The following is a 56,566-nucleotide window of genomic DNA, read 5'->3' as shown; positions in this document are numbered from 1 at the left end:
GGACGACCGGTTCCGGCTGCTCACCGGCGGCAGCCGGACGGCGTTGCCCCGCCACCAGACGCTGCGGGCGGTGGTGGACTGGAGCTGGGACCTGCTCGACGATGCCGACCGGGCGCTGTGGCGGAGACTCGCCGTCTTCACCGGCGGCGCGACGGCGGCCGCCGTGGAGCGGGTCTGCGGCGGCGGCGAACTGGCCGCGCCCGAGGTCCTCGACCGGCTCTTCGCCCTGGTGGAGAAGTCGCTGGTGATCGTCAGCGATGCCGGCGAACCGCGCTACCAGATGCTGGAGACGATCCGGGAGTACGGGCTCGACCGACTGGGCGAGGCGGGTGAGGAGCAGCGGGTCCGGCGGGCACACGCCGACGAGTTCCTCCAGCTCGCCGAGCGCGCCGACCGGGAGCTGCGCGGTCGGGACCAGTTGCGCTGGGTCCGGCGTCTGCGCGCGGAGCACGACAATCTGCACGGCGCACTCCGCTGGGCGATCGGGGCGGACGAGGTCACCCGGGCGGTCCGGTTGACAGGCGCGCTCGGGTGGTACTGGTGGTCGCGCGGCAACCGACTGGAGGGCGCGGACCTCGCCCGGGAGGTGCTCACCCTGGCCGAACGGTCCGTCGGGCGGCCGGACCGCGACGACGGCGCGCCGACCGCGACCGCGCTGGCGACCGCGTACCTGGCCGCGGCGTTGAACACCCTCAGTGCCCACGCCGACTTCGAGACGGCCCAGGTCTGGATGCGCCGGGTGGTGACGCTTGCCGACGGCGGCGCCGACTCGCCCCTGCTGCGGATGGCCGGAGCGATGACCCTGATGTTCGACCCGGCGACGCAGGTGCAGGGGCTGGCCGCGCTGCGGCGGCTCTTCACCGACGAGGACCAGTGGGTGGCCGGGGCGGCCCGCATGATGCACGGCCACACCCAGCTCAACCTGGGCGCGCCGGCCGAGGGCGCAGCCGACGACTTCCGTGCCGCGTTGGAGCTGTTCACCGACGTCGGGGACCGGTGGGGCCTGTCCACCACGCGGTTCTCCCTTGCCGAACTGGCCGGTCGGACCGGCGATCGGGACTTCGCCATCGACCAGCTCCGCGCCGCCCTGAGCGACGTCGAGGAACTGGGCGCCGCCGAGGACGTGCCGCAGATGCGGTCCCGGCTGGCTCAGCTGTACTGGCAGGTCGGTGAGCACGAGCTGGCCCGCACGCTGCTCACCGAGGCGCAGGAGGAGGCCGAACGGCTGGGCGCCGACGAACCACGGGCCGGCGTCGCCGCCGTCTGGGCGGAGCTGCTGCGCGACTGCGGCGACTGGGAACAGGCGGCCCGCTGGGCGGATCGGGCGGCGGAGCTGGTCCGGCGGCGGAGCATCGCTCCGCAGTGGAGCGCCATGCTGGCCACCTCGCTCGGGCACGTCGCCGCCGCCCAGGGGGAGCTGGCGGTCGCCCGTACCCACCTGGACCAGGCCCTGGAGCTGGCGCTCGCCTCCGGCGACGCGCCGGTGGTCGCGATCACGCTTGTCGGCTACGCGGACCTGGCCCTGCGCAGCGGGCGACCGGCCGTGGCGGCCACCGTGCTCGGCGCGGCCGACGGGGTACGCGGCGGCGACGACCAGGGCGCGCTGGACGCGATCCGGGTGGCAGTGGCCGCCCGCGGGGCGCTCGGCGAGTCGGAGTTCGCCGAGGCGTACGCGGGCGGCCGGGGCATCCGGTCGGACGGGGTGCCGGAGTTGCTGCGGGTCACACTCGACGCCTGAGACCGCGGACGGCCAGGGGCGCGAAGATCACCGCGATGCCGGCGCCCCACAGCAGCGTCTGGACCACCGGCCCGGCCACCGGCCCGCCGACCAGCAGCCCGCGCAGCGCGTCGGCCACCACTGTCACCGGGTTGACCTCCACCCAGTTCTGCAACCAGCCCGGCATCCGGTCGGTCGGGACGAAGATGTTGCTGGTGAAGGTCAGCGGGAAGATCACCATGAAGCCGAAGATCTGCACCTTGTCCGGTTCGCTCACCAGCACCCCGACCAGCACCGAGATCCAGGACGCGGCAAGCGTGAACGCCAGCAGCAGCGCGAACGCCCCGACCACACCCAGCACGCCGTTGCCGACCCGGAAGCCGAGGATCGACCCGACGCCGAGCAGCAGCGCGATCGACCACGCCTGCTTCACGGTGTCGGCGAGGATCCGGCCGGCCAGCGGCGCCCACCGGGCGATGGGCAGTGCTCGCAGCCTGTCGAAGACGCCCTTGGTGAGGTCGTTGTTCAGCCCGAACCCCGTCGTCATCGTGGCGAAGAGCGCGTTCTGCACCATGATGCCGGGCAGCATGAAGGTGAGGTACTCGCCGGACGAGCCGGCGATGGCGGTGCCGAAGACGTAGGTGAACAGCAGCACGAACATCACCGGCTGGATGCTCAGGTCGAGCAGCTCCATCGGGTTGTGCTTGATCTGCACCAGGCTGCGCCAGGCCAGCGTGAAGGTGTGCCGCAGCCCCGCGACCGGGCCGAGCCGGCGGGTCGGCACGAGGGCGGGAGCGAGAGTGACGGCGGTCATGCCGGTGTCCTTTCCAGGTCGGTGTCGGCCGGGGCGTCCTCGGCCCGGTGGCCGGTGAGGGAGAGGAAGACCTCGTCCAGGCTGGCGCCGCGCAGCGCCAGCTCGGCGACCGGGATCTCGGCCGCGTCGAGGCGACCCACCATGACGGGCAGCACGCGAGCGTCGTTCACCGCGACGGTGACGGCGGTCTGCGCGACGTCGGGGGTCACGCCGGCCACCTCGCCGGCAATGGCGACCACGGTGGCGAGATCGGCGATGTCGGTCGGACGCACGGTGAGGGTCTGCCCGCCGGTCCTGGCCTTCAGCTCCTCCGGCGTGCCCTGGGCGATCACCCGCCCGTGGTCGACGACGGCGATCTGACCGGCGAGCTGGTCGGCCTCCTCCAGGTACTGGGTGGTGAGCAGCACCGTCACCCCGTCCGCCACCAGCGTGCGGACGATGTCCCACAGGTCGTTGCGGCTGCGCGGGTCCAGGCCCGTGGTCGGCTCGTCGAGGAACAGCACCTGCGGCCGACCGACAAGGCTGGCGGCGAGGTCCAGTCGCCGCCGCATCCCGCCGGAGAACGTCTTCACGGCCCGATCGGCCGCGTCACTGAGCCCGAAGTCGTCGAGCAGTTGCCGGCCCCGCCGCTTGGCGTCGGCCCGACCGAGCCCGAGCAGGCGCCCGATGAGCAGCAGGTTCTCCGCGCCGGTCAGGGTCTCGTCGACCGAGGCGTACTGGCCGGTGAGGCCGATGAGCTGACGCACGCGGTGGGCGTCGCGGACCACGTCGAACCCGCCCACCGTGGCATGTCCCTCGTCGGCGCGCAGCAGGGTGGCGAGCACCCGTACCGCAGTGGTCTTGCCGGCGCCGTTCGGCCCGAGCAGACCGAAGACCGTCCCCGTGGGGACCGCCAGGTCAACTCCGGCGAGGGCGGTGGTGGCGCCGAAACGCCGCACCAGACCCTCGGCGCGGATCGCGTGGTCCATCGCAACTCCTGTCGTCTGCGGGTGATGACACCACCATGGGCGACAGGGCTGACATCCCGCCGTTCCCGCGCTGACGTTACGTCGACCGACGCTGACATTCGGCGTATTTAGCTGCGGGAAGACGCCGCGCCGCCGCCCGCGAGGGGCGACGGCGGCGGCGGGTGCGACTCAGGCCAGGTTCGACGAGCGGGGGTACGCGTCGGTCGGGTCGGTGAGCACGTTCACCAGGTACGGCACTCCGGAGTCGAACGCCCGCTGCAGGGCCGGCTGAAGATCGGCGGCCTTCGCGACGGTCTCCCCCGCGCCGCCCAGCGCGCTGACCACCGTGTCGTAGCGCAGCTCGGGCTGGAGGTCGGCGGCGACGTCGTAGCCGTACATGGCCCGCATCGGGTGCTTCTCCAACCCCCAGATGCCGTTGTTGCCGACGACGATCACCACCGGCAGCTTCTGCCGGACCAGTGACTCGACGTCCATCAGCGAGAACCCGGCCGCACCGTCGCCCATCAGCACGCAGATCTGCCGGTCCGGGTGGCTGACCCGGGCGCCCATCGCGTAGCCCATGCCGGTGCCCAGGCAGCCGTACGGGCCCGGGTCCAGCCAGGTGCCCGGCTGCGCGGGCTCCAGGTACCGGCCGGCGTACGAGACGAAGTCGCCGCCGTCGCCGATGGTGATCGCGTCGGGGGCGAGCGCCCGACGCAGCTCGCCGTAGACACGGGCCGGCCGGATCGGGTCGGTCTCGGCGGCCATCTCGGCCGCGTCGCGAGCGCGGGCCGCGTCCTCGGCGCTGCGCAGGTCGGCGATCCAGTCGCTGTGGTCGGCCCGGTCACCGGCGTGGTCGGCAAGCGCGGAGAGGATCAGGCGCAGGTCACCGGCGGGGGCGACGGCCGGCTGCACGTGTGTGGCGCGCTGACTGGGCGCGTCGACGATGTGCACGACCTTGGCGTCGCCGAAGTCGCCGAAGCTGAGCCGGAAGTCCAGCGGCGTGCCGACCACGACGACGACGTCGGCGCCGGAGAGCGCGGCGCGGCGGGCCTTGGCGAAGGCGAGCGGGTGCTCCGGGGGCAGCGAGCCGCGGCCCATCCCGTTGGCGAAGACCGGCACCTGAAGCGCCTCGGCGGCCTCGCGCAGCGCGGCGACCGCGTCGCCCGCGTACACGTCCGAGCCGGCGATGATGACCGGCCGCTGCGCGCCGGCGATGAGCGTCGCGGCCCGGCTGACCTCGTCCGGGTCCGGTTCGATGGCGTCGACGCCGGACGGCGCCGGCAGGTCGGTGTCGGCGACCGAGAAGACCGTCTCCAGCGGGAAGTCCAGGAAGACCGGGCCCCGGTGCGGGGTGAGCGCGGCGGTGAGGGCGGCGTCCACGGCACGCGGGATGTCGTCGGTGCTGAACACCGTCTCGGCGTGCTTGGTGACCGGGGCGACGAGCGGCAGGTGGTCCATCTCCTGGAGGCTGCCCGACCCCCAGCGGAAGGCGGGCGCCCGGCCACCGAGCACCAGCACCGGGGACGCGTTGAAGAACGCGCTGGTCATGCCCGAGATGCCGTTGGTGACGCCGGGGCCGGCGGTGAGCACGGCGAGGCCGGGTCGGCGCTGGAGCTTGGCCACCGCCTCGGCGGCGAAGACCGCGGACTGCTCGTGCCGGACGTCGTAGATCGGGAAGTCGGCCTTGTGCGCGGCGTCGTACAGCGGGAAGACGTGCCCGCCGGACAGCGTGAACATCTCCCGTACGCCGTGCGCGCGTAGTGCCGCGAGGGCCAGCTCTCCGCCGTGACCCTCGATCCGCTCCGTCATTCGCCGCTCCCCTTCGTCGCTCATGATCGAAGCCCCACGCTACTGGCCGGTAGGGATAATGTGAACCGTTCTCGGTTCACTGCCGGTGCGGGCGTCAGCGGCCGGTGAAGTTCGGCTTGCGCTTCTCGACGAACGCCGCCATGCCCTCACGCCTGTCGTCGGTCGCGAACAGCGCCGCGAAGAGCTGACTCTCCCAGGCCAGGCCGGAGTTCAGATCCATGTCCAGGCCGCCGTCCACCGCCAGCTTCGCCGCGCGCAACGCCTGCACAGGCCCTCGGAGGTACGGCGTGACGAGCGCGACGGCCACGTCGTACACCTCGTCGGCCGGGGCGACCCGGTCGGCCAGGCCGATCCGCAGCGCCTCCTGCGCGTCCACCATCCGCCCGGACATGATCAGGTCCTTCGCCCGCGCCGGCCCGACCAGGCGGGCCAGTCGCTGGGTGCCACCCGCACCGGGGATGACGCCCAGCTTGATCTCCGGCTGGCCGAGCTTGGCGTCCTCCGCGACCACCCGCCAGTCGCAGGCCAACGCCAGCTCGCAGCCACCGCCGAGGGCGTACCCGGTGATCGCCGCCACCACCGGCTTGGGGATCCGGGCGATCGCCCCGAGCGCGCTGGACAGGTTCGCGGCCCGCTCGGCCATGTCCACGTAGGACATCTCGGCCATCTGCTTGATGTCCGCCCCGGCGGCGAAGACCTTCTCCCCGCCGTACACGATGACGGCACGGACCTCGGGGTCGGCGGTGGCGGCCGTCGCGGCGGCGCGCAACTCCTCCTGCACCTGGGTGTTGAGCGCGTTCATCGGCGGCCGCTCCAGCCGGATGGTGCCGATGCCGTCAGTGGTCTCCAGCCGAACGAACTCGCCCACGCTGCCCTCACTTCCTCGTCGAAGTCGCGTGCCAACCTTACGACCCGGCTCGTTGGGGTAAGTAGTGTGGTGTCAGCCCCGCGGGCGGGAGTCCAGCCATGATCACGTATTACGACGACAGGTCGGTGCAGGTCACCTCCAGCGCCGTCCGAGTCGACGGCCGCAGCTACTCGCTGGCCGAGATCACGATGGTCTGGCACCGCCGGGGCAGCCGCTCCTGGCGGGTGCTGGTCGGGCGGGGCGCACTCGGCGCCGCGCTGGCCGGCCCGCTGGTCGCGGCCGTGCTCGGGATCGGCCTGGCCGTCTGGCTGCACCGCTCCCCCACCGTGACGATCGCGATCGTCGGCGCATCGGTGCTTGTCGGCCTGGCCGTCGGTCCGGTCGCCGACTTCCTCTTCGAACACCTGGACCGCTCGTACGCCAAGGGCAGCCGGCACCTGGAGATCTGGGCCCGCTGGCGGGGGCAGCCGGTGCGGTTGCTACAGACCGGCGACGCGCTGCGCTTCGGTCAGATCTACCGGGCGGTGCAGCGCGCGATGGAGCACACCCAGCCCACCCGCCCCGCCGCCCGCCGCTAGGGCCGCCGCCAGGCCTTCCCGACCTGCGCAGATCTTGGACAGTTTCCGTCAGCCGCTGACGGAAACTGTCCAAGGTCTCGTCGTGCTGCGCCGCACGCCGCGAGCGCTGCGGGTTTGCCTGCCGGTGGTTAGGCTTAGTGATGACCCTCTATTACCGGGACGACGCGGTGCAGGTGACCTCCGAGTCGATCCGGGCGGGTGGTCAGGTGATCGCCCTGCCCGACGTGACGTTCGTCTGGCACGAACGGGGGGCGAAGACCCTCGCCGTCCGCGGCCGGGTGCTGGGTCGCGGTGTGCTGGTTCTCCTGCTGTCGCTGCCACCCCTCGTCGGGCTGGTCTGCGTGGTCTCGCTGGCCTGGTCCGCACAGGATCGGGGCAACTGGCAGTTGGCGCTGATCATCCTCGCCGCCTGCGCGGTGGGGGCGCTGGGGTTGGCCCCGTTCCTGGAGATTCCCCTCGGCTGGCTGGACCGCTCCTACGAGCGCGGCAGCCACGTGCACGAGCTCTGGGTGCAGCACCACGGCCAGGAGCACATGCTGCTGCGTACGCCGGACGCGCTCCGGTTCGGGCAGATCTACCGGGCCGTGCAGCGGGCCGTCGAGCAGCAGGGGGACCGTTGATGACCACCCGTCGCGGCTGAGTCGGTCAGCGCAACGGCAGGGTGGTGACGATCGGCCAGCCCAGCAGGGCCGCGCCCACGAGGGCCGGCAGCCAGCGCGGAGTCGCGTACCGCCGCAGCACGGCCGCCCACAGCACGTGCCAGCCGAGCAGCACGGCGAACAACGGCACCACCAGCAGCACGAACCCGGGTGCCAGGCCGAGAACCGCCGACGTGCTCAACACCAGAACGGTGACCGCGACGACCAGCAGGCGACGCCGGGTCAGGCCGGCCGCGACCTGCTCGACGCCGAGCAGGAAGAGCAGGCACGCGCCCACCACCAGCGGGAGCAGCCACCAACGGGCGCCGACCGGCAGCGCCGAGGTCAGTCCGAGATGGATCGGCAGGCCCACGGCGAGGACCGCGTACGCCGTCAGCGCCACCGCCGCGACGGCGGTCCGTGCCGGCGTACGACGTCCGGTCCCGCCGAGGGTCGCACCGGGCGCCGGGATCACGCCGGGCACTCGCGTCGCGGCGGGAAGCCAGTGCTGGCCGCCGCTCAGCAGCACCCCGCTGACCAGCAGAAAGCCGCTGACGTAACCGCCTACCGCCAGCGGGAGACGGTTGGTCGGCAGGACGGTCGCGACGGCCGCCGCGAGACCGCTCGCGAGGACGACAAGCCCGAGCAGGGTGAGACCACGCAGCGGGGCCCCGGCTTCCGATCCTGCGGTGCCCCGCCGGCCCAGCAGCAGCGCCGCCACGGGGACGACGCCGACGGCGAACGCCAGCACCAGCAGCGCCGCCCCGGCGAGCCGGACGAGCGGTCGAGGCGACGCGGTCCCGTCGACGCTGGGCAGCCAGTCGGCGATCTCCTCGTGGGTACGCGGGGCGAACAACACCGAGATGTGCTCCACACCGGGCACCACCACGGCTGGTCGGCGGCCCACCGCCGCACCGCGCCCCACGGCGTCGTCGGCCGCACGCCGGAACGCGGGGAACTCCGCGCCGCCCACGATGAGTAGCAGCTCCGCCGGGCGACCCGGAGGCAGTTCGCCGGCGTCGGGCAACGAGATCGCCACGGTCCGGGCGATCTCCGGGTGCCCGGCCGCGTACCGGGTGACGGCCCCCGCGCCCATCGAGTGTCCGACAAGCATGATCTGGGCCGGGTCCACGTCGGGTCGGGAGCGCAGGTATCGGACTGCGGCGTCCAGGTCGGCGGCGAGCGTCGCGGGCGACATGTCCGGGCCGAGTCGGGCCGGGTTGGCACCGTGCCCGGCGAAGTCGAACAGCAGCGCGACCGCTCCCCGGCGAGCCACGGTGTCGGCCAGCGGGCGCATCAGTCGTGCCGAGCCGGCGAAGCCGTGGGCGATCACCACGCCGGGCCGCCGGACGTCAGGTGCCGGCGGGCCGGCGCGTACCTCGGTCATCGGTACGCCGTCGACGGTGACCTGCCGCACGGAGAGGCCGGCGTCCGCGCGGACCAGCACCGCCGTGCCGAGCGCGGCGGCCAGCGCCGCGAGCACGGCGAGCAGGACTGCCACGCGGGTGCTCGGCGGGTGGTGCGGCGAGGCGGCCGGCATGCCGGCACCCTACCGCCGGACGCCCCGCCGCAGACCGCATCGGCGGTCGCCCGCGAGCGGTTGTGGCCGGGCCGACGCACACTTGGTTTCATGGCGATTCCCCTCCCCACCCCAAGCGCGGTGGTCGGCCTGACCCGCTCTGCCCTCGACCAGGCGCTCGGCTCGGCCGCCTCGTTCGCCGCCGTGCCCACCCGCGCGTTCGCGGTGCTGGACGGGGTGGAAGCGCTGCTGGCCAGGATCAACGGCGTGGTGGATCGGATCGAGACGACTCTGGACCGCACCGACCGGGTGCTCACCGACGCCGAGGCGGCGGTCCGCGAGGTGGCGGTGATCAGCGCCTCCGCGACCACCGCCATCGACACGGCCACCGAGGTCGCGACGGCCGCCGCCGTGGTGGTCACCGAGGCCGAGAAGGTCGCGCAGGTCGCTGGCACGGTGGTCACCGAGGCCGAGGCGGTGGCCGGCAGCGCCGCGGTCACCGTGGGAACCGCCGCGCAGGCGGCGTCCACCGCGGCGGAGCTGCTGGCGGCGTACGAGCCGGCGCTGCGCCGGGCCGCGCCGATGACCGGGCGGTTCGTCGAGGAGCTGAGCCATGAGGAGATCACCGCCGCGATCCACCTGATCGACGAGCTGCCCAAGCTCAAGGAGCACCTGACGGCGGACATCCTGCCGATCCTGGCGACGCTGGACCGGGTCGGCCCCGACCTGCACGACCTGTTGGACGTGACCCGTGATCTCAAGCTCGCCGTGGCGGGCATTCCCGGCCTCGGCATGCTGCGGCGGCGCGGCGAGAAGCTCAGCGACGAACCCGCCGGCTGAGCCCGCGCCGGGCCGTTCACCGCTTCCTCAGCACTCGCACGTGATCGATGACAGTGGCGCGGTCAGGTCGTCCACCGGCCGGCGGGTCACCCCCGCCCCGGTCACCACCGACAGGCCTTCCCGCACCCAGTACTCGAACCCGCCAAGCATCTCCTTGACCGGGTAGCCGAGCCGGGCGAACTCCAGAGCGGCCCGGGTTGCGCCGTTGCAGCCCGGCCCCCAGCAGTAGGTGACCACCGCCGAACCCTCCGGGATCAGCTCCGCAGCCCGGGCGGCGATATCGGCGCTGGGTAGGTGCACCGCCGCCGGCAGGTGACCCTGCGCCCAGGCGGCCTCGCCCCGGGAGTCGACGACCACCAGCCCGGGAGTACGGGCGGCCAGGTCGGCGTGCACGTCGCTGACATCGGTCTGGATGCTGAGGCGGGCGAGGAGGTGGGCGGAGGCGGTGGCCGGGTCGGCTGCCGGGACGGCGAAGGTGAAGGTCATGCACCGATCCTGGCTGCCCTCCCACCTCCGGACGAGTGGCGGGAACGACGTCCTGCGCTAACATACCGCCATGCCGAGCCGCCAGGTGGCCGCCACTCCACTCTCGCTGCCGACGGCCCGGCGACCGGCCGCCGGACATCGCGTCGCCCTGCTCGCGTACCCGGGGATGTCGATGTTCGAGTCCGGCATCGTCACCGAGGTGTTCGGGCTGCCCCGACCCGAGTTCGACGTCGACTGGTACGACCTGGTCGTCTGTGCCGAGCGGCCCGGGTCGGTCCCGGTCGTCGGCGGGGCCAGCCTGCACACCCCGTACGGCCTGGTAGAGCTGGCCGCGGCGCAGACGGTCATCGTCCCCGGCGTACCCGACGTGACCGCCGACCCCGCACCCGAGGTGGTGAGCGCCCTGCTCCGGGCGCACCAGCGCGGCGCACGGATCATGTCGATCTGCTCTGGCGCCTTCGCGCTGGCCGGCGCCGGGCTGCTGGACGGGAGGCGGGCCACCACTCACTGGCAGTACGCCGAACTGTTGGCACAGCGGTATCCGCGGGTCGAGGTGGACCCGGACGTGCTCTACCTCGATGACGGAGACCTGCTCACCAGCGCCGGCAGCGCCGCCGGGCTCGACCTGTGCGTGCACGTGGTACGGCGCGACCACGGCGCGGCGATCGCCAACGCGGTCGCCCGACGGTTGGTCATCCCCCCGCACCGCGACGGTGGGCAGGCCCAGTTCGTCGAGGCGCCGGTGACCACCGAGCCGGACGACGACCGGCTCGCCAGCAGCATCGACTGGGCGCTCGCGCACCTCGCCGACCCGCTGACCGTGGCTCAGCTCGCCGGGCAGGCGCACATGTCACCCCGCACCTACCTGCGGCACTTTGCCCGAGCCACCGGGAGCAGTCCGATCCGATGGCTGATCGACCAGCGGATCCGGGCCAGCCTGGCGCTGCTGGAGGAGACCGACGCCCCGGTCGAACAGATCGCCGGCTCGGTGGGCTTCGACAGCCCGGTCACCTACCGCCATCATTTCGGACGGGTCATGCTGACCTCGCCGTCGGCGTACCGTCGCGCCTTCCGCACCGGCACGACGACGGGCGGGCGGGCGGCGTAGCCCGAGCAGTCAGCCCTGCGCGTACAGCTCGTCGATCTCGGCGCGGCGCGGCAGCGCCACCGACGCGCCGAGCTTGCGGACGCAGGCCGCGCCGGCCGCCGCCGCCCAGCGCACCGCGTCGACGACGTCCCGCCCCTCGCCCCAGCCGACCGCCAGGGCGGCGGTGAACGCGTCGCCGGCCGCCGTGGAGTCGACCACGTCGACCCGGACCGCGGGCACGTGCGCCTCGACGCCGTCCCGGTCGACGTACCAGGCACCCGCGTCACCGAGCGTGAGGACGGCGCGGGGCACCAGGTCGAGCAGCGCCCGCGGCTCCTCCCGGCCCCGACCGGTGAACGCCTGCGCCTCGCCCTCGTTCACGACCAGCAGATCCACCGCCCCGAGCAGCTCCGGGGGGAGGTCCCGAGCCGGTGCGGCGTTGAGGATGACCCGGGTGCCGGCGGCGCGGGCGGCCAGCGCGGCGGCGGTCACCGTCGGTACCGGGATCTCCAGCTGGGCGACCAGGACGTCCGCCCCGCGTACCGTGGCCAGCTCCTCGTCGGTGAGGCCGACCAGCGCGTCGTTCGCGCCGGGGGTGACCAGGATGGCGTTCTCCCCCTGGGCGTTGACCATGACGAGCGCCACACCGGAGGTGCCGTAGACGACCCGCAGGTGGCCGGTGTCCACGCCGGCCGCCGTGATCCGGGCCCGGAGCGTGACGCCGAACGCGTCGGAGCCGATCGCGCCGAGGAAGGCGCAGGAGGCGCCGGCTCGAACCGCGGCGATGGCCTGGTTGGCGCCCTTGCCTCCGGGCACCATCACGAAGTCGGTGCCGAGCATGGTCTCGCCCGGCCTGGGCAGCGACGGCGCCATCGCGACCAGGTCCATGTTGGCGCTGCCCACCACCACTACCCGGGTCTGCGACACGGTCACCCGCTCAGGCGGCGCGTGCGGTGTAGCGGTCGCCGGACCGCTCGACGACCAGCGGCAGACCGAAGGTCTTGGAGAGGTTGTCGCCGGTCAACGTCTCGGCGAGCAGCCCCTGGGCGACGACGGCGCCCTCGCGCAACAGCAGCGCGTGGGTGAACCCGGGCGGGATCTCCTCCACGTGGTGGGTGACGAGCACCATGGCAGGGGCGTCCGGGTCGTACGCCAGCTCGGCCAGCCGGGTGACTAGGTCTTCGCGGCCACCCAGGTCGAGCCCGGCGCTGGGCTCGTCGAGCAGCAGCAGCTCCGGGTCGGTCATGAGTGCCCGGGCGATCTGGACGCGCTTGCGTTCACCCTCGGAGAGGGTGCCGTAGCGGCGTTCGGCGAGGTTGCCCACGCCGAGTTGGCTGAGCAGCGCCCGCGCCCGCGCCAAGTCGCCGTGCTCGTAGCTCTCCCGCCAGCGCCCGACCACCGACCAGGCGGCGGTCATCACCACGTCGCTGACCTGCTCGTCCGCGGGCACCCGCTCGGCGAGCGCGGCGGTGGAGAGCCCGATGCGGGTCCGCAGCTCGTTGACGTCGGTGCGGCCGATCCGCTCACCGAGCACGTGCGCGACGCCGGAGGTGGGGTGCAGCCGGCCGGCGGCCATGTTGAGCAGGGTGGTCTTGCCCGCGCCGTTGGGGCCGAGCACCACCCAGCGCTCGTCCAGCTCGACCCGCCAGGTCAGGTCCTGCAGCAGGGCGGTGCCGGAGCGGCGTACGCCGACGCCGTCGAGGCTGACCACCAGATCCGGGTCCACGGGTGCGGCGGCAGGCGCGGCGCCGGCAGCGCCGGGGATCAGGTCACCAGTCACCTGACCATCCAACCACGCAGCGCCGGGGCGCCCCCCACGGGCGGCGCCCCGGCCATAGGGTGGGGCACCGTGTCCTTGATCACCACAACCGGAGGACGACAGATGCCCGATCGGCGTACGGAGTCGCGTAGATGAGCGCGGTTATCGAGATCGAAGGGCTGCGCAAGACCTTCCACAGCGTGCGCCAGGGCAAGAGGGTGGCGGTCGACGGGTTCGACCTGCTGGTCGAGGCTGGGCAGATTCACGGCTTCCTCGGCCCCAACGGCTCCGGCAAGACCACCACGCTGCGTGCCCTGCTCGGGCTGGTCCGGGCCGACGGCGGGCGGATGACTGTGCTCGGCGAACCGTCGCCGGAGTTGCTGCCCCGGGTGGCCGGTCGCGTCGGCGCGATCGTGGAGAGTCCGCAGTTCTTCGGCAACTTCACCGGGCGTCGCACACTACGGCTGCTGGCCCGCGCCGGCGGGGTGTCGACCTCCCGGGTGGACGAGGCGCTGGAGCTGGTGGGCCTGCGCGACCGGGGCGACGATCGGGTGAAGGGTTACTCGCTGGGCATGAAGCAGCGCCTCGCGGTGGCGTCCGCGCTGTTGAAGGATCCGCGGCTGCTCATCCTGGACGAGCCGGCGAACGGTCTCGACCCGGCGGGCATCCGCGAGATGCGCGACCTCATGCGCTCGCTCGCGGCGGCAGGGGTGACCGTGCTGGTGTCCAGCCACATCCTCGGCGAGATCCAACTGATCTGCGACCACGTCACGATCATTTCGCGGGGGCGGCGGGTCGCGGCGGGCCGGGTGGACGAGGTACTGGCGGGCCACGACCGGCACGAGTTCCTGGTCCGGGTGGCCGAGCCGGAACGCGCGGCCGATCTGCTGCTCGACGCGGAGCTGACGGCCGCCGTCGAGGGCACGGCACTGGTGGTGAGCGGGGTGACCGATCCGACGGTCATCAGCCGGGTGCTGGGCGAGCAGGGGCTGTGGGTGGGCGAGCTGACGCCGCTCCGGCCCGATCTGGAGAGCGTCTTCCTGGAGCTGACCGGCGCGGGCGAGCATCCGTCGGTGCCCCGCCAGGTCGACGACTCGGCGTTGCCGACGGACGGCGACGGCGCAGCGGTGATCGATCTCGACGTACGGGGAGTGGACGCGTGAACCTGGTCCGGGCCGAGTTGGAGCGGCTGTCCGCGCGCCGCTTCGTGCAGCTCATGGTCGTCCTGCTGGCGCTGGCGTTCGCCGTCACCGCGGCCACCACCCTGGCCGGCTCGCACCGGCCGAGTGCCGCCGAGCTCAGCGCGGCGCGGACGCAGGCCGCCGAGGCGCTGCAGAACATGGAGGCCGTCCACCAGGGGTGCCTGGCCCGGAAGGACGGCACGCTCCCAATCGACCCGGACGAGTACCTCCCGGCCGACTGTTCGGAGGTGGACCCGATCCGGCAGGACCGGTTGCCGATCGCGGCCGACTACCTGCCCGGGGTGTTCAGCTTCGAGCAGCAGGCCCGCCCGCTGCTGTACTTCCTCATCGCGTTCCTGGTGCTGTTCGGGTTCCTGGTGGGCGCCTCGTACATCGGGGCGGATCTGAACTCCGGTGGGGTGGTGAACCTGCTGCTGTGGCGGCCGCGCCGGCTGACGGTGCTCGGCACCAAGCTGGGCACCCTGCTCGGCACGGTGTTGGCCGTCGCCGTGGTGGCCTCCCTTGTCTATCTGGCCACCTTCTGGGTGATCGGGCAGACCGCCGGACTGGGTGGCCGGCTCAGTACCGACTTCTGGCAGTCGCTGGGCGCCGTGCACGGCCGAGGGCTGGTGCTGGTGCTGCTGGCCACCGCGCTGGGCTTCGCCATCGCGACGCTGGGCCGGCACACCTCGGCGGCGCTCGGCGCGGCGGCCGCGTACGCGGTGGTGTGGGAGCTGGGCGCGCGGCTGGTGTTGGAGATCGTCGACGCCCGGCGACCGGACCGGTTGATGCTCTCCAGCCACATCGCGGCATGGCTCAACGGCGAGGTGCGTTTCTGGGACAACCAGCTCTGCGTGAGCAGTCCCGGCACCGGCCCCTGCTCGGGCTTCTACAGCCTGACCTGGGGGCCGTCGCTGGTGGTGCTGCTCGGTATCACCGGCGGGTTGACCGCGGCGGCGTTCGCCGTGTTCCGTCGCCGCGACCTGATCTGAGGGACCGGACCGGGCCGCCCGCCGAGAGCCGGGCGGCCCGGCCGCTCGTCGCGCGACGGCCTCGGCGCGTGCCGACCGCTCAGCGCGGCGGCCCGGCGAGCGCCGGCAAGAGCTTGCAGCCTGATGGCCTACGGTGAAATATTCCTTCACATGACCGCCCCAGCGGGCTCAGCCGACGGTGGAGCCGAACACCTCGTCGCGGACGGCGTCCAGCGCGGTGCGCAGCGCGCCGCGCAGGATCGGCTCCTCGGTGAGGCCGGTGGGCACCACCCTTGGCCGGACCAGGGTGATCGCCGCGACCTCCCGCTGCACCCGGTCGGCGAGCGCCGCCCCGCCGGCCTGGCCCACCTCGCCGGCCAGCACGACCAACGGCGGGTCGAGCACCACGCAGGTGCTGGCCACGCCGAGCGCGAGCCGACGAGCCAACTCGTCGAGCATCGCGCCGCCGGCAGCGCCATCGGCGACGGCCGCGCGGACGGCCTCGGCGGCGTCGGTGTCCGGATAGCCGTGCTCGCGGGCCACCGCGCGTACCGAGTCGCCGCCGATCACCTGCTGGAAGGCCGGCTTGGCACGACGCGAGACGTCGCGCGGGATGGGCGCTCCGGGAACCGGCAGGTAGCCGATCTCGCCCGCCGCGCCGCTGCTGCCGTGGTGCAGGCGGCCACCCAGCATGATCGCCAGGCCGACGCCGGCGCCCACCCAGACCAGGACGAAGTCGGCCACTCCCTGCGCGGCGCCGGACTGCGCCTCGGCCACCGCGGCCAGGTTGACGTCGTTCTCGAAGACCACAGGCGTGTGCAGATCGTCGCGCAGCGCGGCGAGCAGACCGCTGTGCCAGCGCGGCAGGTTGAAGGCGAAGGTGATGTCGCCGGTGTGCGGATCGACCAGACCCGGCGTGCCGAGCACGATCCGTCGGACGCTGCTGAGCTGCGCCTGGGCGCTGCTGGCGGCCTGGACCACGGCGTTGTGCACCACGCCCACCGGGTCGTCGGTGTCCCGCGTCGACTGCTCCACGCGACCGATGACGGCGCCGGTGATGTCGGCGCAGGCGGCCACCACCCGGTCCGGTCCGACGTCGACTCCGACGACGTGGGCGCTGCTCGGGCGCACCGCGTAGAGCTGGGCGTTCGGCCCCCGCCCGCCGGCCTGCTCGCCGACCCGGCTGACCAGGCCGCGCTCCTCCAGCCGCTCGACCAGTTGCGAGGCGGTGACCTTGGACAGCCCGGTCAGTTCACCGAGCCGGGCGCGGGTGAGCGGCCCGCGCTCGAGGAGCAGTTCCAGTGCCGCACGGTCGTTGAGCGCCCGCAACAGGCGGGGGGTGCCGGGCAGCCGGGTCGCACTCATGCCACGTCCTCTAGTTTTAGTAAACTTTGCTAACTGTAAACCTACCTGCGAACGGGTAGCCGTAGCGTAACGGCCGCCCGGAGGCAGAGTGCTCGGCCGACCCGGCAGGGCGATGACCACCGCGGGTACGACGTGCGTGCCCGGGAGGACCGAAGGGGAGATCACGTGGGGCTCGATCCAGGACTGCGCCGGCTCGCGCTGGGCACGTTGCTCGCCGCGTACCCGGGACCGGTCCCACCGGACTGGGCGGTCGACCTGGTGGCCGACGGGCTGGCCGGGCACACGCTGTTCGGCACGAACGTGCACGACCCCGCCCAGGTGGCGGCGAGCACTGCCGCGCTGCGTGCCGGCCGGGCGGACGTGCTGATCGCCATCGACGAGGAGGGCGGCGACGTGACCCGGTTGGCGCACGCCACCGGCAGCCCGTACCCCGGTAACGCGGCCCTCGGCGCGGTCGACGACGTGGCGCTCACCCGCCGGGTCTACCGGTCGATCGGCGCCGAGCTGGCCGCGCTCGGCATCACCGTCAACCTTGCTCCCACCGTCGACGTGAACACCGCCGACGACAACCCCGTGATCGGCACCCGCTCGTTCGGCGCCGACCCGATGCGGGTCGCCGCCCACTCGGCCGCCGCCGTGAGCGGCCTCCAGGCGGCCGGCGTCGCGGCCTGCGCCAAGCACTTCCCCGGCCACGGCGCCACAGTCACCGACTCCCACCACGAACTGCCCACTGTGGACGTCCCGCTGGAGCTGCTACGTCGGCGGGACCTGCCGCCGTTCGCCGCGATCGTCGCCGCCGGGGCGCAGGCCGTGATGACCGCGCACATCCGGGTGCCGGCGCTGACCGGCGACGATCCGGCCACCTTCAGCCGGGCCGTCCTGGTCGACCTGCTGCGCACCGAGTACGGCTTTACCGGCACGGTGATCACCGACGCGCTGGAGATGAAGGGTGCCGCGGTGGCCGCCGGTGGTGTCGGGCCAGCCGCGGTCCGGGCCCTCTCGGCCGGCGCGGACCTGCTCTGCATCGGCGCGACTGTCGACGCGACGCTTGTCGAGCGGGTGGCCGCCGAGATCGTCGGGGCGATGACCGACGGCCGGTTGCCGATCGTGCGGGTCGAGGAGGCGGCCGGCCGCGCCGCCGCGCTCGCCGCCTGGACCCGGGCCGCGGGTGGGCCACCCACCACCGAGGACCCCGAGCTGGGGTACGCCGCAGCGCGCCGCGCGGTCCGGGTGGACGGCCCGCTCACCGGCCTGGGCCAGCCGCTCGTGGTGCAGTTGCACACCGAGTCGACAATCGCCGAGGGACGGGTGCCGTGGGGCCTCGGCCCGCACCTCGACGGCGTGCGGGAGATCCGGGTGATCGCCACCGAGACCGATCCGGCCACGCTCCGCGAGTTGGCCGGCGACCGGCAGATCGTGCTGGTCGGGCGGCATCTGCACCGGCTGCCCGGCGGCCCGGAACTGATCGCCGACCTGGCGGCCCAGCACCCGGTGACGGTGGTGGAGATGGGCTGGCCGGCACAGTGGCGCCCGGCTGGCGTACGCGCCTTCGTCACCACCTACGGCGCGAGTCACGCCAACGGCCGCGCGGCGGCCGAGGCACTCGGCCTGGCCCACTGAGCCCCGGCGCCGTCCGGTCCGACTCCAGGGGTCGACCGGATGGCGCGCTCGGCGCCGCACCGGTGTCCACAGTCACTCGTCATTCCTTATTGAACATGTTCAACAAGCGCTCTAGGCTGACGTTGTCGGTAGTTGAACACGTTCAAGAAAGGCGTCCACATGGACATCAAGGTCTGGATGTACGTGATCTACCTCGCGGTCAGCGTCGGCCTGACCATCTGGGTGGCTCGGGCCCTGTCCCGCAACGGGCAGGTCTTCCTGGAAGAGGTGTTCGCCGACGAACGACTCGCCCGAGCGGTCAACAGCCTCCTGGTGGTCGGCTTCTACCTGCTCAACCTCGGTTACGTCACGGTGGCCATGAAGCATCCCGACCCGGTGCGCTCCACCAGCCAGGCCATGGAGGAGCTGTCCCTCAAGATCGGCCTCGTGCTCCTCGTACTCGGCGCGCTGCACTTCTTCAACGTCTTCGCACTGGGCCGCTACCGCCGAAACCGACTTCGCCAGCTCGCTCCCCACCCCCCGATCGCTCCGATCGGCCGACTCCCCATGCAAGCCACGCCGCACGGTGGATACCCGAGCGGGCCCTACCCGGTCGGAGCACAGCCGGCCGGGCCTTACCCGACCGGGCCCCAGTCGGTGGGGCCACAGCCGGGCACCGCACAGCCCCGCGCGGCACAGCCCGGCGTCGACGGGCCGGGACCCAACCCCGCGACCCGATGACCGGCGCACCGACTGGCGGGCCCACCGAGCCCTCGGACCCCACCGCGTTCGGGGGCGGTGGGGTCCGGGGGTTCACCGTCCTGTTCGACGCGAACTGCCCGCTCTGCCGGGCCGCCCGCCGGTGGCTCTCGTCCCGCGCCCAACTCGTACCCCTGGAGTTCGTGCCGGCGGGTTCGACCGAGGCCCGGTGGCGCTTCCCCGGCCTGGACCACGACGCGACGCTGCGTGACCTGACCGTCGTGGCCGACACCGGCGAGGTGTACGCGGGCGACGGCGCGTGGTTCGCCTGCCTCTGGGCGTTGGCGGACCACCGGTCGGCGGCCGAGCGGTTGTCCCGACCGCATCTGCTGCCGCTGGCCCGGCAGGTGGTGGCGGCCGCCTCGGCGATCCGGGAACGGGTTCGCGATCCGTGGGCCGAGCCGATCGACGAAGCGGCGGGATACCGTGACCTCGATGACCGAACAACCTGCGCCGACGACCACTGCGGGTGAGCCCGCGACCGCCCGTGGCGAGCAGACCCGGCAGCTGATCCGGAACACCGCGCTGCGGCTGTTCCGCGAGCGCGGCTACGCCCAGACCACGATGCGGGCGATCGCGCAGGAAGCAGGCGTGGCGGTGGGCAACGCCTACTACTACTTCGGCTCGAAGGACCACCTCATCCAGGAGTTCTACGCCCAGTCCCAGGTCGAGATCCGAGCAGCGGCCCAACCGGTGCTCGACCGGGAGGAGGCGTTCGGCGCGCGGCTGGCCGGTGTGCTGCACGCCGGCATCGACGTGCTGACCCCGTCGCACGACTTCGCGGCGACCTTCTTCAAGACCGCGGCCGAGCCGACCTCCCCGCTCAGCCCCTTCTCCGCCGAGTCGTCCGCCCCCCGGCAGGCGGCGATCGACCTTTTCGCCGAGGTGCTGACCGGCTCGACCGCCAAGGTCGACGCCGAGCTGCGACCTCAGCTGCCCGAGCTGCTCTGGCTCGCGTACATGGGCGTCGTCCTCTACTGGGTGCACGACCGGTCGGCTGGTCAGGTCAAGACCCGACAGTTGATCGACGGTGTGGTGCCGTTGATCGACCGGCTGGTCGCGTTGTCGCGGCTGCGGGTGCTCCGCCCGGTGACCCGACAGGTGTTCGACCTCATCCGTACGCTGCGTCACTAACCGCAGCACCGTCGCCGCTCCGCTTCGTCGCAGGTCAAGTCCGTTATTCGACACTCCGACCCGACAGCTCGCACCTTGCACCGAGCAGATTCGATACGTAGCGTGATCGCCATCGAACCGGCCCATCAGCGACGCGGCCGATCGCCCGAGAACCGGGACCTGGGGGCAGGTTGCGGACCGTGGATCCGGCCCGGGATCCACGGTCCGCGCACTGAGATCGGCGCCCGACGGCTGCCCGTCTCACCGCGGATAGACCCCGTACGCCCGCCAACCCCGATCCGGGAAACCCGCCGCCTCCGCGACCCGGGCCGAGGCGTGGTTGTCCTTCTCGTGCAGGTACGTCGGCACCGCCCCCTCGTCCAGGACCCGCCGTGCCGCCTGTGCCACCAGCCGACGCGCGAGGCCCCGACCCCGGGCCGCCGGGGCGGTGCCAACGGCCAGTTCGTGGCCGTACGCGTCGTGGCGTTTGATTCCGGCTCCGGCCAGATAGGTGCCGTCCGCATCCCGGACCACGAGCACCGGTCGGTCGAACAGCCGCAGCCAGGGCGGCAGGCCGGGGGCTGTCGACTCGGTCCACTCCCCCACGTCGGGCAGTGGTGCGGGAGAACTGCTCCAGCGGAACGGGCCGTCGTGCACGGAGAAGGTAGGTAGGCCGACGGCCTGTGGCAGTGCCGCGAGCAGCCGGTCCGGCGCTCGCCCGACCAGCGCTCGGATCGCCGCCACCCGGTCCGGCGCGACGGAGAGCACCGCGCTCCGACCGGTGTCGACGGCGAGGGCCGGACGCAACCGGCCGTCCCAGGCTGGCCTGGCCCGGCGCTGGGAGGCGACCACGTGCAGCCCCGGGCCGGCCGGCCACTGGCCGAGCCAGGAGGCCAGGTGCAGCTGCAGCCGCCGGTCGAGCATGCGTACCTCCGTCACCCACACGTCGTGGATCACCGTACGCCGGGCGGCCCGCGCGGGCGGGCCTTCCCACCGAGGCCGGGTGGTACGGGGTCAGGAACGCCCCGCCAAAGCGCTGACATGCTGCCCAAGATCCGGGAACCGGGTGGCGATATCGATCGTCATAGGTATTTCCATATCTGGACACCTTTCTCTGGGACGGTATTGGTCATGCCCATTCAGCCGAACGCCCCCTTCCACCAGAACCCCACGCGCCTCTGGCGTGCAGCGGAGGCCACCGGACCCCTTCCGGCCCAGCCGCGCTACCGGGTGACCCGCACGACGGGCGAGCTGTCCTGGGCGAAGCTGAACAAGCTGCCGGCCGGAAGCTCCAGCCGGCACGGCCTCAACACGCGCTGACGGTGGTCGGGGACGACACACCGCAGGAGGACCAGCGGCGGCTTTCGCACACCTGTCGGGTAATTTCTTGTGGTCCGGCATCCGGCCTACGACAGGAGAAGCTCCGCGCATGGGCAAGAAGACGATCCACGTCTCCGACTTCACCGGCACCGTTCTGCAGCAGGATGACGAGGTGGTTCGTGTCGTCGTCCTGGAGCACCCGGACCTGGTCGCCGGGCCCGTGCAGCTCGACGCCACCCCGGGTGAGGTGGAGAGCATCGACGACGCCGCGCTGGACGTGGCGGTGGTGGAGATCCACGACCGGCACGGCGGCGGCGAGCCCCGACGGGTGGTCCTCACCGCCAGCGAGTTCGACGCGATGGCCACCGACGTTCCGATGGCGCAACTGCTGAGGACCGCCGAGCGGGTCCGCCCGCCGAAGGCCCGCAAGAGCGCCGAGAAGATCGACTACGGCACGCTGGAGCACGCCGGGAAGCCGCACCGGGGCCGGGTCACCGAGGAGGAGGCCCGACTCGTCCGCGAGCAGCTCGACGAGGTCAACAAGCGCCTCGCCGACGCGGGCGTACGCCAGATCGACCCGGCCGATCCGGAGCACGCCTTGCGCTACGGCTTCCCCGACGTCTCCTGAAACGAGCCGACGGCCGTCGTACCGGCGCTATCGAGCGTCGCCCTCGGGGGCGGACGCCTTGACGATGGCGGCGAGGGCGACGGCCAGGTCGGCCTCGACCGCTTCCTTGGTCAGGCCGAGATCGGTGAGCACACCCGCGCCGTCCTCCAACTCCAACAGGGCGAGCAGGAGATGCTCGGTGCCGACGTAGTTGTGCCCGAGACGCAGCGCCTCCCGGAAGGTCAGCTCCAACGCCTTCTTGCCACGGGCGTTGTAGGGGATGAGGTCCGGAACCTCGTCGACTCCGGGCGGAAGGACGGCGCCGACGGCCTCGCGGACCGCCTCGGCTGTTGCTCCCCGGCCGGCCATCACCTTGGCGGCCAGCCCGTCCGGCTCGGCGAGCAGCCCCAGCACGAGGTGTTCGGGGCCAATCTCGGCGTTGCGGGCGGCGCGGGCCTCCTCCTGCGAGGCCATCACCACGTTGCGGGCCCGGGGGGTGAACCGGGCGAAGCCGGCGTTGGGGTCGAGCGCCGCGGCCTCCGTGGAGCCCTTCGCCACGAAGCGCTTCTGCGCCGCCTGCTTGCTGACCCCCATGCTGCGACCGATGTCGGTCCACGAGGCGCCCGAGCGCCGGGCCTGATCGACGAAGTGCCCGATCAGGTGGTCGGCGACCTCACCGAGGTGGTCGGCGGCGATCACCGCGTCGGTGAGCTGGTCGAGCGCATCGGTGTGCGCCTTCTTGATCGCCTGGATCAGGTCGTCGAGCTTGACGTGATTCTTCATCTGGAAAGGCTCGGTCATGCGTCAACCATAAGTTGACGAACCCCTCCCGTCAACCCTGGGTTGACGATCACCCGCGGGCGGGGACTCTGGTCCCGTCCGCCCGCGCGTATACCGTGGGCGCCGTCGTCGGCGGAGGAGGGGCGGTCATGCGTCTGCACGTGGGGTGCGCGATGTGGACCCACAGGTCCTGGCCACAGCCGCGTACGCCCCAGGAACGCCTACACCACTACGCGAGCTGGTGCGATGCCGTCGAGGGGAACACGACGTTCTACGCGACGCCCGCCCGGGACACCGTCGCGTCCTGGGCGGCGCAGACCGACCCGGGCTTCCGCTTCGTCGTCAAACTCCCCAAGGTCGTCACGCACGAACGCCGGCTCACCGACGTCGACGACCCGCTGCGCGCCTTCCTCGACGCGATCGAGCCCCTCGGCCCACGCGCCCACGCTCTGTGGATCCAGCTCCCGGGGTCGTTCTCGCCGTCCGACGTGCCCGCCCTCGGCCGGTTCCTCGGCCGACTCCCGCGCTCCCACCGGTACGCCGTGGAGGTCCGCCATCCCGCGTTCTTCACCGAGCCTCGCGCGGTCCGGCTGCTCGAGGAGACCCTCACGGCGGCCGCGGCCGAATGGATTCCCTTCGACACCACGGCGTTCTTCGCCAGCCCGCCCACCAGCGACGCGGAGCGCGACGCCTGGACCAAGAAACCACGGATGCCACTGCGGTCGGTCGCGCTGACCGACCGTCCGATCGTCCGCTACCTGGGCCGCGACGACAGCGCCCGGACGGTCGAGGGCTGGCAGCGCTGGGTCGAGGTCGCCGCCGACTGGTTACGCGAGGGACGCTCCCCCACCGTGTTCGTCCACACGCCTGACAACGCCGACGCGCCGAGGCTCGCCCGCCGCTTCCATGACGAGGTACGCGCACGCGTCCCCGGCCTCGCCGCCCTGCCCGAACCGATACCTGTCGAACCCCTCACCCTGTTCTGAGCAGGTACGCCCTCGGTCACCGCTCGCGGTCGAGGAGGTCGTTGAGGTGATGGGCCGTACTGATCAGCGAGAGGTGGCTGAACGCCTGCGGGAAGTTGCCGATCTGCTCACCGTTGGGAGAGATCTCCTCCGAGTACAGCCCCAGCGGCGTGCTGTACGTGAACATCTTCTCGAACGTCAGCCGGGCGTCGTCGAGCCGGCCGGACTGGGCGAGGGCCTGGACGTACCAGAACGTACACATGCTGAAGGTGCCCTCGGAGCCGGCGAGCCCGTCCGGCGAGGCCTTCGGGTCGTAGCGGTAGACGAGACTGTCCGATACCAGCTCGGTGTCCATGGCCCGCAACGTCGACGTCCACATCGGATCGGTCGGCGAGATGAAGCCCAGCCCGGGCATCACGAGAAGTGAGGCGTCCAGGATGTCGGTGCCGTAGTGCTGCACGAACGCGCCACGTCCGGGATGGAATCCACGCGCCATGACCTGCTCGTAGACGGCGTTGCGCTCGATGGTCCAGCGGGCCGTGTCGCCGGGGCGTCCATGGCGCTTCGCGAGACGGATGGCACGGTCCAACGCCACCCAGGCCATCACCCGCCCGTAGGTGAAGTCCTGCCTGCCGGACCGGGTTTCCCAGATGCCGTCCTCGGGCTGGTCCCAGTGGTCGCAGAGCCAGTCCATCAGCCCCGCCGTCTTCCGCCACGCCTCGTACGAGACGAAGAGCCCGTTTCGGCTGGCGAGATCCAGAGCCAGGAGCGCCTCGCCGTAGATGTCGAGCTGCAGTTGACCCGACGCGCCGTTGCCGATCCGCACCGGCGCCGACCCGCGGTACCCCTCCAGGTTGCCCAACACCTCCTCGGGGAGGTCCGGTGAGCCGTCGATCCGGTACATCACCTGGAGGGGAACGTCGCCGTCGCGGGCGTCACGGATGCGCGCGTCGAGCCAGAGAAGGTACTTCTCCGCCTCGTCGGTGAAGCCGAGGCGGAGAAGCGCGTGCACCGAGAACGAGGCGTCCCGGATCCACGTGTAGCGGTAGTCCCAGTTCCGCGGCCCGCCGATCTGCTCGGGCAACCCGGCCGTCGGCGCGGCGACCAGAGCCCCCGTCGGGGCGTACGTCATGAGCTTGAGCGTCATCGCCGACCGTTCGACCATCTCCCGCCAGCGGCCGGTGTAGGTGGAGCGGCCGATCCACCGACGCCAGTGGTCGCGGGTCTCGGCGAGCAGTCCACAGGCCTGCTCGATGCTGAGCGCCCGGGGAGCGTGCGGGCAGGCCGTCTCCAGAACGACGCCGCCGATGTCGCCGGCGTGCAGCTCGTAGCGGACGCAGACGCCCTCCGCGTCCCGGTGGATGGTCCCGGTGTCGACCAACCGCTCGGCGTTCTTGAAGGGGGTCAGAGTGAGGGAGAGGGTCGAGCTGCGGAAGACGTCGCCCTCCGGGTGGACCTCGAGCTCGTACGGATCCCGCCCGTAGTTGAACCGTGGCCGGCAGTCGAAGCGGAACCGCATGCTCCCCCGAACCATCCGGACCAGCCGGATCAACCGGTGCTGGTCGGTGGCCCGCTCGCCCGTGACGGGCATGAAGTCCACCAGCTCCCCCACGCCGTCGGCGCTGTGGAAGCGGGTGATCAGGATCGGCGTGCCGGGCAGGTAGAGCTGTTTGCTCGTGTAGTCGATGCCGTCCGGCGAGAGCTGGAAGTGCCCGCCCCTGCGCCGGTCCAGCAGGGCGCCGAAGACGCTCGGCGAGTCGAAGCGGGGCGCACAGAACCAGTCGATCGTGCCGTCCTTGCTGATCAGCGCGGCGGTCTGCAGATCGCCGATCAGGCCGTGCTCCTCCACTGCGGGGTACGTCTCCACGCTGGCTCCCGCCGCTCGTCGGGCTGACGGCGGCGACTACCCGGGAAACCGCGCGCTACACGGCCCGTCATCTGCGTGTGGGACGAACGTGTCGGTGCCCACCGATAGCGTGACACCGGAGGTCAACGACGAGAGGACACCTGATGAGCCTGCGCGGATTCGCCACGCTGAACATCTGGGCGGACGACGTGGCGGCGGCCACCGAGTGGTACGCCCAGTTCCTGGGCCAGGACGCGTACTTCTCGCGGCCCGGCCCCGACGGACGTCCGGCCTACACGGAGTTCCGGGTGGGCGACTACCAGGCGGAGCTGGGCATCATCGACCGCCGGTACGCGCCACCCGGCGCGGCGACCGGGCCGGGCGGCGCCGTCATGCACTGGCACGTCGACGACCTCGACGCCACCGTGGCCCGGCTCCTGGCCCTGGGCGCCACGGAGTACCAGCCGATCACGCCGCACGGGGACGAGGGGTTCATCACGGCGGCGGTGGTCGACCCCTTCGGCAACGTGCTGGGTGTCATGAACAACCCGCACTACCTCGACGTGCTCTCCGCACGGCCGGCGACCTGACCTGGCCGCCTTGGTCCGCCTCCTCAGCTCCGCCGGTGCCCGTCCACGGCCCTCCGCACCAGCACGGCCGCCCTCTGGGCGTCCAGTCCGCTGGCGATGAGCAGGTCATGGGCGGCCGCGCGAAACTCGCCCACGGCGATCAACCCGGAGTAACCCAGACGGTGGGTGTGCGGGCGAGTCAGGTCCCGCGCGGGCTCCCCGCGCGCCCGTCCGATCATCTCGACGCCCGCCAGGATCTGCTCGCGGGCCTCACCGGGCTCGGCTCCGGTCCGGATCGTCCGGTGCAGGGTCAGCAGACCGCAGGCCAGCAGGTCGATGGCCGCGGGAAACTCCTCGGGGATGGGTTCCTCGTCCTTGAGCGCCGTCGTGAGTCGTCGGGACAGGGAGCGGCAGCCGTGCAGGCTACGGTCCAGATGCTGGATCGACGCGGTGTGGAAGGCCAGGGAGTCGCGCTCCCGCCAGCGCAGGGGCGCCAGCCGCCCCACCTCCTGGGCGGCGCTGAGCCCGTCTTTCAGGGCGGCCAGCCGGGGGCCGAGTTCCCGCAGCTCACGTAGGCTCCGTTCGGCGCCGGCGAGATCGCGGATCCGCAGCGTCGCGGCCAGCTCGTGGATGGTTGCGGCTGCTGGTCCGACGACGGGCTCTGCCAGCCGCAGCAGCGTCCGTTGCGGGTGGATGGGCACCAGGAGCAGGCCGACAGCCAGCCCGACCAGTCCGCCGACCGCCGCGTCGAGGAAGCGGGGGACGGACAGCTCGCGTACGGGTGGCTCCAGGGTGGCGATGAGCACCGCCGTGCCACCGGCCTGGGTGAGCAGCGAACCACCGCCCTTGAACAGGACGGCGAGGACGATCGCCAGCACGACTACCACGCCGGTCTGCCAGGCTCCGATGCCGAAGAACGGCATGAGCGCGTCGCCGACGGCCAGCCCAAGAATCACCCCGACCAGCAGCTCGACGGTACGCCGCAGGCGTGACCCCATCGAGGCGGCCACGATGCCGACCGCGGTGGTGGGCGCGAGGACCGGGGACGGGTTGTGCAGGAAGTGGTACGTCACGAACCAGGCGATCGCGGCCGCGATGCCGGCCTGCACCGCGAGCAGGCCGTACAGGCGTAGCCGCCAGGCGCGGGAGCGCAGCCCCTCGCGTGCTCGCTCCCGCGAACCAGCGACCGTCCGGCGAACCCCGGGCCAACCGCGCGATGCCGGGTCGCCGTCGGTCTCCGGCTCCTGGTCGGCGGGCACGCGTGCCGCTTACCCACGGCACGCGCGCCTATCCGCCGGGGGTCACCGCCGCCGGTGGCTCACTTGTCCGTCGGCGGCGGCAGCAGTTCGGCGTGTCGGACGGTCCAGTCGCCCCTGGTCGCCGGGGCGAACGCCGCCGGCGCCAGGCAGGTGCCGACCGTCCCCTCGCGCCACTGGCCGTCCGGCCCCTGGTCGGCGTTGACCACCGACCAGGAGAAACCGACCCGATCGCCGCCCGGCCCGTCGTACACGCTGAAGCCCAGACGCCTACCGACCAGGTCTGCCGCCGGCGTGTCGGCCTCGGTGACCACGGCGGTGAGGCTCGCGGTCCGCTCCGCCGTGACCAGGCAGTCGACGCGGGCCGCGAAGCGGACGGTGAGACCGTTCGCGGCGACCCGGTGGGCGACGCGGACCGTGCCGGTCGCGTCGGTGGGCAGGCCGTGCGGCGCGCCCGGCAGTGCCCGGGTGTACGGGGTCGCTCGCGCGTCGAAGGTGAAGCTGCGTACGTCGTTGTCCGGCGAATACGTCAACCTGACGTCGCCCGACCCGGCGACGCTGGCGACCCTCGGCCGGTGTGGTGTGGCGTTGGCGCCCGGCACGGCGACCAGTGTCACGCCGACCATGATCGCCGCCATGCCCAGCCCCCGGAACGTGTTCCTCATCGGTCCTCCCTCGTAGCGACTGTCGTCGCTGTCGGGATCCACGTTGCCGGCTCGCGCGAGCCATGCCCTCCCCCGGCCGCGCGAGCCGGTTCCACCCTCCGAGGGAGCGCCGTAGACTGAGCCGGTGATCGATCTACCCGTCGACCCGCTCTCCGACCGGGAGCTGCGGGATCTCCGCGAGGCCGGAATTGCGCTGTTCGCCGGACGGGTGATCCTCAACGCGCAACCACCCGTCGACGACGCGACCCTCGCCGCGGTCGCGGAACGCTGCGCCGGACCGCTGCCGGACCCGCTCGTCGCATTGTGGCGCACTGCGTTCGGTGGGCGACTCGACTACGACCTTCGCGCCGACCTCGACGGCCAGGACGTACCGCTGTCGTTCACGGAGCTGTTCTACCCCGACAGTGACGACTACCAGGACCTGTGGGGATGGATCGGCCACGAGATCGATCTGGCGGACGAGCACGAGCCACAGTGGTCGGGCCGGCTCGGCCATCTGCCAATCGGTGGCTTCGAGTATCTGGACCGCGTATACGTGAACACCGTCGCCGGCCAAGATCATGGTGCCGTCGTGTGCTGGCGGCATGGACTGCCGGCCGGGTGGGAGTTGCGGACGGGCGACCGCAGTGGGTGGCTCGCCGACGACCTGCACACGTTGTTCGGCCAGCTGATGCTCGAGCGGGACCCATGGAACGTGCCAGAGGGGACCGGCGCGGAGATGCGCGACGCCGTCGACGAGCTGACGAACAGCGCAGACGCACACCTGCGAACCGCCGCCGCGAAGGTGCGCAGGCTTGTCCGGCAGACCGTGCTCGACTGGCGCAGCGCCCTGGACGAGGGCACGCTCCCCCGGCAGCGTCGGCTCCGACGCCTCGCGATGGACCGGGCGGTGACCGACGACGACGTCGCGCTGCTCGCGCGGCTCGTGTCGCTGGGATGTGATCCCGCCGAGGAGATCAGCAACGGGCTCACCCCGCTCGACCTGGCCCTGATGCTCCAGTCATCCGACGCCACCCGGTGGCTTCTCCAACACGACGTTCCGGTGGACAACGCCCTGCAGGTCGGGGCACACGCCGTCGATCTCGAACTCGCCCGGAACCTCATCGACCGAGGCGCGTCGGTCAACGAGTGCGCGGTCATTCGGGCGGTCGACAACGAGAACGTCGAGGTCGTACGCCTGCTGTCCAACGCCGTACGGCCCGATGCGCTCGGCCGACTCTCACAACGACTGCGGACAATGGCCGGCCAGGCCACCCCCGCCGGTCGCGACTCGTCGGCCCAACCCGGCACGCCAGCCGGCGAGCGCGAGTACCGTCGCGCCGCTGTACTGGCGGAGCTCGCCGACCGGTTCGACGCGGACCGTCAGCCCTGACCCATCCCGGCAATCGTCCGCCACGACGGACACGCAGGCGGCCCCGGCCCGGGTCACCGGTGCAGGGTGACGCTGACCCTCCCGGTCGCGGTGCCCGACGGGTTCACCACCACCGTGTACGTGCCGGTGGCCGGCAGCCTTGTCGCGTCGACAGTGCCGGCGCCGTTGATGACGCAGCCGCTGGCCAGCAGGATGCCGTCGGGGCCGCGCAGCTCCAGTACACCGCACTGGTCGGGCAGGGTGGCGGCGCTCGCCGTCAGGGCCACGGAGGTTCCCGCCGAGCCGGTGAACCGGTAACCGATCAGCCCACCCGGCCGGTCCACGACAGCCACCACCGCCGGCCCGTCCAGGGTGATCGTGCCGCTGCCGTCCCGACCGGCGAAGAGCCGCAGCGCGACCTCACCGGTGGTGCGGTCCACCGGGTCGACCACCACGGTGTACGCGCCGTCGGCGGGCAGCAGCGTGCCGTCGACCTCGCCGACGCCGTTGACGACACAGCCGGTGCTCAGCAGGTGCTCGTCGGCGTCCTCGATCCGCAGCGGCGAGCACTGGTCGCTCAGGGTGCTCGTCGGCACCTCCACGAAGACCCGCTCGCCGGCCCGGCCGGTGAACCGGTACCGGGCCTGCGCGCCCGGCTGCCCGATCGTCGCGGAGACCGCCGGCCCGTTCGACTCGACAGTGCCCACCGTGTCCGAGGCGGCGTAGATCCGTACGGTGGCCCGGCCGGTGTCGCCCGTCGCGGCGGTGACCTCGACCGCGTAACTGCCGGCAGCGGTCAGGTCGACGCGGTCGATGAAGCCGGAGCCGTTGATGTTGCAGCCACTGCCCACCTCCCGGCCCTCCGGGTCGAGAAGCCGGTACGCGGAGCAGCGATTCGCGATTCCACTGGCGACGACGTCGACGAAGACGGCGTCCCCGGCGCGGGCCGGGAAGGTGAGCCGGTCGCCACCGGGGGTGAGGGCGGCGGTGGCGACAGGCGTGGCGGCGATAGGCACGGCCGGCGGTGGTGCGATCCGCTCGGTGGCCGCGCCGCCGACGGCGAACTCGGGTCGGCCGCTGACTCCGACGTCGAAGACGCAGTCGGCGAGTGCGGCCGGCGCGGTGACGCCGGCCCAGCGGCACAGTTCCTCCGCCGCCGCCCGGCGACCCGGATCGAGGTCGGCAGTCGTCATCGGCCGCTCGGGAAAGGAGCGGTCGGTGAAGGTCCCGGTGTCCTGGTCGTCCTCGTAGGGCAGCAGCGAGCGCTCCTGCGCGACCCGCCAACCGTCCGCGTACGCCGGGTAGAGCTTCTCGAAGGGCACCGGTTGCGCAAGCGCCGGCCCGGAGGCGGGGGCGATGTCGTCGCCCGGGTCGCCGTCGAAGTCGCCGAGCAGGCCGCGCACCTTTCCGGCCCTGCTCTTGTCCAGCTTCACCAGCAGCCGGTAGCCGTAGTGGCCGATCTGGTCCACGGCCGCCGCCGAGCCGTCCGGCCAGCGGAGGTCGTAACCATCCGCCGGACCGGTGTCGGAGGGCCGGCGGATCAGGCTGCCGCCACCGCCGAGGTCGGTGGGCTCCGACGGTACGGCGACCCGCGCGCCGTCGACGTACACCCGCGTGCCGCCCTCGGCGAGGGTGAGGCTGACCCGGCGCTCGCCGACCCGGAAGGCGACCGCGCTGTTGACCGAGGCGGTCCGGGTGCCGGCCATCGGGGCCTGCCGGACCTGCACCTCCAGCGGATCGCCGCCGGTCGCGGTGACCAGCACGAACTCGCCGACCGCCTGGAAGTCGTAGTAGGCCCGGTCGAAGGTGACCAGGTGTGGATCGCCGTTGGTGCTCGCGCAGGCGGCACCCTCCTCGCAGAGCTTCGTGGGCCCCTTCGCCGGTGGCTTCTTCTTCGCCGGCTTTTTGCACTCGTCGAGGTTCTTCGGCAACGGCTTGCCGTCGTACTCGGTGCGTGGCGGCAGTCCCTTCGCCGCGCGGTAGCGGTTCTCCGCGAGCGTCGCCTTCACCTCGGCGGTCTTGATCCCGGTGGCGCCGCACTCGCCCGGCGGCACGGCGCTGCGGGAGATGTCGTCGGCGTGGTTCAGCTCGTGGTACAGCGCGGCGCACGGGTCGCGGACCACCCCGTCGCCGTACGGGTCGGTGGAGGTCGGGTTCCAGGTGACAGTGGAGGAACCCTTGCCGTCCGCGCTGTCCGGGGTCTCGAAGGCACCCGAGCCACCCCGGGTGGGGATGATCCGCACCTTCGGCGACTTCGAATCCTTGAGCCGGGCCAGAATCCCGGCCGGATCACCGCCGGCCGCCGCGAACCCCTGCAGGCAGCCGTCGACCGCCGCCTGGAAGTCGACGCCGGCGACCGGCGCGCCCGAGTTCGGGTCGACCGTGTACGCCGCTCGCGCGGGGGGCGCCGCCGTGACCACGATCCCGCCGACGACGGCCAGCAGCAGGGCGGCGGCACCCGCCGGGGACCGGCGGCGGACCCGCAGGACCACTGTCGCGACGACGAGCAGCAGCACCACGACCGCGGTGCCGCCGAGCAGCCAGGTCCACCGGGGTACGCCCGAACCGCCGTCACCGACGACGAAGGTGGCGGTCCGCAGCGCGGTGACCCCCACGCACGAGTTGGCGGCACCGCTCACCGGCAACGTCACATAACCGGCGGTCACCTCGTACCGGCCGGCCGCCCCGATCGGCCAGAGCGTGTCCAGCCCACCGCCGTCCGGCGTCGCGGCCACCGAACGCAGCACCACGTCACCGGCGTCGTCGCCGTCGTGCACCCGGACAGCCGTCAACGGCACGGTCACGCTCGCGCCGGGCTCGACAGTGGTGAGGCCGGCGGTGGCGACCGCAGCCACCCCGTCGGCGTAGAAGCTGCGACCGAGCACCGCCGCCACGTCGCGCCCGTCCCGGCGTACTCCGGTCACCTGGACGGTCCCGGTGGCCTCGGTCGCCAGCGCGCAGGCCGCGCCTGTCGAGTTGGTGACGGTGAGATCCAGCCGGACCGGCTCACCGACCCGATAGGACTGTCGCTCCGCGCGCAGCCCCAACCCCAGGCCATCGTCCGCGGCCGCCGTGCCCTGCCCGACCACCAGCGCGGCAAGCAGTACGGCAGTCCCGGCCGCGAGTCGCGCCATCAGCCTCATGGAGGCTGACTGTAGGGCCGGTCCGCGCGTGTTTTCCGCGCACTGTCGGGCACCGGTCGCAACCGTGGCTCGCCGGCCGCGCAGCTCGCCCGGCTCGACGCTGATCTTCGGACGCGGTGCTGGTCGACGCGCCGTGATGATCTGCCGCTACCCCGACCGGATCAACCGGTCGGTGGCATGGAACTCCGCGCACGCCGCCAGGAGCTGACCGGCTGCCGTCAAGGGGTGCGGTGTCCGCCCGTGTCGCGGGGCAGCCACCGCAGCGCGGCGTCGGCGGTGTCGTCCGGGCTGCTGTTGAAGGCGATCGCCGCACCGGGAGCGTGCTGCCGGACGAGATTGACCACCTTCTCGAAGAGCGGGAGCAGCGGCTCGTGCTTGCGGATGCCTCCACCGACCACCACGCAGGCGTAGTCCCTGCGGGTCAGGGCCTCGACAACAGCGGCTTCGGCGTCGTCGTCGGGCGCGACCAGGCACAGGTCGGCCTCGACGTCGTGCTCCGCGAAACGGGCCTGACCGCGCGCTATCGCCGCCACCACAGGCTCCGGGTCCCACCCCGGGATCCGTGCCGGATCAAGACCGATCACCAGTACGGGACCCAGCGCCATACGCACTCCCTGTAGAACGGTCCAGTCTTGCTCAGCAATGTCGATGCTGCCACAGGGGTGGCAGCATCGACGGTGGCGTTCGCTCCGGCTGGCCGCGACGGCCTCAGCCCCGAGTTGATCGATCACCTGGTGGCACGGGTACGAGAGCGTCGGCTCGCTGTGGCCTGATGGGGCGATATCAGTAGGCCGCTTGGCTGCTCTACGGGGACGGAACGTCCGGTAGCAGGTCGTCGTCGCGTCCGGTCTGGGGTAGCCCGGCCACAGTGGCGATGGCGTTGACGGCCTCGTTCAGTCCAGTGGTCTCGGGTAGGACGAGTTCGTCGGGCCAGCCCAGGACGTCGTGGGCGGCGTACCAGCCGCTCATGTGCTCGGCGGTGAACTCACTGACCTGCGGGCGGGTGAGGTGCCGGCGCAGGGTCTCGGCCAGGGACACGTCGAGGTAGCAGAACAGGGACCGCCCGCGGTGGCCGTCCCGCAGGGCGGCCAGCACGCTTCGGTAGCGGCTGCTGTGCATGATGCCCTCCAGCACCACGTGATAGCCGTGGTCAAGCGCGAACCGAACGGTCTGCGCGATCAGCGCAGGCGCGATGCCGCCGGGCTTGTCCCGTTCGCGCAGCAGGATGCGGCGCAGGTAGTCCTGCTCAACCAGGGCGCAGCCCCGGCCGTTCCGGCGTCGTAGCTCGCGGGCGATGCTGCTCTTGCCGGAGCCGGAGTTGCCCCGGACGCAGACGAGGATCGTGTCCGGGCTGCCAGTGGGTTCAGCGAGCACGACGCCTCCTCGGCTTCAGTCGTTGCGCACGGTGAGTTCGAGGGCGGCGACGGCCAACTGGGTGAGGTCAGGAAGTTGGTCCTCGCCGAGGGTGACGCCGCGCAGGTTGTCCAGCGGCGTCTTGAGGCCCTGGAGCCGGTTGCCCCGCAGGTCGGTGCCGTCGAGGTGGCAAGAGTCCAATTCCAGTCCGGCGAGGTCACATGACCGCAGCGCGATGCGCGGTAGTCGGCAGGAAGACCACGCGCCGTTGGCGAAAGTGCAGTCGGTAAACGCGACCGAGCCGGCGGCGGTGACGCGTTGGAAGGTGGCGTAGTCGAAGCGACAGCCGTCGAACAGGACGTCCTTGAGGCGTACGTCGGTGAGTCTGGTGCCGGTGAATCGGGAGCCGGTAATGGCGCAGCGCTCGATGGTGATGCTGGTCAGGGTCGCGCCGGAGAAGTCGGTGCGGGTGATCTCGCAGCCGTAGAGGCGGCCGGCTTCCCAGGTGCTCTCGCTCAGGTCCACGCCGGTGATCAGACTGCTGCGGATACGGGCGTCCTCAAGGTGGGCACTGCGCCAGGCGGCGCCCTCGACGAGGGCCTCGGTGAGGGTGCCGGCCAGGTCCGTCGTGGTGTCGAGGTCGTCCGGTTCGAGGTCCGGCAGCAGGACCTTCACGTCGCCGATCGTGGTGGTGCGCATGTGTCCTCAACCTGTGTGCGCGCGGGGTAGGCACGCCACCCCGCGGGTCCCGTGGTGGGGCTACTTTTTCTTGTTCCAGTTGTCCCAGCCGGGTCGGCTGTCGAACTTACCCTTGTTAGCCCAGGCGGGGCGGTTGTCGAACTTCGCCGCGTCGATCGACGCTACCGACCGCTGCGGGTCGACGCCGAGGCGAGCGAGTTGCTCGGGTGCGGCGTTGACGAGAGTCGCGAGAGCATTGGTCATGGTGCTCCTCCTTGAGGGGTGAGGTGGTCCGCGGCGGCACGAACGAGGGCCTGTCGAGTGGTCCGGCAGTAGGTCGTCTCTCGGGCGGTGAACGTCGCGTGCTCGAAGTAGCGGTTGCCGGCCTGGGCGCCGCGGCAGAAGTCGTAGAAGGCGCAGTGGTCGGCGCAGTCGTTGAGGGCCGTGACGAACTCGGCGACGTAGCCCAGGTCGCCGGCGCCGGCGAGCATGGCGGTGATGGGCTGATGAAGGACGTTGCCGGCGATGAAGTCGCCGTATCGCGGCTCGGTGATGCCGAGCAGTTCCGGTGACAGCAGCACCACCTGCCCATCCCAAGAGACGGTCGGGATCGGCTCGTACGGCTCGTGGTCGACGCGGCCGGCGCGGGTGGCGGCGAGAAAGTCGGCCAGCCGGTCCACGTCGCGGATCCGCAGAGGGCTGCCGCCGGCGCGACGTTCGACAAGGCGCTGCCAGAACCGGTACGCGGCGTCCTCCGACACCGGTGCCCGGTCGGCGCCCTCCTGCTCTTCGATGTTGAAGCCCACCGACTCGCAGCCGGGCAGGCCGGTGAAGAAATCGATGAGGGCTTCCGCGTGATCGATGGTTTCCGGGGTGACTACACAGATCACCGAGTACCTCAGCCCTGCGTCGGCCAGGGTCTGTATGCCGCGCAGAGTGCGGGCGTCTGTTGACGTGCCGGCCCGGTCGAGGCGGTTCCGGTTCAGCGCGCCCGGTCCGTCGATGCTGACCCCGATCTCGAAGCCGTAGGTGGTGAAGAGCTCGCACCATTGTCGGTTGATCAACGTCGCGTTCGTTTGGATCTCGTGACGCACCATCCCCGCGCGGCGGAGCTCCTCGAATGGGTCTAGTAGATCCCGGAACAACCCGGTGGGTGTGGCGGTGGGTTCGCCCCCGTGCCACACGACGCTCACCGGATGCTCGCTGTTCTGCTGGGCGATCGACCCGGCGCAAGCCTGCGCGACCGCGCCGCTCATCAGGCGGAGGGATCTCCGGTCGGGCAGGTAGCAGTAGGTGCAGTCGAGGTTGCAGAAGCTCGTCGGCTGCACGACCAGGGTGTGGAAGCTGCCGGCGACCGCCGGCTGGCCGGTCGCGTTGATGAGGCCGATGCCATTCACGAGGAGGCCTCTTCGATGTTGGCGGCCGTGGTGGTACTGACGCGGTAGGCACGGGTGTGGCGGGCGGGCCAGCCGAGGAACCGGTCGAACATGTCGGCGGCGCTGCCCGTGACGCTCGGGTTGAGCCGATGCAGGTCGTCGATCGCGTCGTGCAGGCAGCCGGCCAGGTAGAGGAACAGGCTCACCGGCTCTTCCCGGTACTCGGCGAGGAGCGCGAGCTTCGCCGCGCCGCAGGGCCATGGCTGCCCGCACCGGCGGCACAGCCACAGCGGGCACATCGGCAGATGTTCCACCTCGGCTGGCGCGCCCCGGTTCGCCGCGAGACGGCGCTGTTGCCCGGTCACCGGCGACCGCCCTCGCGGGCCTGCTGCTCGAACAGCCGACGCCGAACGAAGGTGAGCAGCGGAGGATCAGCGCGCCGCACCTGCCCCTGTAAGGACGTCCACCTGGGCTCGGGGCGTCGGGACTGGCTGGCCATCGCGTTACGCGAGACGTACACCGTCATGCCTCCACCCCCGCCAGGAACGATGAGCGGCGGGCTCGCCGGGGGAATGGCGAGCCCGCCGCCGCATCACGGCGGCTGGGAGTAGGCCGCCGATCACCCACCCACGCAGCCCTCATGGCGGTACGCAGACGGGGAGAACACCGAGACAGTTCGTTCCAGGACGGGCCGAGCCAGCGGCCCAAGCCGTGGTGTGGTGCGCCGCCCATCGATCCCTCCATCTGCAGCTCCCTGTTAGTCATCCCCGACACCGGCATCGACACGCGCCGGTGATCTGGGGTGAACTGAACGTAGGGGCGGTTCATACGGAGGACCGGGAAAATCCTTACCGGGTCTGGCGGCCTCCAGCGGGCAGGGTGATGGTGTGCGAGGGATGACGGACGACATGACGATCGGCCAGCGCGTCGCCTTCTACCGGCGTCGACGAGGGCTCTCCCAGGAGGTGCTGGCCGGTCTGGTCGGCAAGACCCAGGAGTGGTTACGCAAGGTCGAGACGAACCGGGCCGACCTCGACCGGCTGTCAGTCATACGCGCGATCGCCAAAGCCCTCGACGTGTCCCTCGGCGACCTGATCGGTGCACCGAGCCTGTTCGAGTGGTCGGACGACTCAGGGCGCGAGACCATCCCGGCCTTGCGGGCCGCGCTTCACGACTATCGTCACCTCGCCCCGACGCTGGCCAGCACGGGGGACATCGCGGCCCCCGCCCTGCGCGAGATCGAGAACGACGTCGCCGAGATCTGGACCGCCTACCAGCACTCGCGATACGGCACCCTTGCCCGTCGGCTGCCCTACCTCATCCATGACTGCCTCACCGCCACGGAGGCGTACGACGGAGGCGATGGCCAGCGAGCGCACGCCTTGACCGCCTACGCCCATCAGCTCGCCGCGTTGTTCCTCACCAAGCTCGGCGAAGGTGACCTCGCGTGGACCGCCGCCAGCCGTGGACTGGCCGCCGCCAACGCCAGCCACGACCACGTCGTCATCGGCTCGCTCAGCCGTTCCGCCGCGCACTCGCTGGCGTCCATCGGCGAATATGCGCAGGCTCGTGGCCTCGCCGCCACGGCGGCGCAATTCCTGGAACCACGGCTCGCCAAACCCACTCCGCAGCTGCTGTCGGTCTACGGCAGCCTGCACCTCGTCTGCGCGCTGGCCGCCGCCCGAGACGACGACCGCGCCTCCGCCGACACCCACATCGCCGAGGCCGATGCCGCCGCACGGCGGCTCGGCGCCGATGGCAACCACGTCTGGACCGCCTTCGGGCCGACCAACGTGTCGATCCACAAGACGACAGTGGCGATGGAACTCGGCGACGTCCAGCGCGCCATCGCCATCGGCGCCCCACTCGACACCAGCACGGTGCCCGTCGAGCGGCAGGTTCGGCACGCTATCGAAACCGCCCGGGCACTTGCCCGGTGGAACCGCATCGACGACGCGCTCGCGGCGCTTCTGGACGCCGAGGTCATGGGCCCCGACCAGGTGCGCTACCACCAGCTCTCCCGCGACCTTGTCCGGGACATCCTCACCCGCCCTCGGCCGCCTCGACTGGCCGTCGAACTCAGCGACCGGATGGGCGTTCGATCGGAAGGACCGCGCTGGTAGCCGGGCTCAAATCAGCCGGCTCGTGTAGCCAGCCGCTACCAGGCGCTCGAAGGCCGCCCGTACCTCGTCCGGCGTCTCCTGCGGGATCGCGAACCCGCGCTCCGCGTACACCTCGATCCGCTGCGTGTCGCCCACCAGCATGTCCACTACCCGCCGGGGATCGCCGATGCTGCGCACGTAGTCGTCCAGTTCGAGTGGGTTCGACGCACACACCACATCGACCTCCGGCCACATCAGCCTGCAGGTGGCGTAGGCCCGACGCTGCTGGTAGGGCCGTGACATGATCAGCACCGACTTCACCGGGATCTGTCGCTCGGCCAGGAGCGCACGGGAGAACTCGAGGTTCTCGGCGGTGTTCGTGGCACGCGGCTCCACAAGAATCGCTTCCGGGGGCACACCCTGCTCAACGGCGTACTCGCGGTAGTGGACCGCCTCTCCACGCGGGAACCGTTCGACAGTGGTCGGGGCGTTCGCACCGGTAAAAACGATCCATGGAAACAGGCCCGCTTGAAACAGCCGCGTTGCGATTACCGCAACGCCGAGGTCATGGCTTCCCAACCCGATGCCCACGTCGCAAGGGCGCAACTCGTGGCGCATGTCGTGGTAGCGCCACAATGTCTCGACGTCAGCCCGGACCTCGTCCGGGAGCACGCGAGTCGGCACCGCCGCCTGCCGGTCCATCAGCATCCGCCGGGTAGGGCCAGCGCTCGAGTTTGGTTCACGCCCCGTTCCCTCATGGCGTCAGCGTAGGGCAGGCCGGGGCCGATCCCGATCAGCTACAGCTCCTCTGTCTACCGCGGGACATTCAAGCAGGGCCGACACCATCAGCGCCATCGGCAACCGCTCCCTCCGTCGGCGCCAGCTCGCGTACCTGAACCCACAACGCCATCTCGCCGGCCTCGCGGACGGCCGTACCGAGCCACGCGATCTGCGGCAAAAGAGTGTGCTGCCTACCGTTGCCCCGCACCGACGGTTCCTCCGCCGACCGCTCCCGGCCCACCAGGCCCAAGTTGTGCACCAGGTGAGATCCCGGTGGGCGGTCAACCGCGGCACCTCCACCACCACCGCGATGTCGCTCGTGGTGGCCCACCCGTGCGATGCCAGAAACGACAGGATCCGCCGAGCGACAGCTCACGACCACCGGCCACCCATCGATGATCCCCCACCCCGTCGACGTCCCGCCATCCCGGCGATCCGGCGCCGCGGTGACGCCCCAAAAGAACTCCCGCACCCCTCAAAACGGGTTTTGTGAGACGTTTTCCATGATCACTGTTCACCGAATCAGTCGAAGAGTTGGCGGCAGAAGCCGCAGAACCGGCATACCGCGTTCCGCCGAGATCGCCGGACCTCGGCTCCGAGCCCATTCGGGAACCGCCAACCGGAACCGATCCGGAATCATCGACAGCCGCAATTCCCGGCCGCCGCCCGACCATCCCGCGCCGGCAGCCGCCGACCGGGTCCCGGAGCACCCCACGGCGCCGCGTCCCACCGACGCCACCCCGGCCCAACGGCTCCCGAGCACCCACCGAGCGACCGCCCACCACGCCGTACGCGAAAAAGGCCCGACCCGGTGTGAAACACCAGTTCAGGGCCTTGATCGTTGGTGCGCCGCCAGGGACTCGAACCCCGAACCCGCGGATTAAGAGTCCGCTGCTCTGCCAGTTGAGCTAGCGGCGCTCGCCGGCAACGGGGAGAGACGTTAACACGTCCCCGAACCTGCTCTCGGACCCGTCCCGGAGCCCGTTTCAGTGCGCGGGGTTCGGCGTGTGCGGCAGCTTGCCGAGTTGCCGCCAGTTCGTCTCGGCGACGTCGACGCCGTAGTGCTTCGCGGCGGCGAGGATGTTCTGAAAGGCCTGGTCGCGGTCCTTGTCGGTGACGCCCTGCACCTGGTCGAAGCGGGCGATGGCGTTACGGACGTGGCTCGCGTCGGTCATCGGCTCCTTGCGCTCGTCGGGGAACGCGAAAACGCTCTCCGGCAACTCGCGCTTGTCCTTCTCCGACAGGCCACCGTGCTTCTCGTGAGGCTTCCAGGTTGTCTTCATCACCCACCATTACCCACTTGTTGTCCGGTAGCACATGCGGCACCGACGAGGTGTGGGCGGCAGCGGGAACGGCCCGGGGCCGGGCCGTGATCGGCCCGGCCCCGGTGTGGTCGGTCGGTCAGCTCCGCAGGCTCCACCGCTGGTTCGCGCCACCGTTGCACGACCAGAGGATGATCTTCGTGCCGTTGGTGCTGGCCGCGCCGTTGGCGTCGAGGCAGAGCCCGGACTGGCCGTTGGTGATGGTGCCGTTGGCGTTGACGTTCCACTGCTGGTTGAGGCCGCCGTGGCAGTCCCAGATGATGACCTGGGTGCCGTTGGCAGTGCCCGCCCCGGACGCGTCGAGGCACTTGTTGCCGTACACCGTCAGTTGTTTGCTGGCGGTGGAGGTCCACCGCTGGTTGGTGCCGCTGCCGCAGTCCCAGAGCTGCACCTGGGTGCCGTTGGTGGTGGAGGAGTTGGGGACCTCCACGCACCGGCCGGACTGGCCGCCCACGAGCTGCCCGCCCTGCGGAGTGCCGCCGCCGCTCTGCTGCCGGACGATCGACGTCGACTCGGCCGACCGGTTGCCCTGTGCGTCGACGACGAAGAGCCGGTACTCGCCCTGGGTTGCCGGCACGGCGATGGACGTGGCGGTGCCGGCCGCCCTGGTCATCGTCGCCCCGGCGGTGAAGGTGGTCGTGCCGGACGGCGCCAGCCAGACCGACTTGGTGGCGTCGCCGGTGCTGCGGATCGGGATCGTCGCCGTGGCGCTGGTGACGAACGTGCTGGCCGGCAGCACGTAGTTCGGTGCGGAGAACCTGCTCGCCGGGATGATGTCCCGGTAGGCGTCCTCCAGGCCGGAGTTAGCCGCGATGCTGTAGGCCGCCGCCGGCCAGACGTAGTCGGACGAGACGAGGATGTCGGCGACAGTGCTGTTCGGCAGGTTCTTGTTCGAGACCTTGTTGATCGGGCCGTAGATCTGCGTGATGCTCAGATCGTGCTTCCGGCCGAAGTCGTCGGAGTTGATCATCCAGGTGACGTTCTTGTCGATGTTCAGAACGTTGTCCCGGAAGGTGATGAACGCCGATCCCTCGTCCGGGTGGAGTCCGTACTTGTGGCCCGAGGGCACGCCCTGGAAGTAGTTGTTGGTGATCGTCGTCCCGGGTTGGCTGCCCAGCGTGTAGATGGGCGCCGTGTCGCTGAGGCGCTGGACCGTGTCGATGATGTGGTTGTAGCTGATGGTGTTGTTCCGCGCGGTCGTGGTTGGCCGGTTGGGCACGATCGAGCCCGATGACCCGTCGAAGTTCCACCAGCCCCAGCCCATCGTGATGCCGGACCAGGGAGCCTTCTCGATCCGGTTGTGCTGGATCGTCAGGGTGTCGACGAAGTACGCCGAGATGGGGCTGTGTCCGTTGAACAGGACCGCGCTGTCGTAGAGGTAGTTGTTCTTGATGTCGATGTTCTTCGGCAGCCCCTCGACCTGCGGGGAGTACTTCTCACGGTTGGTCGACGTGCCGTCTCCGATGTAGACGTGTTGGGGATGGCCGACGTCGATGGCGGATCCGGCGACGTCGTTGGTGTAGTTCCCGATCAACTGCGTGTTCTGTACGTCGTTGACCATGCTGATCCCGTCGGCGCCGGTGTGCTGGATCCGGTTGCGTTGCAGGAGGATCCCGTCGGCGTTCTGCACCTGGACGATGCCGGGAGTGACGTCCACGTTGCGGTAGTAGTAGACGTGGAAGTTGCCCTTGGCGTACACCTGCGCGCCGAGGTTGCCCTGCTGCGCCTGCTTGAAGGACGAGCCCGCGACGTTGAACAGGTTCCAGTCGGAGTGCTGCACGGTCAGGCCGGAGAACGTGATGTTGCGCGCGTGGCTGCTCGTGGAGGTGCCGGCGACCCGCAGCACTGTGGTGACGTTGTTCGGCGCGAAGGCCGACGCGGTCGACATGTCCTCGGTGCTGGCCTTGTAGTAGTAGACGGTCTTGCTGCTCTTGTCGAAGTAGAACTCGCCGGGCGCGTCCAGGAACTCGTACGCGTTCATGAGCTTGTGGGTGCCGCCGACCTGGGCGTTGCCGTTGAACGAGCCCTGGGCGATGGCCGCGCCCGGTTGCTGGAACAGGGCGATCCGGTTCGCGCCGTCGGAGCTCGTGGTCACCTGGCGGACGCCCACGATGGCCGTGGTCCAGGTCGTCCCCGTCTCGATCTCCAGGTCGTCCTGGTTGCGGGCGATGGCGGGGAAGTCGTTCAGGCTGTATTTGGCGCCGTCGCACTGCGACCCCGACTCCCACGCCCAGGCGGCCTGGCCGGCCGTGACGGTGTAGGTGCCGTAGCACCCTCCCGAGCTGATCGTCTTCGACGCCATCTGCGCCCGCTTGTCGTTGACGTAGAGCGTCCGCAGCTTGGTGCTGCGGTCCAGCGGGGCCTTCCAGATGTTGCCGCTGTGCTGGGTCCAGCCGGTCACCGGAACACCACCGTCGAGGACCGGGGTCTCGTTGTTGTAGGCGGCGTAGACGACCCGGAAGCCGTTGGTGCCGGAGTCACTCGACCCGAACTCGACGGTGCTGCTCACCGGATAGGTGCCACCGCGCAGATACACGTTGATGTCGCCGGTCATGTTCGTGTTCACCGTACGGACGATGTCCCGCGCGCGTTGCAGACTCTTGAACGGCGCTTCGAGCGTCCCGGGATTGGCGTCGTTTCCGTCCGGGGCGACGTAGTAAGTGGCCTGGGCAGCGGCCATGGCCGGCCGTTGCTGTGTCGTCACGGCCGGCAGCGTGGCGGCGACGAGCATCGCCGCCGCGATCAGTGCCGTACGGGTGGTGGATGCGGCTGATCTCACGTGCTGTTCCTTTCCTGGTCGTCGATGTGGTGCCTGATGCGTGTATCGAGCGACGAGCAGGAAACAGCGACGCCACTTAGGACCGGCGGGGGCACCTGCCGCCCGGCCGCACTCTTTTGCCAATCGCTACGAACTGTCTCCCGGAGCGTAAGTCACACGTGTGACGACTGCAATACGAGATCGTAACCCGTCTATGCGTAAACGGCTTCAAGGTGGGGCAAAACAACCGCCTCAACCACGGGCCTCCGTCAGATCATCCGATGAATTTCGGCCGTGCTTTCCGGCGAGGAAGCGCGGCCAGGACCGGCTCGGGCCGGGGCCGAACGGCACCCCGACCCGAGCCACCTCGTCAGCTGAGGGAGAAGTCCGCCAGCCGCAGCGCGGAGTCGAACACCAGGTACACGTCCTGGTTGCCGGCGGCCCGGGCCACCTCGGCGCTGACGCTCACGTACCGGTAGACGTCGCCGGTGCTGGGCACGGTGGCCGTACCGAGCAGCCGGCCGGTGGGTGAGCCCAGCCGGACCTGGATCGTGCCGGTACCCACCGTGGCCTTGGCGACCCTCGCCGTGAACGTGTGGGCACCGGGGCGCAGGGCGGAACCGGTGAAGGAGATCCACTGGCCGGCGGCGGTGGCGCCGACCGCCGTACCCCGCGCCTTCGACTCGTCGACGAGCCGGACCCCCGCGTACCGATCGAAGTTCTCGGCCCTGGTGGTCCGGGAGAGGTCCCGGGCCGGGATCGTCTCGCCGCGCACCGCGACAGCCGTCCGGGCCCGGATGTCCTCGGCGATCGCGCCGACAAGCAGGTCGTACGTGGACGACTCGACCACCCACCGGCTGCGGGTGACGTCCCAGTTCGCCAGGTCGGCGACGGGCAGCCTGAGCGTCACGGCCCGGGTCTGCCCGGGTGCGAGCTCCACCCGCTGGAACGCCTTCAGCGCCCGGATCGGGGTCTTCACCCGCGAGGTGCGCTGGTGGGTGTAGAGCTGGACGACCTCGGACCCGGCCCGGCTGCCGGTGTTTGTCACGTCGACAGTGACCGTGACGGTGCCGTCGGCCGCGACCGACCGGGCGTCGGCGCGGGGTTGGCCATACCGGAACCGGGTGTACGACAGCCCGTGGCCGAACGGGTAGAGCGGCTTCGCGGTGCTGTAGAGGTAGGTCTGCCCGGACGAGATGATGTCGTACTCCAGCAGGTCCGGCGGTAGTTGCCGGTCCGAGCGGTACCAGGTCTGGGTGAGTTTGCCCGACGGGTTGCGGTCGCCGAACAGGACGTCGGCGACGGCGTGCCCGGTCTCGGCGCCCGCGTGGGTGGTCCAGACGATGGCCGGGACGTGCTCCTGCTCCCATCCGATGGTGACCGGGTAGCTGGTCTGCAGCACCAGCACTGTGTGCGGGTTTGCCTTGGTCACGGCCTTGACCAGCGCCTCCTGGCCGGCGCTCAACGCCGTCGAGGTCCGGTCGTGCGCCTCACGCCCGTTGATGAACGGGTTGCTGCCGACGACCAGGACGGCGGTGTCGGCAGCCTTGGCCGCCGCGACGGCCCGGTCGACGCCGCTGCTGATCACCTCGCGCGCGAAGTGGGTCGCGTCCGCCGCGGTGGACGCGCCGAGCGTGAGAGCGCCGTCGTCGCCGACCGTGACATAGGTGTTGACGCCGAACCAGCTCTCCTGCGTCTCGTAGCCGGTGTAGTGCAGCGCGACAGTGCCGTCGGCCTGCGGCTCCAGCGTGAACTGCTGCTGGACGTACCACCCGTTCGGCTGCTCGTCACGGGTGATGAAGGGCCCCCAGTTGTAGCCGAGGTAACGGCCGTTGGCGGCGTTGCGCAACGTCACCACACCCTGCCCCCAGTCCACCGCGTCGAACTGGGCGGCGAGCGAGGCGGTGGCACCTGTCGCCGCGACCGGGTCGGCGTCGGTGGTGCCGGTGGCCGTGACGTACCGGCCGGTCGCCGGGTCCTTCAGGGCGATCCGGTCCGCCCCGTCGAGCCCGCTGACGCTGGCAGAGCCGCCCAGCCGCTCGCGGATGCCGTCCAGGGCGGTCACCTCGTACGGCAGGTCAGCGCCGTACCAGTCGGAGTAGAGGGTGTCGGCCAGCGGGCCGAGCACTGCCACCTTGCGGGTCCGGGTCGCGTTGAGCGGAAGCGCCTGCCGGGAGTTCTTCAGCAGCACCATCGCCTCGCCGGCGGCCTGACGCGCCAGCCGCTGGTGCTCCGGGCTGTTGATGACCTCCGGGGTGATGCCGCCGTGGCGACCGCCGCCCGGGTCGAACTCCCCCAGGCGGAACCGGACGTTGAGCGTCTCGGAGATCCGGGCGTCGATGTCGCCCTCGGTGAGCAGGCCGGAGGACAGCGCCTGCTTGATGGCGGCGACGGTCGGCTGCGCGTTGGTGTCGTCGGTGATGAAGCTGTTGATGCCGGCCTTGACGATCGCGGCGTTCGCCTCGGGCTGGGTGGCGTAGTAGCCCTGCGAGGCGACGAGGTTGTTCGGCGCCCAGGCGTCGGTGACGTTCATCAGCGGCTGGTCGGTCCAGCCGCGCACGACAGTGGCCAGGTCCGGGTCCACAGTGGCGGGACGACCGTTCACCAGGTTGTACGACGCCATCACCCCGGTGGCCGCGTCGGCGGCGATGGCCGGCTTGAAGGCGGCGCGGTCGTACTCGTTCAAGACCCTTGGCGGTACGTTCGACGAGGTCACGTCACGCCGTACCTCGTTGTTGTAGGCCAGGTAGTGCTTCAGGGTCGGTGCGCTCTTCAGGTGGTCCGGGTCCCCACCTGTCATGCCCGTGCCGTAAGCGGTGGAGATCTTCGCGGTGAGCAGCGGGTCCTCGGAGTAGCCCTCCTCGTTGCGACCCCAGCGCGGATCGCGCAGCAGATTGACCACCGGCGCCCAGAGGTTGAGACCCCAGACCCGGGGGTTCTGCGCGTGGTAGCCGCGCGCCTCGTCGCCCACGGCGGAGCCGACCCGCTTGATCAGGTCGGTGTCCCAGGTGCTCGCCATGCCCACCGGCTGCGGGAAGGACGTGCCGCGAGCCTTCACCACCGCACCGTTGTTGTCGATGTCGGTGGACCAGGCGACCCCGTGCAGTGCCTCGGTGCCGGTCTTGAACAGGCCGATGCCCAGGCGTGGAACGGCCGGCTGGTACTGGTGCAGCCACGAGATCTTCTCGTCCAGGGTGAGCCGGCCGAGCAGGTCGTCGACCCTTGCCTGCACGGGCAGGTGTGGATCTCGGAACGGGTAGGTGGGTTCGGCGTGCGCCGTGCCGGGGACGACTGGCAGGGCGAGCAGTGCGAGCGCGAGCGCGGTGATTCCGCGCCGGAGGCGCCTGTTCCGCATGCGGTTCTCCTCATGTCGTACGACAGACACCCGGCGGGCGTCGAGACCGGCGTGGCCAGGCTCGACACCCGGCTGACGGGCCTGAACGACGAATCGTCGAAGCGCTTCGACGATTCGGCCGCGTTGACCACGGCCATGAATGTGGTGATCCGCGCAACTATAGATGTATGCCAATGGGCTGGCAATACCGCAACACCATGCCGCCCACCGGCCCTCGGTCTCACCGACGGTCACGGCATCCGCGTGGCGCGTGCCCTTCTGCTACAACAACAAGGGTCGGAGATCGCCATGCGGCCGGTGGCCGCACGTTGGAGGACCAATGATGCGGGGCATGGTGCGTCAATGCTGGCGATAGCCGCGTCGCAATGGCGAGTACGACTGCGTCGGTCGGTGGCCCTGCTGTCGATGATCGCCATAGCCGTAGCGGGGTTCACCCTGCTCACCGGGGCCGCGGTGACCTCGCGTCTGGAAGCGGTCGGCACCGTGAGCGCCAATTACCGCCCTGTCTACGACCTTCTGGTGCGGCCGAAGGATGCGGTGCTGCCGTTGGAGCAGGAGCGCAATCTCGTCCAGTCGGGTCAGTTGGCGGGCATACATGGCGGAATCACTCCTGCCCAGTGGCACGAGATCCAGGCGGTGCAGGGGGTGTCGGTGGCGGCGCCGGTCGCGATGATCGGGTACGTGATGCGTACCGTGCCCGTGACGGTCGACCTGTCGCAACACCTCGACCCGAACGCCGAGCGCCAGGTGCTGCGGGTTCAGCCGACGTGGCTGACCGACGCGGGGCTGAGTCACATCCCGGACGGACCGGCGTTTCTCTACGTGACGCGGAACCGGCTGGAGGTGGTGCCCAACAGCGAGTTGAGGAGCGGCGGGGGCCTACCGCCGCCCGAGGAGATCGACGCCGACGGCCGGCGGGTGAAGATCTGCCCCGCGGCAGCCGCCGTCAACGAGCAGGACTGGTTGTCGCCGACGGATCCGCGAGCCCGGTCGTCGCTGACGTGCGTCGGCGGTCCCGGATCGACGGATCGCGAGGGCAAGGCGATGCGACCCGTCGTCACGCTGGTGTGGACGGTGCCGTTCCTGATGGCAGCGGTGGACCCCGACTCGGAGGCGGCGCTGGCGGGGCTGGATGACGCAGTGACGTCGGGCCGCTACTTCACACCGGCGGAGGCGCCGACGTCACGGCGACTGGACGGAATGCCGTATCCGTACTCGGTGCTACCGGTACTGGTCGCCGACCAGCCCCAGGTCGACTCGACACTCGACGTGGCCGTGCAGCGCCTGAACCCGGACGCGGCCGACCTGGTCCGGACAACCGCCGACGACCAGCGGCTACGCGCAGCCCTGGGGACCCAGGCCGGCATCCCGGTCGCGCAGAGCTCGACGCCGGTGCAGAAGCCCTACCAGGACATGGTCAACCGGATGCTCCGGCCCGACGATCTGGGCGTCGAGGACGACCTGGCGACGGCGAACACGATGTGGCTCGACCAGTTCTGGACCGTCGGACCACCGAAGAGGGTGCAGTCCGGGGACGGCCTGCGCGCCCAGCCGGACCCGTACGACCTGAAGATCTGGGGTCAGGGGGCCGACGACGGCGGGTCGTCGCGGCGGGTGCCGATGGAGTTCGCCGACACCAGCGTGCGCAGCGGCGTCGCGGTCCATCAGAACCTGTCGCACGGATACGAGGCGCAACCCGGTGACGTGCAGATGCCGGATGCCGCGCTGGGCGCGGTGGGCACGTTCGACCCCGCCAGGATCTCGCTGGGCAGCGCGTTGTCGGCGGTGCCCATGGACACCTACTTCAACCCGGGTGCCGACGGCGCCGACGAGGCGTCCCGGCAGGCGTTGGGCGGCCGCCGCCTGGCCCCCAACTCGAACGTCACGGGCCTGCTCAGCCAACCGCCGTTGATGCTCACCACGATGGAGGCCCTGCCGGCCGTCTTCGACCCCGGCGCGTACAGCACCGAACCCAGCTACCCCGAGTACCAGCTCAACACGGCCGCGCCGATCAGCGTGGTACGGGTGCGACTGGCCGGGGACGTGGGCATCGACAGCCTCTCCCGGGAGCGGGTCCGGGTGATCGCCGAGGAGATCGCGCAACGCACCGGCCTGCAGGTCGACATCACGCTGGGATCGTCACCCACCGCGATGACTGTGCACTACCCGGCGGGAAACTACGGTCGGCCAGACCTCGCCGTCGCCGAGCCGTGGGTGCGGAAGGGTGTCGCGTCGGTGCTCGTCCGCGCGGCCGACCGCAAGAGCGTGCTGCTGTCCGTCCTGGTGCTCACCGTGTGCGCGCTGGCGGTACTCAACGCCAACACCGCGGCCATCCGCGCCAGACGCACCGAGTTCGGCATCCTCACCTGCCTCGGCTGGGGCCGGCGACATCTGCTCCAGCTGATGTTCATCGAGATCGTCGGCATCGGCTTCGCCGCGGGCATCGCGGGCACCGGGCTCGCACTCGGGATCGCACTAGGCCTCGGGCTGAACATCGCCTGGAGTCACACCCTGCTCGCCGTACCCGCGGCGGTGGCCCTTGCGCTGCTCGCCGGTGGCTGGCCCGCCTGGCGAGCCGCCCGACCCGATCCCGGCGAGATCATCCGCCCTGCGGTCCTGGGCCTCGCCGTACGCCGGCAGGCCCCGCGCCGACTGACGACCCTCGCCCTGGCGAACCTTGCCCGCACACCGGGTCGGACCGCGCTCGGCGCAATGAGCCTGATGATCGGGGTGGCCGCGCTGACCATGTTGCTGGCGATCACGTTCGCGTTCCGCGGGGCGCTCACCGGCACGTTGCTCGGTGCTGCCGTCACCCTCCAGGCCCGCGCGGTCGATCACATAGCCGTGGCGGTCACCATCGTGCTGGGCATCGTGTCCGTCGCCGACGTGCTCTATCTCAACATCTCCGAGCGCGCGGCCGAGTTCGCGCTGTTCGGCGCCGTCGGCTGGACCGACGCCATGCTGAACCGGCTGGTCATCGTCGAGGCCACCGGCATGGGCGTCATCGGCGGTACGCTCGGCGCCGCCGCCGGTCTGGGCGCCGCGGCGGTCTTCGCAGGTGGGGTCACCGCCCCGCTCATCTGGTGCTCCGTGGTCGCGCTGGCGTTCGGCGTCGTCGTCTCCGCCGTCTCGGTCGTGGTGCCGATCGCAATGCTCCGCCGACTACCCACGGCCCAACTGCTCGCCGACGGGTGAGCGGCAAAGGAGTAGGTCCCTTGGAACGGACGTCAGTCGAGGCCCTGGCCACCACGTCGCTGGTTCGTCTCACCGATGTGCGGAAGTCCTTCTCGCTGCCCGACGGCCCACCGCTGGTCGCGGTCAACGACGTGAGCCTCTCGATCGACGCCGGCACCGCGATCGCGTTGACCGGGCCGAGCGGCTCCGGCAAGTCGACACTGCTGCACCTGATCGGCGCCATCGAACGGAGTGACGGTGGCAGCATCGACGTCGGCGGCCAGGAGGTGACCGGCATGTCCGGCCGGGCGTTGGCGGCGTACCGACGACGGGTGGGATTCGTGTTCCAGCGGTTTCACCTGTTGCCCACTCTCACCGCCCTGGACAACGTGATGGCGCCGCTGATTCCGTTCCGCACCGACTTCGACAAGGCCGCGCGGGCACGCGAACTGCTGGCGATGGTCGGGCTCGCCGACCGGGCCGCCGCCCTGCCGTCGCGGCTCTCCGGCGGACAGCAACAACGGGTCGCCATCGCCCGCGCGTTGATCAACCAACCTGCCCTGCTCCTGGCCGACGAACCCACCGGCAACCTGGACAGTCAGACCGGCACCGCGATCGTCGACCTGTTGCTGAGACTGCGCGACGAGCAGGGCACGACAGTCGTGATGGCCACCCATGACAACGGCATCGCCGCACGCTGCGACCGGGCCGTCCAGATGCGCGACGGACGCCTCACCAGCCTGGACAGCTGAGCAGGTCACGGGTCGGGCTCGGTGGTCGCAGCGCGCCTCCCTCACTGGCTCCTCGCGGTCTGCGTGACCCCTTCCTGCCGCAGCTCCAGGACGTAACCGTCGTCGCTCTCCCGGAACCGGACCTCCAGGTCGAGTCCCGGGTGCAGGTGGCGACCGTCGGGTTCGGCCAGCAGGACCACCGGTGGCTGGCCGGCGGCGGCGAAGGTCAGGCGACCGTCGGTCACCGCGATGTCGATCGGACAGTCGTCGCGCAGGAGGTAGCGGCCCGTCACGTCACCCAGCGGCGCGGCGGGGACGTCTGTGGCGTACCGGCGGTCGGCGGCGGCGCGGATGCTGGTCAGCAGCTCCCAGCCATCCTCCGAGTTGGTCATCGCGGCAACGGCGGTGCCGCTGTCCGGCCACACGTAGGAGAAACAGGTGTAGCCGACGTTCAACCCGGTGTGCCCGAAACGTCGGCGCCCGGCGCGGTCGTCGATCTCGGTGCCGAGCCCGTAGCCACCGCCGGCGATCTGCGGTGTCCACATCTCGGTGGCCAGGTCGCGGCCGAGCAACGTCGAGTCCCCCGCAGCCGCCCGGGCGATCTCCAGGTCGAGCCGGAGCAGGTCACTCGGGGTGCTCCAGAGTCCGGCCGCGGCCGCCTCCGGCTGTACGCGCCAACCGCCGGGAACGCGGGTGCCGCCCACGTGGTGACCACGAGCCACCAACTGCGGTCGCTGGTGCGGAAACCGCCTGTCGAAGCTGCTGTCGGCCATCGCCAACGGTCGCAGCACCAGGGTTCGCATGAGGTCCTCGAACGGAGTTCCGGTCGCGTCCGCCACCAACTGCTGGAGCACCGAGTAGTGGCTGCCCGAATACCGGAAACGACTGCCGGGCAGGAGGGTCGCCCGGACCGGTGGAGTCGTCGTGAGGCCGCTGCCCTCCAGGACCTGGACCAGCGACGGGGCGCGATCTGCGGCGTAGCCGCGGTACCAGGTGTCGGACAGACCCGCCGTGTGCGCCAGCAGTTGCCGGACCGTGACGCGGGACTGCCGACCCGCCCGGTCGAGCAGTTGCCACGAGGTGAGGTACGTGTCGACGTCGGTGTCCAGATCGAGGACACCCTCCTGGACCAGCAGCAACGCGCCGAACGCGGCGACGTGCTTACTGATCGAACAGGCCGCGAACGCGGTGCCGGCCGTCACCGGCGTCGACGTCTCGCCGCCCGTCACGCCGTACCCCGTCGCCCACACCTGCCCGCTCACGTGCCCGACGGCGATGCTGACCCCCGGCACCCGATAGCTGCTCATCAGGTCGGTCACCGTCGCCGTGTCCGGCGAGAGCCGTCCTGACGACACGTTCCGGTCGAGGTGGCCCAGCAACGAGACCCAGTCCGCAGAGAGATCCACGCCGTCGATTCTGCGCCATCGATCGAGGTCGCTGGGGTGACGAGGCGACACGGGAGGAGCCCAGACATGATCCAGGGGGCATGGCTGATAAGCCATGCCCCCTGGATATCGCTGGTGCGCCGCCAGGGACTCGAACCCCGAACCCGCGGATTAAGAGTCCGCTGCTCTGCCAGTTGAGCTAGCGGCGCTCGTCGGCAACGGAGAGAACATTAGCACCCCGCCAACCGGGGCTCCAATCCGGTTACCCGGCTCCCCCCTTCGGTCGAGCTTAACGGGCATACGGCCACAAATCCGCCGTTGGTGCCGGCACGGGGGCGTGGGTCTCGGCGCTGATACGGCACGATGTCCGCCAGGTACGCGAGAACAGAGGTGGGGATGGCACGGTTCACGCGAGCCGGGGCGGTGGTGGGCGCTCTGACCCTGGCGGCGTCGCTGGCACTGACCGGGTGCGGCGACGAGCAGAAGAAGCCGGAATTCGTCGGCGGAACGTCGGCAGACGCAAGTGCCGGACCCGACTCGGCTGCGCCGTCGGCAGCGGGCGCATCGAGCGCGCCCAGCGGGCCGGCACTGACGCTGAGCCCGGCGAACGGCACGAAGAACAAGCCCGTGAGCACGGAGATCAGCGCCAAGCTCCCGGAGGGTGGGAAGGTGTCCGCGGTAACCCTGGCCGCGGCCGGCGGGGGTGCGGTGCAGGGCAAGCTCCGCACCGACGGCTCCGCCTGGGTGCCGTCCGCTGCCCTGAAGTACGGCACCACATACACGGCCACGGTGACCGCGACCGGGCCCGACGGCACGGCCAGCCAGGGCACCAGCACCTTCACCACGATGGCCAAGCCGAAGTCGACAATCGGATCCGGCCTGTACCTCTTCGACGACAAGAGCTACGGGGTCGCCATGCCGGTGGTCACCGAGTTCCACCCGGGTATTCCGAAGAAGGACCGGGCCGCGGTGCAGAAGCGGATGTTCGTCAAGACCGACCCGCCGCAGCCGGGCGCCTGGCACTGGGTCGACAACGGCACCCAGGCCTACTACCGCGCGCCGGAGTACTGGCAGCCGGGCACCACGATCACGGTGCGAATCGCGTTGGCCGGCGTGCCGCTGAGCAACGGCAGGTACGGCGACGTCGACCGCAAGGCCACCGCCAAGATCGGCCGGTCGTTCGTGATGAAGGTCGACAACGCCACGAAAAAGATGTTGGTGTACGAGAACGGCGCGCTCTCGCGCACCATCCCGGTGAGCCTGGGCAAGAAGAGCACCCCGTCGTCGAGCGGGACGATGGTCGTGATGGAGAAGAAGGAGTCCACGGTCTTCGACACCCGCGACGACCCGGACCCGGCCAACCGCTACGTCACCGAGATCGACTTTGCCCAGCGGCTCACCTGGGGTGGCGAGTACATCCACGCCGCACCCTGGTCCGAGGGCGTACAGGGGCGGTCGAACGTCTCGCACGGCTGCGTCAACGTGTCGACGGCGAACGCCAGGTGGTTGTTCGAGAAGACCCGGATCGGTGATCCGATCACGATCAAGGGCACCGAGCGCAAGATCGCTGCCGGCAACGGCTGGACGGCATGGAGCCTGAGCTGGTCGGAGTTCGTGAAGGGCAGCGCGCTGCCGGTGCCCAAGGGTGGGTCCGGCCCGACGCTCTGAGGGCTCGGTTGCTTCGCGCCGGCCCCTGCCGATGGCAGGGGCCGGCGCGTACCCTTGCACTGCCCGCGCCGCGACGACGGCGGCGGCGACCCCTCAGTCCCGACACAAAGACGAGTCGGAATCACGAAACGCCGGATAGTACCAAAATTCCGACATCCTGATCGGCGTGTTCCGGTTCACCCTCGGCAACCGAGGCCGGTTCTGGCGCGTCATTAGGAGACGATGGGTCAGGGACCACGACTGTGAGGACATCATGCGAGCTAGCCAGGACCAGCTGATCCGGCCCCGTGGGCGACGCCGCGTGCTCGCGGCGGGGCTTCTCGCCGTGGCGCTGGCCTTCACCTCCGCCTGCACCGCTGACGAGGGCGGCAAACCGTCCTCGTGGCAGGGCGGCTCCGAGAGCCCGGCGACCAAGGCGACGGCGACCATCAGCGAGCCGGCGGCGGACGCCAAGGACGTGCCGGCGTCCACCGGCATCACCTTCACCACGAAGGACGCCGAGGAGACCACCGTCGACCTCAAGGACGCGGCCGGCAAGGCCGTCGAGGGCACCCTCGCCAAGGACGGCAAGACGTGGCTGCCGAAGGGGGCGTTGGCGTACGGCACCAGCTACACCGCCACGGTCACCGCCACCGGCGACGACGGCCGTCCGGCGACGGCGACGAGCACCTTCACCACGATGGCCAAGCCGGCCAAGCAGATCCGGGTGAGCAGCTTCCTCGGCGACAACCAGGTCGTCGGTGTCGGGATGCCGCTGATCGTGAAGTTCGACCGGGCCGTTCCGGAGGACTACCGCGACGACGTGCAGCGCCGGATGACGGTGACCTCGACGCCGGCCCAGGAGGGCATCTGGCACTGGGTAAGCCCCACCGAGATCCGGTACCGGCCGAAGGTGTTCTGGAAGGCGAACAGCAAGGTCTCCTACCGGGTGCAAGCCGGCGGCCTGCCGATGGGTGACGGCTACTACGGTCGCTCGGATCTCTCCGTGGACATCAAGATCGGCTCATCGCTGATCATGACCGTGGACAACAAGACCAAGCGGATGACCGTGACCCGCAACGGCTCGGTGATCAAGACCATCCCGGTGAGCCTGGGCAAGAAGAGCACCCCCTCGTCCAGCGGGACGATGGTCGTGATCGAGAAGCTCCGCAAGACCGTCTTCGACACGATGGAGGAGCTGGGCCCGGACGAGGGCTACCGCACCAAGATTGACTTTGCGCAGCGGCTCACCTGGGGTGGCGAGTTCATCCACGCGGCCCCCTGGTCCGAAGGACAGCAGGGCAGCGTCAACGTCTCGCACGGCTGCGTGAACGTGTCGATGGCCAACGGTGACTGGCTGTTCAGGAACACCCAGGTCGGTGACCCGATCACGGTCAAGGGCACCGAGCGCAAGCTCCAGAACGGCAACGGCTGGACCGACTGGAACATGAGCTGGGACGAGTACGTCAAGGGCAGCGCCCTGCCGTACGACCCGGACGCTCCGGCGAGCCCCGACGACGCCGCCACGCCGACGCCCACCCCGACCGCCTGATCCACACGGCACGATCGACTCGGGTTCCAGGAATCCGGGGTGTCCGACTCGGTCGGACACCCCGGATTCCTGCAAACGGAGTGGATCATCCGCCAGCCGGCCAGCCCCCGCAACGACGCAGGCCCCCTCCGAGGAGGGGGCCTGCGCGGTGGGGTGACTGATGGGAATTGAACCCACGACAACCGGGACCACAACCCGGTGCTCTGCCAACTGAGCTACAGCCACCATGCCGCCGTCGCCCGGTCGATCGCCCCGGGCGGGGTGCGGACCAATAATAGCCACACCACCGCTCACGGCGTCCAGCGGGTTCCTCGCCGACAGGCAGTGGGCGCCGTCAGAGGTCGGCGGCGATGCCCTTGGCGGTTTCCACGTCCGGGCCGGGCAGCGGGACGAAGATGGTGCGCCGGTAGTACTCCAGCTCGCGGATGCTCTCCCGGATGTCGGCGAGCGCCCGGTGCGCCAGGCCCTTCTGCGGCTGGCCGAAGTACACGCGGGGGTACCAGCGGCGGCAGAGTTCCTTGATCGACGAGACGTCGATCATGCGGTAGTGCAGGTGCGCGTCGAGGCGGGGCATGTCCCGGGCGATGAAGCCACGGTCGGTGGCGATCGAGTTACCGCACAGCGGCGCGGTACGCGGGTCCTTGACGAAGGTGCGCACGTACTCCAGCACCCGGTCCTCCGCCTCGGCCAGGGTGACCGCCGAGCGGCGAACCTCCTCGGTGAGGCCGGACTTGGCGTGCATCGTCTGGACGATCTCCGGCATCGCCTCCAACGCGGCCTCGTCGGCGTGGATCACCACGTCGACACCATCACCGAGCACGTTGAGGTCGGGGTCGGTGACCAGTGCCGCGACCTCGATCAGCTTGTCGCTGCCAAGGTCCAACCCGGTCATCTCACAATCGATCCAGACGAGGAGATCAGCCACCGGGACAGACTACGCGCAGCCCACACCCCACGGCTGCGCGCTCTCGGCCCGCCCGCCCGCTAGGGTTTCGGGGTGCCAGCAGAACCCGTCGCACCGCCCGCCGTCAGCGACGACGATCCCGGCGGCCGTACGGTCCGTCGCCTGGTCGCGGTCGTGGCCCTCCTCGCCGTGCTGCCAGCCCTCTACCTGCCGGGCCTGAACCACAAGTTCCTCGACCTCAAGATCTATATGTCGGCGGTCGACTGGTGGCGCGTCGGGCACCCGCTCTACGACTACGCGCAACCCGATCGGGTGCAGGGCGAGTTGTACTTCACCTACCCGCCGTTCAGCGCGCTGCTGCTCTGGCCGTTCGGGCTGCTGAAGCTCAGCGCCACCGTGACGATCTTCACGGTGCTCACCGTCCTCGCCGTTGTGGTGACCACCCGCTGGCTGGTGACGCCGGTGATCGCCCGGCACCACCTACCACGCACGTTCACGCTGATCGTCGCCGTGCTGCTGGTGCTGGCGGTGGAGAGCACCCGCGAGACGATCACGTTCGGGCAGATCAACATGCTGCTGGTCGTGCTGATCCTGGCCGACCTGCTGTTCGCCGTACCGCAGGCGCGGCGCTGGGCCGGCATCGGCGTGGGGCTGGCGACGGCTCTCAAGCTCTTCCCGGGCATCTTCATCGTGTACCTGCTGGCCACCCGACGGTGGCGGGCCGCCGCGGTGGCGAGCGCGACCGCGGCGGCGGCGACCCTGCTCGCGGCGGCGATCGCGCCCGGGGACTCGTGGCGGTTCTGGACCCGGGAACTGTGGGACAACGACCGGGTGGGTCGCACCGACTACGTCGGCAACCAGTCGCTGTTCGGCCTGCTCAGCCGGTTCACCGCG

At 70.9% G+C, this 56,566-nt stretch carries 50 protein-coding genes and 3 tRNA genes (2 of these 53 only partly in view); 22 read left to right on the top strand and 31 right to left on the bottom strand.

Translation table 11 applies throughout. From position 1 onward, the window contains the following. Nucleotides 1–1,738 carry the 3' portion of a BTAD domain-containing putative transcriptional regulator gene (locus AB0K10_RS02555; protein ID WP_363679199.1) on the top strand. Its footprint begins 1,583 nt before the window's first position, so the window shows 1,738 of its 3,321 coding nt (coding positions 1,584–3,321); its start codon lies off the left edge, out of view; its stop codon occupies nt 1,736–1,738. Here AB0K10_RS02555 and AB0K10_RS02550 read toward each other — a convergent pair. The 4 genes from AB0K10_RS02550 to AB0K10_RS02535 form a co-directional block, all read right to left on the bottom strand. Then, nucleotides 1,722–2,531, bottom strand: a complete 810-nt coding sequence (locus AB0K10_RS02550) for an ABC transporter permease (RefSeq protein WP_363679197.1) — start codon at nt 2,529–2,531, stop codon at nt 1,722–1,724. The genes AB0K10_RS02555 and AB0K10_RS02550 overlap by 17 nt on opposite strands. Then, complete coding sequence (locus tag AB0K10_RS02545) at nt 2,528–3,499, bottom strand: ATP-binding cassette domain-containing protein (RefSeq protein WP_363679195.1); 972 nt, start codon at nt 3,497–3,499, stop codon at nt 2,528–2,530. Before AB0K10_RS02545 ends, AB0K10_RS02550 begins: the two co-directional genes overlap by 4 nt. A 168-nt stretch (nt 3,500–3,667) precedes the next feature. Further along, entirely contained in the window at nt 3,668–5,290 is a 1,623-nt protein-coding gene (locus AB0K10_RS02540; RefSeq protein ID WP_363679193.1) for an acetolactate synthase, read from the bottom strand. Between the two features lie 94 nt (nt 5,291–5,384). Next, a complete protein-coding gene (locus tag AB0K10_RS02535; protein ID WP_363679191.1) occupies nt 5,385–6,158 on the bottom strand; it encodes an enoyl-CoA hydratase-related protein in 774 nt (257 codons plus the stop codon). A gap of 98 nt (nt 6,159–6,256) precedes the next feature. Here AB0K10_RS02535 and AB0K10_RS02530 point away from each other — a divergent pair, with 98 nt between their 5' ends. Further along, complete coding sequence (locus AB0K10_RS02530) at nt 6,257–6,736, top strand: DUF6232 family protein (protein ID WP_363679189.1); 480 nt, start codon at nt 6,257–6,259, stop codon at nt 6,734–6,736. Nucleotides 6,737–6,876: 140 nt separating this feature from the next. Then, the gene (locus AB0K10_RS02525) at nt 6,877–7,356 is read left to right on the top strand and encodes a DUF6232 family protein (protein ID WP_363679187.1); all 480 of its coding nucleotides are present in this window, start codon (nt 6,877–6,879) and stop codon (nt 7,354–7,356) included. Between the two features lie 25 nt (nt 7,357–7,381). Here AB0K10_RS02525 and AB0K10_RS02520 read toward each other — a convergent pair whose 3' ends face one another. After that, a complete protein-coding gene (locus tag AB0K10_RS02520) occupies nt 7,382–8,914 on the bottom strand; it encodes an alpha/beta fold hydrolase (RefSeq protein ID WP_363679185.1) in 1,533 nt (510 codons plus the stop codon). A gap of 90 nt (nt 8,915–9,004) precedes the next feature. On the opposite strand from AB0K10_RS02520, the gene AB0K10_RS02515 reads away from it, so the two are divergent. After that, on the top strand, nt 9,005–9,733 hold the full coding sequence (locus tag AB0K10_RS02515) for a hypothetical protein (protein ID WP_363679183.1): 729 nt from the start codon (nt 9,005–9,007) through the stop codon (nt 9,731–9,733). Between the two features lie 27 nt (nt 9,734–9,760). Here the strand turns inward: AB0K10_RS02515 and AB0K10_RS02510 are convergent, their stop codons facing one another. Further along, nucleotides 9,761–10,219, bottom strand: a complete 459-nt coding sequence (locus AB0K10_RS02510) for a rhodanese-like domain-containing protein (protein WP_363679181.1) — start codon at nt 10,217–10,219, stop codon at nt 9,761–9,763. Nucleotides 10,220–10,289: 70 nt separating this feature from the next. Here AB0K10_RS02510 and ftrA point away from each other — a divergent pair, with 70 nt between their 5' ends. Next, entirely contained in the window at nt 10,290–11,327 is a 1,038-nt protein-coding gene (gene ftrA, locus AB0K10_RS02505) for a transcriptional regulator FtrA (RefSeq protein WP_363679179.1), read from the top strand. 9 nt (nt 11,328–11,336) lie between these two features. On the opposite strand, the gene AB0K10_RS02500 is transcribed toward ftrA, so the two are convergent. Then, on the bottom strand, nt 11,337–12,233 hold the full coding sequence (locus tag AB0K10_RS02500) for a ribokinase (RefSeq protein WP_363679572.1): 897 nt from the start codon (nt 12,231–12,233) through the stop codon (nt 11,337–11,339). 10 nt (nt 12,234–12,243) lie between these two features. Beyond that, nucleotides 12,244–13,086 carry an ABC transporter ATP-binding protein gene (locus AB0K10_RS02495; protein ID WP_363679177.1) on the bottom strand — a complete coding sequence of 281 codons (843 nt, stop codon included), beginning with the start codon at nt 13,084–13,086 and terminating at the stop codon, nt 12,244–12,246. 131 nt (nt 13,087–13,217) lie between these two features. Here AB0K10_RS02495 and AB0K10_RS02490 point away from each other — a divergent pair, with 131 nt between their 5' ends. Further along, on the top strand, nt 13,218–14,228 hold the full coding sequence (locus tag AB0K10_RS02490; RefSeq protein ID WP_363679176.1) for an ATP-binding cassette domain-containing protein: 1,011 nt from the start codon (nt 13,218–13,220) through the stop codon (nt 14,226–14,228). Beyond that, nucleotides 14,225–15,238 carry an ABC transporter permease subunit gene (locus AB0K10_RS02485; RefSeq protein ID WP_363679174.1) on the top strand — a complete coding sequence of 338 codons (1,014 nt, stop codon included), beginning with the start codon at nt 14,225–14,227 and terminating at the stop codon, nt 15,236–15,238. Before AB0K10_RS02490 ends, AB0K10_RS02485 begins: the two co-directional genes overlap by 4 nt. A 168-nt stretch (nt 15,239–15,406) precedes the next feature. On the opposite strand, the gene AB0K10_RS02480 is transcribed toward AB0K10_RS02485, so the two are convergent. Further along, nucleotides 15,407–16,582, bottom strand: a complete 1,176-nt coding sequence (locus tag AB0K10_RS02480; protein ID WP_363679172.1) for an ROK family transcriptional regulator — start codon at nt 16,580–16,582, stop codon at nt 15,407–15,409. A gap of 165 nt (nt 16,583–16,747) precedes the next feature. Here AB0K10_RS02480 and AB0K10_RS02475 point away from each other — a divergent pair, with 165 nt between their 5' ends. The 4 genes from AB0K10_RS02475 to AB0K10_RS02460 all read left to right on the top strand — a co-directional run bounded on the left by AB0K10_RS02475 (nt 16,748) and on the right by AB0K10_RS02460 (nt 20,074). Next, nucleotides 16,748–18,202, top strand: coding sequence for a glycoside hydrolase family 3 N-terminal domain-containing protein (locus AB0K10_RS02475; RefSeq protein ID WP_363679170.1), 1,455 nt, complete (start codon nt 16,748–16,750; stop codon nt 18,200–18,202). 159 nt (nt 18,203–18,361) lie between these two features. Further along, nucleotides 18,362–18,922, top strand: coding sequence for a hypothetical protein (locus tag AB0K10_RS02470; protein ID WP_363679168.1), 561 nt, complete (start codon nt 18,362–18,364; stop codon nt 18,920–18,922). Beyond that, entirely contained in the window at nt 18,919–19,413 is a 495-nt protein-coding gene (locus AB0K10_RS02465) for a DCC1-like thiol-disulfide oxidoreductase family protein (RefSeq protein ID WP_363679166.1), read from the top strand. The genes AB0K10_RS02470 and AB0K10_RS02465 overlap by 4 nt, the downstream gene beginning before the upstream one ends. Beyond that, on the top strand, nt 19,376–20,074 hold the full coding sequence (locus AB0K10_RS02460) for a TetR family transcriptional regulator (protein ID WP_363679164.1): 699 nt from the start codon (nt 19,376–19,378) through the stop codon (nt 20,072–20,074). The genes AB0K10_RS02465 and AB0K10_RS02460 overlap by 38 nt, the downstream gene beginning before the upstream one ends. A 240-nt stretch (nt 20,075–20,314) precedes the next feature. On the opposite strand, the gene AB0K10_RS02455 is transcribed toward AB0K10_RS02460, so the two are convergent. Next, complete coding sequence (locus tag AB0K10_RS02455; RefSeq protein ID WP_363679570.1) at nt 20,315–20,977, bottom strand: GNAT family N-acetyltransferase; 663 nt, start codon at nt 20,975–20,977, stop codon at nt 20,315–20,317. Nucleotides 20,978–21,094: 117 nt separating this feature from the next. On the opposite strand from AB0K10_RS02455, the gene AB0K10_RS02450 reads away from it, so the two are divergent. After that, nucleotides 21,095–21,373, top strand: a complete 279-nt coding sequence (locus AB0K10_RS02450) for a hypothetical protein (RefSeq protein WP_363679162.1) — start codon at nt 21,095–21,097, stop codon at nt 21,371–21,373. Between the two features lie 109 nt (nt 21,374–21,482). Further along, on the top strand, nt 21,483–22,001 hold the full coding sequence (locus tag AB0K10_RS02445) for a hypothetical protein (protein ID WP_363679160.1): 519 nt from the start codon (nt 21,483–21,485) through the stop codon (nt 21,999–22,001). A 27-nt stretch (nt 22,002–22,028) separates the two neighbouring features. On the opposite strand, the gene AB0K10_RS02440 is transcribed toward AB0K10_RS02445, so the two are convergent. Then, a complete protein-coding gene (locus tag AB0K10_RS02440; RefSeq protein ID WP_363679158.1) occupies nt 22,029–22,781 on the bottom strand; it encodes a Clp protease N-terminal domain-containing protein in 753 nt (250 codons plus the stop codon). A gap of 152 nt (nt 22,782–22,933) precedes the next feature. On the opposite strand from AB0K10_RS02440, the gene AB0K10_RS02435 reads away from it, so the two are divergent. Beyond that, a complete protein-coding gene (locus AB0K10_RS02435) occupies nt 22,934–23,746 on the top strand; it encodes a DUF72 domain-containing protein (protein WP_363679568.1) in 813 nt (270 codons plus the stop codon). 16 nt (nt 23,747–23,762) lie between these two features. Here AB0K10_RS02435 and AB0K10_RS02430 read toward each other — a convergent pair whose 3' ends face one another. Then, the gene (locus tag AB0K10_RS02430; RefSeq protein ID WP_363679155.1) at nt 23,763–25,592 is read right to left on the bottom strand and encodes a glycoside hydrolase family 15 protein; all 1,830 of its coding nucleotides are present in this window, start codon (nt 25,590–25,592) and stop codon (nt 23,763–23,765) included. 143 nt (nt 25,593–25,735) lie between these two features. Here AB0K10_RS02430 and AB0K10_RS02425 point away from each other — a divergent pair, with 143 nt between their 5' ends. Beyond that, on the top strand, nt 25,736–26,161 hold the full coding sequence (locus tag AB0K10_RS02425) for a VOC family protein (protein WP_363679153.1): 426 nt from the start codon (nt 25,736–25,738) through the stop codon (nt 26,159–26,161). A gap of 23 nt (nt 26,162–26,184) precedes the next feature. On the opposite strand, the gene AB0K10_RS02420 is transcribed toward AB0K10_RS02425, so the two are convergent. Continuing rightward, nucleotides 26,185–27,399, bottom strand: a complete 1,215-nt coding sequence (locus tag AB0K10_RS02420) for an FUSC family protein (RefSeq protein WP_363679151.1) — start codon at nt 27,397–27,399, stop codon at nt 26,185–26,187. A 59-nt stretch (nt 27,400–27,458) separates the two neighbouring features. After that, nucleotides 27,459–28,061, bottom strand: a complete 603-nt coding sequence (locus AB0K10_RS02415; RefSeq protein WP_363679150.1) for a hypothetical protein — start codon at nt 28,059–28,061, stop codon at nt 27,459–27,461. A gap of 124 nt (nt 28,062–28,185) precedes the next feature. Between AB0K10_RS02415 and AB0K10_RS02410 the strand changes: the two genes are divergently transcribed. Then, entirely contained in the window at nt 28,186–29,433 is a 1,248-nt protein-coding gene (locus AB0K10_RS02410; protein WP_363679148.1) for a hypothetical protein, read from the top strand. A gap of 53 nt (nt 29,434–29,486) precedes the next feature. Here AB0K10_RS02410 and AB0K10_RS02405 read toward each other — a convergent pair whose 3' ends face one another. The 8 genes from AB0K10_RS02405 to amcA (AB0K10_RS02370) all read right to left on the bottom strand — a co-directional run bounded on the left by AB0K10_RS02405 (nt 29,487) and on the right by amcA (AB0K10_RS02370) (nt 36,488). Continuing rightward, nucleotides 29,487–32,555: a VWD domain-containing protein gene (locus AB0K10_RS02405; RefSeq protein WP_363679146.1), complete on the bottom strand. Its 3,069-nt coding sequence runs from the start codon at nt 32,553–32,555 to the stop codon at nt 29,487–29,489. A 218-nt stretch (nt 32,556–32,773) separates the two neighbouring features. Continuing rightward, nucleotides 32,774–33,160: a hypothetical protein gene (locus AB0K10_RS02400; protein ID WP_363679144.1), complete on the bottom strand. Its 387-nt coding sequence runs from the start codon at nt 33,158–33,160 to the stop codon at nt 32,774–32,776. A gap of 199 nt (nt 33,161–33,359) precedes the next feature. Beyond that, nucleotides 33,360–33,929: a kinase gene (locus tag AB0K10_RS02395; RefSeq protein ID WP_363679142.1), complete on the bottom strand. Its 570-nt coding sequence runs from the start codon at nt 33,927–33,929 to the stop codon at nt 33,360–33,362. Nucleotides 33,930–33,944: 15 nt separating this feature from the next. Next, nucleotides 33,945–34,607 (bottom strand): pentapeptide repeat-containing protein, encoded by a 663-nt coding sequence (locus tag AB0K10_RS02390; protein ID WP_363679140.1) that lies wholly within the window; start codon nt 34,605–34,607, stop codon nt 33,945–33,947. 60 nt (nt 34,608–34,667) lie between these two features. Further along, a complete protein-coding gene (gene amcA / locus AB0K10_RS02385; protein WP_363679138.1) occupies nt 34,668–34,850 on the bottom strand; it encodes a multiple cyclophane-containing RiPP AmcA in 183 nt (60 codons plus the stop codon). Then, a complete protein-coding gene (amcB, locus tag AB0K10_RS02380) occupies nt 34,847–35,983 on the bottom strand; it encodes a cyclophane-forming radical SAM peptide maturase AmcB (RefSeq protein WP_363679136.1) in 1,137 nt (378 codons plus the stop codon). Before amcB ends, amcA (AB0K10_RS02385) begins: the two co-directional genes overlap by 4 nt. Continuing rightward, complete coding sequence (locus AB0K10_RS02375; protein ID WP_363679134.1) at nt 35,980–36,327, bottom strand: hypothetical protein; 348 nt, start codon at nt 36,325–36,327, stop codon at nt 35,980–35,982. The genes amcB and AB0K10_RS02375 overlap by 4 nt, the downstream gene beginning before the upstream one ends. Next, a complete protein-coding gene (gene amcA, locus AB0K10_RS02370) occupies nt 36,324–36,488 on the bottom strand; it encodes a multiple cyclophane-containing RiPP AmcA (RefSeq protein WP_363679132.1) in 165 nt (54 codons plus the stop codon). Before amcA (AB0K10_RS02370) ends, AB0K10_RS02375 begins: the two co-directional genes overlap by 4 nt. Nucleotides 36,489–36,858: 370 nt before the next feature. On the opposite strand from amcA (AB0K10_RS02370), the gene AB0K10_RS02365 reads away from it, so the two are divergent. Further along, a complete protein-coding gene (locus tag AB0K10_RS02365) occupies nt 36,859–38,085 on the top strand; it encodes a helix-turn-helix transcriptional regulator (RefSeq protein ID WP_363679130.1) in 1,227 nt (408 codons plus the stop codon). Nucleotides 38,086–38,091: 6 nt separating this feature from the next. Here the strand turns inward: AB0K10_RS02365 and AB0K10_RS02360 are convergent, their stop codons facing one another. From AB0K10_RS02360 to AB0K10_RS02340, 5 genes are all read right to left on the bottom strand, one after another. Then, a complete protein-coding gene (locus AB0K10_RS02360) occupies nt 38,092–38,772 on the bottom strand; it encodes a YdcF family protein (RefSeq protein WP_363679128.1) in 681 nt (226 codons plus the stop codon). 914 nt (nt 38,773–39,686) lie between these two features. Then, nucleotides 39,687–39,762: transfer RNA gene (locus tag AB0K10_RS02355), tRNA-Lys, on the bottom strand. Nucleotides 39,763–39,830: 68 nt separating this feature from the next. Then, nucleotides 39,831–40,127, bottom strand: coding sequence for a DUF6582 domain-containing protein (locus AB0K10_RS02350; protein WP_363679126.1), 297 nt, complete (start codon nt 40,125–40,127; stop codon nt 39,831–39,833). A gap of 118 nt (nt 40,128–40,245) precedes the next feature. Further along, on the bottom strand, nt 40,246–42,945 hold the full coding sequence (locus AB0K10_RS02345) for a ricin-type beta-trefoil lectin domain protein (RefSeq protein WP_363679124.1): 2,700 nt from the start codon (nt 42,943–42,945) through the stop codon (nt 40,246–40,248). 349 nt (nt 42,946–43,294) lie between these two features. Further along, entirely contained in the window at nt 43,295–46,279 is a 2,985-nt protein-coding gene (locus tag AB0K10_RS02340; RefSeq protein ID WP_363679122.1) for a glycoside hydrolase family 3 C-terminal domain-containing protein, read from the bottom strand. 12 nt (nt 46,280–46,291) lie between these two features. On the opposite strand from AB0K10_RS02340, the gene AB0K10_RS02335 reads away from it, so the two are divergent. Next, a complete protein-coding gene (locus AB0K10_RS02335; RefSeq protein WP_363679120.1) occupies nt 46,292–49,474 on the top strand; it encodes an ABC transporter permease in 3,183 nt (1,060 codons plus the stop codon). A 20-nt stretch (nt 49,475–49,494) separates the two neighbouring features. Next, on the top strand, nt 49,495–50,205 hold the full coding sequence (locus AB0K10_RS02330) for an ABC transporter ATP-binding protein (protein ID WP_363679118.1): 711 nt from the start codon (nt 49,495–49,497) through the stop codon (nt 50,203–50,205). A gap of 41 nt (nt 50,206–50,246) precedes the next feature. Here the strand turns inward: AB0K10_RS02330 and AB0K10_RS02325 are convergent, their stop codons facing one another. Together AB0K10_RS02325 and AB0K10_RS02320 are read right to left on the bottom strand one after the other, a co-directional pair. Beyond that, entirely contained in the window at nt 50,247–51,590 is a 1,344-nt protein-coding gene (locus AB0K10_RS02325) for a serine hydrolase domain-containing protein (protein WP_363679116.1), read from the bottom strand. 112 nt (nt 51,591–51,702) lie between these two features. Continuing rightward, a tRNA-Lys gene (locus AB0K10_RS02320) sits at nt 51,703–51,778 on the bottom strand. 187 nt (nt 51,779–51,965) lie between these two features. On the opposite strand from AB0K10_RS02320, the gene AB0K10_RS02315 reads away from it, so the two are divergent. Beyond that, entirely contained in the window at nt 51,966–53,237 is a 1,272-nt protein-coding gene (locus AB0K10_RS02315) for an Ig-like domain-containing protein (protein ID WP_363679114.1), read from the top strand. Nucleotides 53,238–53,490: 253 nt separating this feature from the next. Next, nucleotides 53,491–54,768 carry an Ig-like domain-containing protein gene (locus AB0K10_RS02310; protein ID WP_363679112.1) on the top strand — a complete coding sequence of 426 codons (1,278 nt, stop codon included), beginning with the start codon at nt 53,491–53,493 and terminating at the stop codon, nt 54,766–54,768. A gap of 149 nt (nt 54,769–54,917) precedes the next feature. On the opposite strand, the gene AB0K10_RS02305 is transcribed toward AB0K10_RS02310, so the two are convergent. Both AB0K10_RS02305 and orn read right to left on the bottom strand, forming a co-directional pair. Further along, nucleotides 54,918–54,993 (bottom strand) — tRNA-His (locus tag AB0K10_RS02305). A 109-nt stretch (nt 54,994–55,102) separates the two neighbouring features. Then, nucleotides 55,103–55,693 (bottom strand): oligoribonuclease, encoded by a 591-nt coding sequence (orn, locus tag AB0K10_RS02300; RefSeq protein ID WP_363679110.1) that lies wholly within the window; start codon nt 55,691–55,693, stop codon nt 55,103–55,105. Nucleotides 55,694–55,765: 72 nt separating this feature from the next. On the opposite strand from orn, the gene AB0K10_RS02295 reads away from it, so the two are divergent. Continuing rightward, on the top strand, nt 55,766–56,566 hold the 5' portion of the coding sequence (locus tag AB0K10_RS02295; RefSeq protein WP_363679108.1) for a glycosyltransferase family 87 protein. 486 nt of this gene lie beyond the right edge of the window; 801 of the gene's 1,287 nt are visible here — the first part of the coding sequence; it begins with the start codon at nt 55,766–55,768; the stop codon falls past the right edge of the window.

It is taken from the genome of Micromonospora sp. NPDC049274, from assembly GCF_040678875.1.
Lineage (GTDB): Bacteria > Actinomycetota > Actinomycetes > Mycobacteriales > Micromonosporaceae > Micromonospora.
The sequence above is the reverse complement of the archived record's forward strand: the minus strand, read 5'-3'. Positions and strand labels throughout refer to the sequence as shown.

Bases quoted from the DNA above. Each gene is read 5' to 3' on its own strand.
- AB0K10_RS02515 (WP_363679183.1), top strand. From the start codon at position 9,005: ATGGCGATTCCCCTCCCCACCCCAAGCGCGGTGGTCGGCCTGACCCGC.
- AB0K10_RS02455 (WP_363679570.1), bottom strand. From the start codon at position 20,977: ATGCTCGACCGGCGGCTGCAGCTGCACCTGGCCTCCTGGCTCGGCCAG.
- amcA (WP_363679132.1), bottom strand. From the start codon at position 36,488: ATGACGGTGTACGTCTCGCGTAACGCGATGGCCAGCCAGTCCCGACGC.
- AB0K10_RS02335 (WP_363679120.1), top strand. From the start codon at position 46,292: ATGTCGTACGACAGACACCCGGCGGGCGTCGAGACCGGCGTGGCCAGG.
- AB0K10_RS02310 (WP_363679112.1), top strand. From the start codon at position 53,491: ATGCGAGCTAGCCAGGACCAGCTGATCCGGCCCCGTGGGCGACGCCGC.
- AB0K10_RS02360 (WP_363679128.1), bottom strand. From the start codon at position 38,772: ATGCTGATGGACCGGCAGGCGGCGGTGCCGACTCGCGTGCTCCCGGAC.
- AB0K10_RS02315 (WP_363679114.1), top strand. From the start codon at position 51,966: ATGGCACGGTTCACGCGAGCCGGGGCGGTGGTGGGCGCTCTGACCCTG.
- AB0K10_RS02480 (WP_363679172.1), bottom strand. From the start codon at position 16,582: ATGAGTGCGACCCGGCTGCCCGGCACCCCCCGCCTGTTGCGGGCGCTC.
- AB0K10_RS02490 (WP_363679176.1), top strand. From the start codon at position 13,218: ATGAGCGCGGTTATCGAGATCGAAGGGCTGCGCAAGACCTTCCACAGC.
- AB0K10_RS02525 (WP_363679187.1), top strand. From the start codon at position 6,877: ATGACCCTCTATTACCGGGACGACGCGGTGCAGGTGACCTCCGAGTCG.
- AB0K10_RS02340 (WP_363679122.1), bottom strand. From the start codon at position 46,279: ATGCGGAACAGGCGCCTCCGGCGCGGAATCACCGCGCTCGCGCTCGCA.
- AB0K10_RS02460 (WP_363679164.1), top strand. From the start codon at position 19,376: ATGACCGAACAACCTGCGCCGACGACCACTGCGGGTGAGCCCGCGACC.
- ftrA (WP_363679179.1), top strand. From the start codon at position 10,290: ATGCCGAGCCGCCAGGTGGCCGCCACTCCACTCTCGCTGCCGACGGCC.
- AB0K10_RS02445 (WP_363679160.1), top strand. From the start codon at position 21,483: ATGGGCAAGAAGACGATCCACGTCTCCGACTTCACCGGCACCGTTCTG.
- AB0K10_RS02510 (WP_363679181.1), bottom strand. From the start codon at position 10,219: ATGACCTTCACCTTCGCCGTCCCGGCAGCCGACCCGGCCACCGCCTCC.
- AB0K10_RS02400 (WP_363679144.1), bottom strand. From the start codon at position 33,160: ATGGCGCTGGGTCCCGTACTGGTGATCGGTCTTGATCCGGCACGGATC.
- AB0K10_RS02450 (WP_363679162.1), top strand. From the start codon at position 21,095: ATGCTGCCCAAGATCCGGGAACCGGGTGGCGATATCGATCGTCATAGG.
- AB0K10_RS02530 (WP_363679189.1), top strand. From the start codon at position 6,257: ATGATCACGTATTACGACGACAGGTCGGTGCAGGTCACCTCCAGCGCC.
- AB0K10_RS02425 (WP_363679153.1), top strand. From the start codon at position 25,736: ATGAGCCTGCGCGGATTCGCCACGCTGAACATCTGGGCGGACGACGTG.
- AB0K10_RS02465 (WP_363679166.1), top strand. From the start codon at position 18,919: ATGACCGGCGCACCGACTGGCGGGCCCACCGAGCCCTCGGACCCCACC.
- AB0K10_RS02440 (WP_363679158.1), bottom strand. From the start codon at position 22,781: ATGACCGAGCCTTTCCAGATGAAGAATCACGTCAAGCTCGACGACCTG.
- AB0K10_RS02435 (WP_363679568.1), top strand. From the start codon at position 22,934: ATGTGGACCCACAGGTCCTGGCCACAGCCGCGTACGCCCCAGGAACGC.
- AB0K10_RS02390 (WP_363679140.1), bottom strand. From the start codon at position 34,607: ATGCGCACCACCACGATCGGCGACGTGAAGGTCCTGCTGCCGGACCTC.
- amcA (WP_363679138.1), bottom strand. From the start codon at position 34,850: ATGACCAATGCTCTCGCGACTCTCGTCAACGCCGCACCCGAGCAACTC.
- AB0K10_RS02520 (WP_363679185.1), bottom strand. From the start codon at position 8,914: ATGCCGGCCGCCTCGCCGCACCACCCGCCGAGCACCCGCGTGGCAGTC.
- AB0K10_RS02365 (WP_363679130.1), top strand. From the start codon at position 36,859: ATGACGGACGACATGACGATCGGCCAGCGCGTCGCCTTCTACCGGCGT.
- AB0K10_RS02405 (WP_363679146.1), bottom strand. From the start codon at position 32,555: ATGAGGCTGATGGCGCGACTCGCGGCCGGGACTGCCGTACTGCTTGCC.
- AB0K10_RS02540 (WP_363679193.1), bottom strand. From the start codon at position 5,290: ATGACGGAGCGGATCGAGGGTCACGGCGGAGAGCTGGCCCTCGCGGCA.
- AB0K10_RS02550 (WP_363679197.1), bottom strand. From the start codon at position 2,531: ATGACCGCCGTCACTCTCGCTCCCGCCCTCGTGCCGACCCGCCGGCTC.
- AB0K10_RS02350 (WP_363679126.1), bottom strand. From the start codon at position 40,127: ATGAAGACAACCTGGAAGCCTCACGAGAAGCACGGTGGCCTGTCGGAG.
- AB0K10_RS02545 (WP_363679195.1), bottom strand. From the start codon at position 3,499: ATGGACCACGCGATCCGCGCCGAGGGTCTGGTGCGGCGTTTCGGCGCC.
- AB0K10_RS02470 (WP_363679168.1), top strand. From the start codon at position 18,362: ATGGACATCAAGGTCTGGATGTACGTGATCTACCTCGCGGTCAGCGTC.
- AB0K10_RS02415 (WP_363679150.1), bottom strand. From the start codon at position 28,061: ATGAGGAACACGTTCCGGGGGCTGGGCATGGCGGCGATCATGGTCGGC.